Annotated in this window: 55 protein-coding genes (2 of these 55 only partly in view); 12 read left to right on the top strand and 43 right to left on the bottom strand. The window is 62.8% G+C overall.

Annotation, left to right across the window (positions count from 1 at the left end; translation table 11 throughout):
• From AAFP29_RS11810 to thyX, 6 genes are all read right to left on the bottom strand, one after another.
• On the bottom strand, nt 1–824 hold the 5' portion of the coding sequence (locus AAFP29_RS11810; RefSeq protein ID WP_419217559.1) for a TerC family protein. 166 nt of this gene lie to the left of the window's left edge; 824 of the gene's 990 nt are visible here — the first part of the coding sequence; the start codon lies at nt 822–824; its stop codon lies beyond the left edge, outside the window.
• Between the two features lie 273 nt (nt 825–1,097).
• Nucleotides 1,098–4,139, bottom strand: coding sequence for a DNA translocase FtsK 4TM domain-containing protein (locus tag AAFP29_RS11805; RefSeq protein ID WP_419217558.1), 3,042 nt, complete (start codon nt 4,137–4,139; stop codon nt 1,098–1,100).
• Nucleotides 4,140–4,306: 167 nt separating this feature from the next.
• Entirely contained in the window at nt 4,307–4,939 is a 633-nt protein-coding gene (locus tag AAFP29_RS11800; protein WP_419217557.1) for a TIGR03085 family metal-binding protein, read from the bottom strand.
• Between the two features lie 10 nt (nt 4,940–4,949).
• Nucleotides 4,950–6,929 carry a ribonuclease J gene (locus AAFP29_RS11795; protein WP_419217556.1) on the bottom strand — a complete coding sequence of 660 codons (1,980 nt, stop codon included), beginning with the start codon at nt 6,927–6,929 and terminating at the stop codon, nt 4,950–4,952.
• Entirely contained in the window at nt 6,926–7,831 is a 906-nt protein-coding gene (dapA, locus tag AAFP29_RS11790) for a 4-hydroxy-tetrahydrodipicolinate synthase (protein WP_419217555.1), read from the bottom strand. Before dapA ends, AAFP29_RS11795 begins: the two co-directional genes overlap by 4 nt.
• A gap of 85 nt (nt 7,832–7,916) precedes the next feature.
• The gene (gene thyX / locus AAFP29_RS11785) at nt 7,917–8,669 is read right to left on the bottom strand and encodes an FAD-dependent thymidylate synthase (RefSeq protein ID WP_419217554.1); all 753 of its coding nucleotides are present in this window, start codon (nt 8,667–8,669) and stop codon (nt 7,917–7,919) included.
• Nucleotides 8,670–8,792: 123 nt separating this feature from the next.
• Between thyX and AAFP29_RS11780 the strand changes: the two genes are divergently transcribed.
• Nucleotides 8,793–9,596, top strand: coding sequence for a tyrosine-protein phosphatase (locus tag AAFP29_RS11780; protein WP_419217553.1), 804 nt, complete (start codon nt 8,793–8,795; stop codon nt 9,594–9,596).
• A 4-nt stretch (nt 9,597–9,600) separates the two neighbouring features.
• On the opposite strand, the gene AAFP29_RS11775 is transcribed toward AAFP29_RS11780, so the two are convergent.
• From AAFP29_RS11775 to dapB, 9 genes are all read right to left on the bottom strand, one after another.
• On the bottom strand, nt 9,601–10,365 hold the full coding sequence (locus AAFP29_RS11775; RefSeq protein WP_419217552.1) for an HAD-IIB family hydrolase: 765 nt from the start codon (nt 10,363–10,365) through the stop codon (nt 9,601–9,603).
• Nucleotides 10,366–10,535: 170 nt separating this feature from the next.
• Entirely contained in the window at nt 10,536–11,780 is a 1,245-nt protein-coding gene (locus tag AAFP29_RS11770) for a winged helix-turn-helix domain-containing protein (protein WP_419217551.1), read from the bottom strand.
• Nucleotides 11,781–12,284: a dihydrofolate reductase gene (locus AAFP29_RS11765; RefSeq protein WP_419217550.1), complete on the bottom strand. Its 504-nt coding sequence runs from the start codon at nt 12,282–12,284 to the stop codon at nt 11,781–11,783. It abuts the gene before it with no gap.
• Nucleotides 12,281–13,087 carry a thymidylate synthase gene (locus tag AAFP29_RS11760; RefSeq protein WP_419218080.1) on the bottom strand — a complete coding sequence of 269 codons (807 nt, stop codon included), beginning with the start codon at nt 13,085–13,087 and terminating at the stop codon, nt 12,281–12,283. Before AAFP29_RS11760 ends, AAFP29_RS11765 begins: the two co-directional genes overlap by 4 nt.
• Before the next feature lie 229 nt (nt 13,088–13,316).
• Nucleotides 13,317–14,717 (bottom strand): DUF222 domain-containing protein, encoded by a 1,401-nt coding sequence (locus AAFP29_RS11755; RefSeq protein ID WP_419217549.1) that lies wholly within the window; start codon nt 14,715–14,717, stop codon nt 13,317–13,319.
• Between the two features lie 137 nt (nt 14,718–14,854).
• A complete protein-coding gene (locus AAFP29_RS11750; protein ID WP_419217548.1) occupies nt 14,855–15,406 on the bottom strand; it encodes a VOC family protein in 552 nt (183 codons plus the stop codon).
• Between the two features lie 71 nt (nt 15,407–15,477).
• Nucleotides 15,478–15,987 (bottom strand): flavodoxin family protein, encoded by a 510-nt coding sequence (locus tag AAFP29_RS11745; protein WP_419217547.1) that lies wholly within the window; start codon nt 15,985–15,987, stop codon nt 15,478–15,480.
• 4 nt (nt 15,988–15,991) lie between these two features.
• Entirely contained in the window at nt 15,992–16,507 is a 516-nt protein-coding gene (locus AAFP29_RS11740; protein WP_419217546.1) for a tetratricopeptide repeat protein, read from the bottom strand.
• 4 nt (nt 16,508–16,511) lie between these two features.
• Entirely contained in the window at nt 16,512–17,264 is a 753-nt protein-coding gene (gene dapB, locus AAFP29_RS11735) for a 4-hydroxy-tetrahydrodipicolinate reductase (RefSeq protein WP_419217545.1), read from the bottom strand.
• 134 nt (nt 17,265–17,398) lie between these two features.
• Here dapB and AAFP29_RS11730 point away from each other — a divergent pair, with 134 nt between their 5' ends.
• Together AAFP29_RS11730 and AAFP29_RS11725 are read left to right on the top strand one after the other, a co-directional pair.
• Nucleotides 17,399–18,664: an MFS transporter gene (locus tag AAFP29_RS11730; RefSeq protein ID WP_419217544.1), complete on the top strand. Its 1,266-nt coding sequence runs from the start codon at nt 17,399–17,401 to the stop codon at nt 18,662–18,664.
• A 77-nt stretch (nt 18,665–18,741) separates the two neighbouring features.
• Nucleotides 18,742–20,802: a neutral/alkaline non-lysosomal ceramidase N-terminal domain-containing protein gene (locus tag AAFP29_RS11725; protein WP_419217543.1), complete on the top strand. Its 2,061-nt coding sequence runs from the start codon at nt 18,742–18,744 to the stop codon at nt 20,800–20,802.
• Nucleotides 20,803–20,864: 62 nt separating this feature from the next.
• On the opposite strand, the gene AAFP29_RS11720 is transcribed toward AAFP29_RS11725, so the two are convergent.
• Both AAFP29_RS11720 and AAFP29_RS11715 read right to left on the bottom strand, forming a co-directional pair.
• Nucleotides 20,865–23,138: a polyribonucleotide nucleotidyltransferase gene (locus AAFP29_RS11720; protein ID WP_419217542.1), complete on the bottom strand. Its 2,274-nt coding sequence runs from the start codon at nt 23,136–23,138 to the stop codon at nt 20,865–20,867.
• Nucleotides 23,139–23,563: 425 nt separating this feature from the next.
• Entirely contained in the window at nt 23,564–24,538 is a 975-nt protein-coding gene (locus AAFP29_RS11715; protein WP_419217541.1) for a GlxA family transcriptional regulator, read from the bottom strand.
• A 120-nt stretch (nt 24,539–24,658) separates the two neighbouring features.
• Between AAFP29_RS11715 and AAFP29_RS11710 the strand changes: the two genes are divergently transcribed.
• Nucleotides 24,659–25,291: an isochorismatase family protein gene (locus AAFP29_RS11710; protein ID WP_419217540.1), complete on the top strand. Its 633-nt coding sequence runs from the start codon at nt 24,659–24,661 to the stop codon at nt 25,289–25,291.
• Between the two features lie 25 nt (nt 25,292–25,316).
• Here the strand turns inward: AAFP29_RS11710 and AAFP29_RS11705 are convergent, their stop codons facing one another.
• From AAFP29_RS11705 to AAFP29_RS11685, 5 genes are all read right to left on the bottom strand, one after another.
• A complete protein-coding gene (locus tag AAFP29_RS11705) occupies nt 25,317–25,805 on the bottom strand; it encodes an SRPBCC domain-containing protein (protein ID WP_419217539.1) in 489 nt (162 codons plus the stop codon).
• The gene (locus tag AAFP29_RS11700; protein WP_419217538.1) at nt 25,792–26,118 is read right to left on the bottom strand and encodes an ArsR/SmtB family transcription factor; all 327 of its coding nucleotides are present in this window, start codon (nt 26,116–26,118) and stop codon (nt 25,792–25,794) included. Before AAFP29_RS11700 ends, AAFP29_RS11705 begins: the two co-directional genes overlap by 14 nt.
• A complete protein-coding gene (locus AAFP29_RS11695; protein WP_419217537.1) occupies nt 26,115–26,579 on the bottom strand; it encodes a VOC family protein in 465 nt (154 codons plus the stop codon). Before AAFP29_RS11695 ends, AAFP29_RS11700 begins: the two co-directional genes overlap by 4 nt.
• 101 nt (nt 26,580–26,680) lie before the next feature.
• The gene (rpsO, locus tag AAFP29_RS11690; protein WP_419217536.1) at nt 26,681–26,950 is read right to left on the bottom strand and encodes a 30S ribosomal protein S15; all 270 of its coding nucleotides are present in this window, start codon (nt 26,948–26,950) and stop codon (nt 26,681–26,683) included.
• Between the two features lie 121 nt (nt 26,951–27,071).
• Complete coding sequence (locus AAFP29_RS11685) at nt 27,072–28,031, bottom strand: bifunctional riboflavin kinase/FAD synthetase (protein WP_419217535.1); 960 nt, start codon at nt 28,029–28,031, stop codon at nt 27,072–27,074.
• Nucleotides 28,032–28,147: 116 nt separating this feature from the next.
• Between AAFP29_RS11685 and AAFP29_RS11680 the strand changes: the two genes are divergently transcribed.
• Nucleotides 28,148–28,900, top strand: a complete 753-nt coding sequence (locus AAFP29_RS11680; RefSeq protein WP_419217534.1) for a metal-dependent transcriptional regulator — start codon at nt 28,148–28,150, stop codon at nt 28,898–28,900.
• A gap of 7 nt (nt 28,901–28,907) precedes the next feature.
• Here the strand turns inward: AAFP29_RS11680 and truB are convergent, their stop codons facing one another.
• The 11 genes from truB to rimP all read right to left on the bottom strand — a co-directional run bounded on the left by truB (nt 28,908) and on the right by rimP (nt 40,689).
• Nucleotides 28,908–29,831 carry a tRNA pseudouridine(55) synthase TruB gene (gene truB, locus AAFP29_RS11675; protein WP_419217533.1) on the bottom strand — a complete coding sequence of 308 codons (924 nt, stop codon included), beginning with the start codon at nt 29,829–29,831 and terminating at the stop codon, nt 28,908–28,910.
• Entirely contained in the window at nt 29,831–30,502 is a 672-nt protein-coding gene (locus AAFP29_RS11670; protein ID WP_419217532.1) for a 4'-phosphopantetheinyl transferase family protein, read from the bottom strand. The genes truB and AAFP29_RS11670 overlap by 1 nt, the downstream gene beginning before the upstream one ends.
• Nucleotides 30,503–30,555: 53 nt before the next feature.
• Complete coding sequence (locus tag AAFP29_RS11665) at nt 30,556–31,521, bottom strand: metallophosphoesterase family protein (RefSeq protein ID WP_419217531.1); 966 nt, start codon at nt 31,519–31,521, stop codon at nt 30,556–30,558.
• Between the two features lie 103 nt (nt 31,522–31,624).
• On the bottom strand, nt 31,625–32,383 hold the full coding sequence (locus tag AAFP29_RS11660; RefSeq protein WP_419217530.1) for an esterase/lipase family protein: 759 nt from the start codon (nt 32,381–32,383) through the stop codon (nt 31,625–31,627).
• A gap of 422 nt (nt 32,384–32,805) precedes the next feature.
• Complete coding sequence (locus AAFP29_RS11655; RefSeq protein ID WP_419217529.1) at nt 32,806–34,128, bottom strand: MATE family efflux transporter; 1,323 nt, start codon at nt 34,126–34,128, stop codon at nt 32,806–32,808.
• Between the two features lie 32 nt (nt 34,129–34,160).
• The gene (locus AAFP29_RS11650; protein WP_419218079.1) at nt 34,161–35,117 is read right to left on the bottom strand and encodes a DHH family phosphoesterase; all 957 of its coding nucleotides are present in this window, start codon (nt 35,115–35,117) and stop codon (nt 34,161–34,163) included.
• A gap of 11 nt (nt 35,118–35,128) precedes the next feature.
• Nucleotides 35,129–35,590, bottom strand: a complete 462-nt coding sequence (gene rbfA, locus AAFP29_RS11645; protein ID WP_419217528.1) for a 30S ribosome-binding factor RbfA — start codon at nt 35,588–35,590, stop codon at nt 35,129–35,131.
• A gap of 126 nt (nt 35,591–35,716) precedes the next feature.
• Entirely contained in the window at nt 35,717–38,572 is a 2,856-nt protein-coding gene (gene infB, locus AAFP29_RS11640; RefSeq protein WP_419217527.1) for a translation initiation factor IF-2, read from the bottom strand.
• Between the two features lie 77 nt (nt 38,573–38,649).
• Nucleotides 38,650–38,970 carry a YlxR family protein gene (locus AAFP29_RS11635; protein ID WP_419218078.1) on the bottom strand — a complete coding sequence of 107 codons (321 nt, stop codon included), beginning with the start codon at nt 38,968–38,970 and terminating at the stop codon, nt 38,650–38,652.
• 79 nt (nt 38,971–39,049) lie between these two features.
• Nucleotides 39,050–40,075 carry a transcription termination factor NusA gene (gene nusA / locus AAFP29_RS11630; protein WP_419217526.1) on the bottom strand — a complete coding sequence of 342 codons (1,026 nt, stop codon included), beginning with the start codon at nt 40,073–40,075 and terminating at the stop codon, nt 39,050–39,052.
• A 65-nt stretch (nt 40,076–40,140) separates the two neighbouring features.
• Complete coding sequence (gene rimP, locus AAFP29_RS11625) at nt 40,141–40,689, bottom strand: ribosome maturation factor RimP (RefSeq protein WP_419217525.1); 549 nt, start codon at nt 40,687–40,689, stop codon at nt 40,141–40,143.
• 136 nt (nt 40,690–40,825) lie between these two features.
• On the opposite strand from rimP, the gene AAFP29_RS11620 reads away from it, so the two are divergent.
• Together AAFP29_RS11620 and AAFP29_RS11615 are read left to right on the top strand one after the other, a co-directional pair.
• On the top strand, nt 40,826–41,320 hold the full coding sequence (locus tag AAFP29_RS11620; protein WP_419217524.1) for a hypothetical protein: 495 nt from the start codon (nt 40,826–40,828) through the stop codon (nt 41,318–41,320).
• Nucleotides 41,317–41,748, top strand: a complete 432-nt coding sequence (locus tag AAFP29_RS11615) for a ferritin-like domain-containing protein (protein WP_419217523.1) — start codon at nt 41,317–41,319, stop codon at nt 41,746–41,748. Before AAFP29_RS11620 ends, AAFP29_RS11615 begins: the two co-directional genes overlap by 4 nt.
• Before the next feature lie 6 nt (nt 41,749–41,754).
• On the opposite strand, the gene AAFP29_RS11610 is transcribed toward AAFP29_RS11615, so the two are convergent.
• The gene (locus AAFP29_RS11610; RefSeq protein ID WP_419218077.1) at nt 41,755–43,485 is read right to left on the bottom strand and encodes a proline--tRNA ligase; all 1,731 of its coding nucleotides are present in this window, start codon (nt 43,483–43,485) and stop codon (nt 41,755–41,757) included.
• A gap of 39 nt (nt 43,486–43,524) precedes the next feature.
• On the opposite strand from AAFP29_RS11610, the gene yaaA reads away from it, so the two are divergent.
• Nucleotides 43,525–44,265, top strand: coding sequence for a peroxide stress protein YaaA (gene yaaA / locus AAFP29_RS11605; protein WP_419217522.1), 741 nt, complete (start codon nt 43,525–43,527; stop codon nt 44,263–44,265).
• Nucleotides 44,266–44,342: 77 nt separating this feature from the next.
• On the opposite strand, the gene AAFP29_RS11600 is transcribed toward yaaA, so the two are convergent.
• The 3 genes from AAFP29_RS11600 to AAFP29_RS11590 all read right to left on the bottom strand — a co-directional run bounded on the left by AAFP29_RS11600 (nt 44,343) and on the right by AAFP29_RS11590 (nt 47,806).
• Nucleotides 44,343–45,833 carry a DHA2 family efflux MFS transporter permease subunit gene (locus AAFP29_RS11600; RefSeq protein WP_419217521.1) on the bottom strand — a complete coding sequence of 497 codons (1,491 nt, stop codon included), beginning with the start codon at nt 45,831–45,833 and terminating at the stop codon, nt 44,343–44,345.
• A 61-nt stretch (nt 45,834–45,894) separates the two neighbouring features.
• Complete coding sequence (gene cobA / locus AAFP29_RS11595; RefSeq protein WP_419217520.1) at nt 45,895–47,145, bottom strand: uroporphyrinogen-III C-methyltransferase; 1,251 nt, start codon at nt 47,143–47,145, stop codon at nt 45,895–45,897.
• 31 nt (nt 47,146–47,176) lie between these two features.
• Nucleotides 47,177–47,806, bottom strand: a complete 630-nt coding sequence (locus AAFP29_RS11590) for a TetR/AcrR family transcriptional regulator (protein WP_419217519.1) — start codon at nt 47,804–47,806, stop codon at nt 47,177–47,179.
• A 211-nt stretch (nt 47,807–48,017) separates the two neighbouring features.
• Between AAFP29_RS11590 and AAFP29_RS11585 the strand changes: the two genes are divergently transcribed.
• From AAFP29_RS11585 to AAFP29_RS11575, 3 genes are read left to right on the top strand one after another with little or no spacing between them, the layout of a single operon-like run.
• Nucleotides 48,018–48,998 (top strand): phosphotriesterase family protein, encoded by a 981-nt coding sequence (locus tag AAFP29_RS11585; RefSeq protein ID WP_419217518.1) that lies wholly within the window; start codon nt 48,018–48,020, stop codon nt 48,996–48,998.
• Complete coding sequence (locus AAFP29_RS11580; protein ID WP_419217517.1) at nt 48,999–50,540, top strand: class I adenylate-forming enzyme family protein; 1,542 nt, start codon at nt 48,999–49,001, stop codon at nt 50,538–50,540.
• A 21-nt stretch (nt 50,541–50,561) separates the two neighbouring features.
• Entirely contained in the window at nt 50,562–51,119 is a 558-nt protein-coding gene (locus tag AAFP29_RS11575; RefSeq protein WP_419217516.1) for a hypothetical protein, read from the top strand.
• 112 nt (nt 51,120–51,231) lie between these two features.
• Here AAFP29_RS11575 and AAFP29_RS11570 read toward each other — a convergent pair whose 3' ends face one another.
• The 3 genes from AAFP29_RS11570 to AAFP29_RS11560 form a co-directional block, all read right to left on the bottom strand.
• Nucleotides 51,232–52,470: an SfnB family sulfur acquisition oxidoreductase gene (locus AAFP29_RS11570; RefSeq protein ID WP_419217515.1), complete on the bottom strand. Its 1,239-nt coding sequence runs from the start codon at nt 52,468–52,470 to the stop codon at nt 51,232–51,234.
• Between the two features lie 109 nt (nt 52,471–52,579).
• On the bottom strand, nt 52,580–52,834 hold the full coding sequence (locus AAFP29_RS11565) for a hypothetical protein (protein WP_419217514.1): 255 nt from the start codon (nt 52,832–52,834) through the stop codon (nt 52,580–52,582).
• Nucleotides 52,834–53,829 carry an acyl-ACP desaturase gene (locus tag AAFP29_RS11560; protein ID WP_419217513.1) on the bottom strand — a complete coding sequence of 332 codons (996 nt, stop codon included), beginning with the start codon at nt 53,827–53,829 and terminating at the stop codon, nt 52,834–52,836. The genes AAFP29_RS11565 and AAFP29_RS11560 overlap by 1 nt, the downstream gene beginning before the upstream one ends.
• A gap of 118 nt (nt 53,830–53,947) precedes the next feature.
• On the opposite strand from AAFP29_RS11560, the gene AAFP29_RS11555 reads away from it, so the two are divergent.
• Complete coding sequence (locus tag AAFP29_RS11555) at nt 53,948–54,625, top strand: response regulator transcription factor (RefSeq protein ID WP_419217512.1); 678 nt, start codon at nt 53,948–53,950, stop codon at nt 54,623–54,625.
• Between the two features lie 4 nt (nt 54,626–54,629).
• Here AAFP29_RS11555 and AAFP29_RS11550 read toward each other — a convergent pair whose 3' ends face one another.
• The 3 genes in view from AAFP29_RS11550 to cobO are tightly spaced (at most 4 nt apart) and all read right to left on the bottom strand, a layout consistent with a single transcriptional unit that may run on beyond the window.
• Entirely contained in the window at nt 54,630–56,174 is a 1,545-nt protein-coding gene (locus AAFP29_RS11550; protein ID WP_419217511.1) for a GAF domain-containing protein, read from the bottom strand.
• Complete coding sequence (locus AAFP29_RS11545) at nt 56,161–57,552, bottom strand: cobyrinate a,c-diamide synthase (RefSeq protein WP_419217510.1); 1,392 nt, start codon at nt 57,550–57,552, stop codon at nt 56,161–56,163. The genes AAFP29_RS11550 and AAFP29_RS11545 overlap by 14 nt, the downstream gene beginning before the upstream one ends.
• 4 nt (nt 57,553–57,556) lie before the next feature.
• Nucleotides 57,557–57,671 carry the end of a cob(I)yrinic acid a,c-diamide adenosyltransferase gene (gene cobO / locus AAFP29_RS11540; protein WP_419217509.1) on the bottom strand. The gene runs 503 nt beyond the window's last position, so only the last 115 of its 618 coding nucleotides appear in the window; the start codon falls outside the window, past its right edge; it ends in the stop codon at nt 57,557–57,559.

The raw sequence follows: 57,671 nt of genomic DNA, 5'->3' as shown, positions 1-57,671 counted from the left end.
TGTAGGACCAGTTTGACTCCGATGAAGCCAAGGATGAATGACAATCCGTAGCTGAGGTACACCAGACGATCAAGCAGGCCACCGAGCAGGAAGAACAGCTGTCGTAGACCCATCAGCGCGAACGCGTTGGCGGTGAACACGATATAGGGCTCCGAGGTGAGTCCGTAGATCGCCGGGATGGAGTCAAGGGCGAACAGAACGTCAGTGAAGGCGATGACGATGAGCACCATCAGCATCGGCGTAGCCATTCGCCGACCATTGATTCGGGTGAACAGGCGATCGCCGTCGTAGTTGTCGGATGTCCGGAGAACGCGCTTGACGAACCGCTCCAGCCGGCTCTCGCGCTCTTCCTCATGCTCGACCGGATCATCAGATTCCCGGATCAACTTGATCGCGGTATAGAGCAGGAACGCGCCGAACAGGTAGAACACCCAGCTATAGGTGCTGATCGCGGCGGCACCGACGGCGATGAACGCGCCACGAAGAACCAACGCCATGACGATGCCGAGCAGCAGGATCTTCTGCTGATACTCCTTGGGTACCGCAAATTTCGCGAAGATGATGACGAATACGAAGAGGTTGTCGACCGACAATGCCTTCTCGGTGACGTATCCGGCGAAATACTCGCCACCGGAGGTTCCGCCCCACTTCCACCAGACGAATACGCCGAATAACACGGCGATGGCGATATAGACCGCCGACCAGGTACCCGATTCTTTCAGCGTCGGCGCGTGCGGAACGCGTACGTGAGCGAAAAAATCGAAAATGAATAGTCCGAGAATCACCGCGATGGTGACAATCCAGACAATGGCAGTGACTTCCAAGGCAAACCTCCAGCGCGCAGCACCGCCGCAAGCAGCGGTGGATCTCATGCGATGCCAGAGGTCTCTCCCACCCGCGATGCGGGTCGACGTCCCGGGTCCTAAGCTCTCAGCAGCGTGATGGCACGTGCTCGGCTCGGCCGTATTGACGGGTTGCCGTTGGGGGATACTCCCCTCTCGGATCGTTCACTACCCTACCGCAGGATTCGGACATTCGCATAACGCAGCTGCGCCGCAGGTGAATTCACCTGCGGCGCAGCAACTTTCACTCAGTGTCTATTCTGATGAGTCAGGCTCGCCGCCACCATTGATCGACGCGATCACACCGGCCAGATCTTCCGGCTTCACCAAGACCTCGCGGGCCTTCGATCCTTCACTCGGCCCGACGACACCGCGAGTCTCCATCAGATCCATCAGGCGTCCTGCCTTGGCGAATCCGACGCGGAGCTTGCGCTGCAGCATCGATGTCGAGCCGAACTGCGACGAGACGACCAATTCGATTGCCTGCAGCAAGTCGTCGAGATCGTTGCCGATGTCGGCGTCGATATCCTTCTTGTCGCTGGCCTTGGCCGCGGTAACACCCTCGGTGTACTCGGGTTCGGCCTGCTCGCGGGTGTAGTCGACGACCGCCGCGATTTCTTCATCGGTAATAAACGCACCCTGCATACGAATCGGCTTGTTGGCTCCCATTGGCAGGAACAGTCCGTCACCCATGCCGATGAGTTTCTCCGCGCCTGGCTGATCGAGGATGACGCGCGAATCGGTCAGCGACGACGTCGCGAACGCCAACCGCGACGGCACATTGGTCTTGATCAGACCGGTCACAACGTCAACCGACGGTCGCTGCGTAGCAAGCACCAAATGGATACCCGCGGCGCGTGCCTTCTGCGTGATGCGAACGATCGCGTCTTCGACATCGCGCGGCGCTGTCATCATCAGGTCGGCGAGTTCGTCGACGATGGCGAGGATATACGGATAGGGCTTATATACGCGTTCGGATCCGAGCGGCGTGGTGATATCACCCGAGGCGACTTTCGCATTGAAGTCGTCGATATGACGCACCCGCGACGACTTCATGTCCTGGTATCGCTGCTCCATCTCCTCAACCAGCCAGGCCAACGCGGCCGCAGCCTTCTTGGGCTGCGTGATAATCGGCGTGATGAGGTGCGGGATCCCCTCGTATGGAGTGAGTTCCACCATCTTGGGGTCGATGAGGATCATCCGAACCTCGTCGGGCGTCGCGCGTTGAAGTAGCGACACCAGCATCGAGTTCACGAAGCTTGACTTACCCGAGCCGGTCGATCCAGCGACCAACAGGTGCGGCATTTTCGCCAGGTTCGCCGTGACGAAGTCGCCCTCAATATCCTTGCCGAGGCCGATGACCAGCGGGTGCCGATCCTTCCGGTTCTTCGACGACGACAGGACATCGGCCAGCCGAACCATCTCACGATCGGCGTTGGGCACCTCGATGCCGACCGCTGATTTACCCGGGATTGGCGCGAGTAGACGCACGTTATCCGTCGCCGCCGCATACGCGATATTGCGCTGCAGTGCGGTGATCTTCTCCACCTTCACGCCCGGCCCGAGTTCCACCTCGTACCGGGTGACGGTCGGGCCGCGGGTATAGCCGGTCACTGCGGCATCGATCTTGAACTGCTCGAGCACGCTGCCGATGCGCTCGATCATTTCGTCGTTCGCACTGCTGCCGAGTTTGGGCGGATCGCCGTCAATCAACAATGACGGCGGCGGGAGCCGGTAGGTTCCTTCCGAATCTGCCGTCGGCCTGGCCAGCGGTTCGTCATCGTCATCCTCGACGGCCGGCGTCGGTGCGGGTTTGGGGGCAGGTTTCGGCGTCGGGCGCGGTGATTCCTGAGCCGCGCGTTCGCGGGCGGCCTCGCCCGCTGTCTTACGCGGTTTCGGTGTGGACCGCGCTGCGGGCGCCGGCGCGGCGAACAGATCATCGGTGTCATCGCTGATCGGCTCGGTGACCATATCCGGTGACACTGGAGTCCGACGGCGGCCACCAATCGGCTCGGTGGCCAGGTCAGCAAGGATGTCTGCAGCACCGGTCGGGGTCGGCGCGGCCCTACGGCTGCGACGTCGCCGGGCGGGCTCTTCGTCGGGCGGATAGTTGTCATAGGGATCGGTCGAGCGCTCCGAGCCAGCTCTGGCCGCATTTCGACCGTAGTCGTTGGCGACGTCGAAGTCCTCGGCGTCTTCGGGTCCGTCGGCATCCAATTCCCGGTCATCGTGATCGGCGTCGTAATCGTCGTACGCGTAGTCATCCTCTGCGTAATCGTCGTAGTACTGATCGTCGTGGATCAGACCGAGGTAGCCGGCGACGGCGTCGACAACTTCACGTACCGTCCGACCCGACAGCAACAAACCGCCAAATAGCATGCACAACAAGAAGATCGGTACCGAAATCCACTCGGTGACCGCGTTCGTCAGCGGAGTTCCGACGACGAAGCCGAGATAGCCGCCCGCGTCAGAACGGGCGTCGAGTCCACGTGGCGATCCTGCAATCAGGTGAATCAGACCGAGTAATGGCGCCGCGATGAGCAGACTCGCGCCGATGTAATGCGGCCGACGTCGCGGATTGGGCGGTCGACGCATCAACATGATGCCAAGGGCAACGAGCGCAACCGGCACCGCGATCGCGACGACCCCGACAATCGAGCGAACCAGGGTGTCGATGAACGCACCCGCCGGTCCAGCCGCCGAGAACCAGACACCAGCTGCGATCACCACCGCCACGACAATCAGCGCGAGGGCCGCTCCGTCACGACGATGGGAATGCCCTTCGGCACCGGCGGGTACGCGTCGCACCCCGGAATGCGAGTCCCGCGGCGAGGGTTGATCGAGAAATTCGTTCTCGTCCTCGTCGAAAGGGATCTCGTCGTAGTCGTGTCGGTCGTCGACACCACGTCCGGAGCCCATGCGTGCGATGCTGCCAACGCCGCGAGCCAACAATGTCCACCCTGCGCCGAGACCACGGCCCGCCGACGCCGCGACCGAAGGCCTGCGGTGATGAATATCAGCCGACGCCGTGCTGACGCGACCCGCCGACGCCGATCGCGTCGTCGCACCTGAGCGTGGTTTGGCCGCTGCTTTGCGCGGAGCTGCCTTCGTTGGCCCGCTTTTCGTCGTCGATTTGGCAGATGCCTTCGACTTCGCTGTCGTCGAGGTTGATTTACGTGCGCCGCCGCGTTGAGTGCCGCCGGCTGATCGCGTGCCAGACGTACCACGGGCGCTCGAACCACGGGTTCCTCCGGCAGATGAGCGCGCACCAGCGCGAGCGGTTGCTTTCGAAGCCATGCCGACAGACTAGTCTCTCAGGTTCACTTCAGTCACACCCGCAACACCCGGCACGGTCGGCCGTGTCGCTTTCGTGACATCAGGAGGATCTTCTTACTGAAGTCTGCTGTTTCATCTGATGCGGGGTGAATACGCCCTCGCACTATCTGAACAGGCAGTTTTCAGCGTTACACCCCGCGCGGAGCCGACTTCAACGCGGCGACTGCCGCATCGGTACCGTGCAGAGTCACCTGCACCGGCTCTCGACCGAAAGTGAATAACAGCAGCTCACCGGCGGTACCGGTAACGGTCACCGCATCGCCGGAGCCAGCACTCGTCACCGCGACGCCGTCGGGCGTCCGCAGCGTCACCCGCACGGGCAGCTTGGGCATCGCGACCCGTACCGCGCTACGGACAGCGCCAACTAACGCTTTCTGCAGGGCCGGATCGATCACCCGCGGCGACCAGTCCGACGTCGGATCGACACCGCCGCGCAGTACGTCTTCGTGGTGAACGAACATCTCTGAGAGGTTGAGCCAGCGGTCCAGCGGCCGGAACGGCGAAAACCACGGTGGGCCGCCAGCGACTCGGTCGATGAGCGAGGTCCACTCCCCCGCCGCGACCTTCGCCTGGACCTTCTCGGTATATCCGGCGAGTGCCGGGACCGCGATACCCGGTGCCGCGTCGAGTCGCGACTCACGCACGACGATGTGCGCAGCGAGGTCGCGAGCCGTCCAGCCGTCGCACATCGTCGGCGCGTCCGGCCCGACGTCGCGCAAGGTGCTGGCCAATGCTTGGCGTTCGGAGCGGGCGTAGGTCACCGGGCGATCCTCAGTTGTCCCCGACCGCGAGTACGGTCGGCACGATCATCGGCTTGCGCTGATACTCCTTGGCCACCCACCGACCGACGGTCCGGCGGATCGTCTGTGCGATCCGATGAATCTCGGTAATGCCTTCGGCCGCGAGGCTTTCCAGCGCCCGATCGACCAAGTCGGCGGCATCTTTCAGCGCTGCTGGATCGTCAGAGAAGCCACGCCCGGATACCTCGGGGGCACTGACCGGACGTCCGGTAGCGGCATCGACGGCGACCGTGATCGCGATAAAGCCGCCTTCACCGAGAACAAGCCGATCCGACAGCGTCGTCTCTCCGACGTCGCCTACCGATAGCCCATCGACGTAGACATGTCCGACGGGCACGCGTCCAACGATCGACGCCCGGCCGTCGACAAGGTCGACCACCACGCCGTCCTCGGCGAGCACGATTCGATCCGCCGCTACGCCGGTCGCCTCGGCCAGCGCGGCGTTGGCGCGCAGATGCCGCCATTCCCCGTGCACCGGCATCACATTGCTCGGACGGACCGCGTTGTAGAGGTACAACAACTCACCGGCCGATGCGTGCCCGGAGACATGCACCTTGGCACTTTGCTGGGTAATGACCGTCGCACCACGTTTAACCAGCCCATTGACGACCGCGAATACCGAATTCTCGTTACCCGGAATCAGTGAGGACGCCAGTACCACCAGGTCGTCGGAGCGAATGTTGATCTGTCGGTGTTCGCCGCGAGCCATCCGCGACAACGCCGACAGCGGTTCACCCTGCGATCCGGTCGAGATCAGCACCAACCGATGGTCGGGCAGGGTGGCGGCGGTGTCCAGGTCTACGACGACGCCGTCAGGTACCGACAGGTAGCCCAGGTCCTGTGCGATCTGCATATTGCGAACCATCGAACGCCCGACGAACGTCACTCGCCGATTATGCGTGTGTGCGACGTCGATGATCTGCTGGATGCGGTGCACGTGACTCGCGAACGACGCCACGATGACACGGTGTTTAGCCTTGCCGATCACGCTGTCGAGGACGCCGCCGATCTCGCGTTCGGGGGTGACGAAACCGGGTACCTCGGCATTAGTTGAGTCGACCAGGAACAGGTCGACGCCCTCGTCGCCGAGTCGGCTAAAGCCGGCCAGGTCGGTCAGTCGGCCGTCGAGCGGCAATTGATCGAGTTTAATGTCGCCGGTATGCAGTACGACGCCCGCCGGAGTGCGGATCGCCACGGCCAGTGCGTCCGGGATGGAGTGGTTGACCGCGAAATACTCACAGTCGAAGGGCCCGTGACTGGTGTGCTGGCCTTCGACGACCTCGACCAGGTTGGGGCGCAGGCGATGTTCGCGGCACTTTGCCGCCACCAGCGCCAGGGTGAATTTGGCCCCGATCACTGGGATGTCACTGCGCTGGCGCAATAGGAACGGCACCGCGCCAATGTGGTCCTCATGTCCGTGTGTCAGGACGATCGCCTCGACGTCGTCCATCCGGTCCTCGATATACCGGAAGTCCGGCAGGATGAGATCAACACCCGGTTGCTGGTCTTCGGGGAACAGCACACCACAATCGACGATCAGCAGTTTGCCGTCATACTCGAAGACGGTCATATTTCGGCCGATCTCACCGATGCCACCGAGCGCGACGATGCGTAGGCCGCCACGCTTGAGCTTGGCCGGTGAGCCAAGTCGATCGGTTGCCTCGTTAGCAGCCACCCGCGGCACCTGTGTCGAATTCTTCTGCGTCGCAGAAGGTTTGGCTGATCCCGATTTCCGACCGCCACGCCGATTACTCTTCTTCGCGGCCTCCTTCGGAGCGGCCTCGTTCGCTGCGGTCCCGGCCGCCGGTGCAGCGCGTTGCTCGACGATGGGGGGCGCTTGTGGCACCTCGGGAGCGGGCGTCGCGATGTTCTGCTCTACCGGCTTTTCCACTGGAGGTCCGGCCTGACGGCTCGCACTTCGACGCCGACGCGGGCGTTCCGGGGTGCTCATGACAGCAGCTTTGCTGCTCGGAGGTCAGCGATCAAACCTTCGATTTGCGCGCCGGTCGGCGGGACCTGCGGCAATCGCGGATCGCCGACGTCGAGTCCAAGGATGCGCAGAGCGGCTTTGACCATCGTCACCCCACCGAGCCTGGCCATCGCGTTGACCAATGGCCCCATCGAAACATTCAGCTCACGCGCGGTCGCGATATCACCCTTCTCCACTGCCAGCTGCATCTCTCGCAGCCGGTCGGGAACGAGGTGTCCGATGACGCTGACATAGCCCGTCGCACCGATTGAGAGCCACGGCAGATTCAACGCGTCCTCACCGGAAAGGAATTCGAGCTCGGTGGTGGCGATCAAGTGAGCGGCGGCATGCAGATCGCCCTTCGCATCCTTGACTCCCTTGATATTCGGGTGGTCGGCCAGCGCACGGATGGTGTCTGTGGCAATCGGAACAACGGAACGACCGGGGATGTCGTAGATCAAGACGGGCAGATCGGTGGCGTCGGCGACCAAGCGGAAATGTGCGAGCAAACCCGACTGCGGCGGCTTGCTGTAGTAAGGCGTGACCACCAGGAGGCCATGCGCGCCAGCCCGCTCGGCATTGCGGGCGAATTCCGCACTCTCCAGCGTGTCGTAGGTTCCGACACCCGCGGTGATCTTCGCGCGGTCACCGACCGCGTCGAGTACGACACGTAAGACTTCGAGCTTCTCTTCCGGCTGGGTCGTCGGCGATTCGCCGGTCGTACCGGAGATGACGAGGCCATCGCAGCCTTTGCTAACGAGATGGTCGGCGAGTTCTGCAGCCTTATCGAGGTCCAGCGAACCGTCCGCGGCGAAGGGCGTCACCATCGCCACACCAATAGTCCCAAACGGATGCGCACTCACCGGCGCCTCACCTGCAGTCATAGTGGACAAGGCTACCTGGCGCTATGACCGGTTCGTTCCGGGGCACACCGAGTTTCACCTAGCGTGGGCGTCATCACCCGGCGAGTCATCCCTCCAGCACGAACGGCGACGTCGCGACTTCGCTGCCGTCGGATAACTCGCCGATCTCGAAGTCGCCGAACACCGTCGGCGCCACCGCGAGCAATTCCCGCAGGCACGCAATCGCGAGTTGTCGAATCTCGACGTCGGCGTGTTCGGTGGCGCGCATTCCGACGAAATGCCGCCATGCGCGGTAGTTTCCGGTCACCACGATCTTGGTTTCGGTGGCATTGGGTAATACAGACCGCGCAGCCTGACGGGCCTGTTTACGACGCAGGATCGCGTTAGGCACGTCGGCGAACTTCGCCTCCAGTGCGTCGAGCAATTCCACGTAGGCGTCGCGGCTGGCATCGGTCGCCTTGGCAAACAGCTCCTCCAACTGCGCGTCCCCGCGGATCGCCGGCGGGGGCACGACATTCGAATCATGTTCTGGCACAAAGCGTTGCGAAAGCTGCGAATAGGAGAAGTGCCGGTGTCGGATCAGTTCATGCGTGCATGAGCGCGAAATCCCGGTGATATAGAAGGTCGCATTCGCGTGTTCGAGTAGGGAGAGGTGACCGACCTCGAGGATGTGACGCAGATACCCCGCATTGGTCGACGTGCGCGGATTGGGCTTATCCCAGCTCTGATAGCAAGCGCGACCAGCGAATTCGACCAGCGCTTCCCCGCCGTCGGCGTCGGTCTCCCAGCCAAGATCGACCGGTGCGTGAAACGACGTCGCCGCCACAAGTTCGACGTTCAACGGGACGGACTTCGACACGCGTAGCACTTCCTTTCACCGGCGATCTTCTCTGACACTCAGGGGCTGACGGGAGAGAATGTTAACCTGCTGCTCGGATTCCAATGGTGGCGCACCGCCTGCCGACCTTGTAAGAATCACTGGGTGAAGTCTCTCTCATTCGGAAAAGTCATGGCGACCGCCGCTGCGTCCGCGATGTTGATCGGTACCCCAGTTCTCGTCGCCGCGCCAGCGGCTGCGGCACCCAAAACGATAGTCGCGCCGGAACGCCTGATCACGCTCGACGGCACCCAAAACACCCGTACTTTCGACGGCTACACAACCGCCGATCACAAGTCGATCAGTTCAGCGGTCATCCGAAGTGACAATCTGTCCAAACTCAGCGTCGGCGACAAGACCATACTGGCCAAGCGCAAGGTCACCTCGGTCATCGACCTGCGTACCTCGCTCGAGCGTGCCGCCCAGCCCGACCACGCCATTCCAGGTGCCAAATCCTATGAGAACGACATCCTCGGCGCGACACCGGTCACCAATCTCATTGATCTCGACTCCGCTTACCGCTCATTCATCACCGATCGGCAGGCACGTGCGGGTTTCGCTTCGACTTTGCGCATCGTCACGCGCACCGTCGCGGCTGGCGATTCAGTGATCTTCCATTGCAGCGCGGGTAAAGACCGCACCGGCTGGACCTCCGCGTTGATCTTGACCATCGCCGGTGTAGATCGGGCCACCGTCGAGCGCGACTATCTGGCCAGCAATACCTACCGCCACGCCAGCCCCAACGATCCACTCAATGGCGTGCACATCTCATGGTTGCGCGCCTCGTTCACCACCGCCGACAAGGTCTACGGCAGCTTCGATAACTACATCCGCAAGGGACTGGGCTTATCGGCGAAAGAAGTGACCGCGCTGCGCGACGCCGTCCGGGTGCCCCAGCGGGTCTACTGAACTACTAGCCACTGAGAATGGCGCTGAGCCGCTCAAAGGTGTCGCCGAAGCCGTGGACCTGCACCGAATCGATGCCGAGTTCCATCACCGGCCGGTCATTGCCGCCTTCGTCGAGGCGATCACCGAAGAACAGGATCTCGTCGGTGCCGATGTCGAGTATTTCCATCAATCGTGTTGCGCCATAAGCCTTGTCGATCCCCTTACGAGTGATGTCAACCGACGTTGAGCCACCGCTGCGAACTTCGAGGTCGGGAAGCCGCTCCGCGGCGTACGCACGAAGAGATTCCTTCTTCGCACCGTCCGGGTCCCACGCGGCCTTGGCATCGACCGGCGCCTGCTGGCCGAGTGCGCTAAAGGTAATCTGCGACCCTCGGTCCTCCAGGATCGGGCCCCAAGTCTGCGACTCCCATAGCCCCAGCGCCTTCGCCCCGTCTTCGACGACGCTCAACGCGCGCTGCTTCTCGTCGTCGGAAAGGTGCTCGGCGTAAACGGTCTCCCATTCCGAACCTGACCAACGCACGTACTGAGTGCCATTCGTCGGCATCAAATGCAGGTTGCCGATGCCGTCGAATTCGCCAATCCGGGCGAGCACCTGCGCCTGGAACTGCGTGTAGTTGCCGCCAGAGATGATGCAACCGCGCGTCGACGCCAGAAGGCGGCGAAGCAACGCTGCCATATCGTCGCTCAACGGGCTCTTCGACGCCGCGAGGGTGTCGTCGAGGTCGAACATCACCAGCGAATACGTCTTGCCGTTGGCCGAAACCGCCATACTTCTCGGTGTTCCTTTGCGTGTTAGTCCAGCGAGCCGGTCATTTTGTCGGGGTCTACTGTCTCATCCCCTACTCGACATCACCGATTCAGGGTGTATCCCCAGTCAAGCCCCGGTTCGCCACCAACCTCTTAGAACGAAGACGGCGGCGCTGACTCGAATCGGAGCGACTAGCGTGGTCGCCCCGAACGGGTGGCCGCCTGTAGGGCGGGGGCCAATTCACCCCGTGAGCGAACGTCGACTGTGTCGAGGCCGCGCCAGTTAGCCATCGTCGTCAAGTCGTCGGCCAGACGCGCCGCGACTTCGGCCCTGTCCTGGCCGGTCTCGATATGCGATGACAACACTTGCAGGACACCGGCTTTGCGATCAGCCTTCAAGTCCACCCGAGCCACGATGGTGTCCCCCAGCAGGTACGGGAGTACGTAATAGCCGTGCACTCGTTTGTGTTCGGGCACATAGATCTCGATGCGGTAGTGAAAGTCGAACAGCCGCTCTGTTCGCGGCCGAAAGAAGACCAGCGGATCAAACGGTGACAACAATGCGGAACGTTCTGTCGTGCGCGGGATCTTCGCCGTCCGGTGAAGATAGGCCTCATCGGTCCAGCCGTCAACGCGGACCGCGCAGATCTCGCCGTCTTCGATAAGGTCGCCCAGAACGGCGCGCACGTCGGCGGTCTTGAGCCGGTAATAGTCCGCGAGATCCGCGACGGTGGCGATGCCGTGGGCGCTCGCGGCACGAGATACCAACTGGCGGTGCGCTTCTCGTTCATCGACAGCGACCTCGCTGACATCACCCACAACACGCGAAGCGAGATCGTAATGACGGACGAAATGATCATTACGAACGGCCGACAACGTACCGCCTGCGAACATCGCCTCACAGAGATGTTTGATCTCACCACGGTCCCACCACGAGCCCTTGGTAGCACCTTGCCGCTCGATACCGAGCGACTCTTCGATCTGACGTGGAGTACTCGCACCACGCTCAGTGATAATGGCGAGCACGTCGTCGACTTGAGACCTGTTGCGCCGCAAAACTTCCCGAGTGTAGCGGTATCTACCTTCACGGAAATGATTCATCCGCCAACCAAACAGCGGCCAGTCCTCGACGGGAATGAGGGCGGCTTCGTGAGCCCAATACTCGACCAGGAGCCGTGGTGGGCGGCTATTCGAACTCCATGCGGCGCGTTGCAGGATTCCGGTGTCGTAGGCGCCGATCCTGCTGAAAGTCGGCACGTAGTGAGCCCGGGCGAGGATATTCACCGAGTCCATCTGAACCAGTTTGGTGCGGCGAAGAACACGCTTCAAATCTGCGCGCCCTGGCGTCTTCGACGGTTGCGGGTCGGTGAATCCCTGGGCGGCCAAGGCGATCCGGCGAGCCTGCGTGGTCGACAGGTCTCGACTGCGCAGTGCCATCTACCCGCGTCGCCGGTAGTCGACGAAACGATAGCCAGTGCCCGACGTTGACACCGCCCACTCACCGGGCTCGGCGATCCATTCATCGCCGATATGCGGTGCGTGAGCATCGGCGCCGTCAACCTCGATGTCAATTTCGGTGACGCGTAGCTCTGTCGCGTATCGCATTGCCGCGCGGTAGATTTCGCCACCGCCGATGACCGAGACGGTGTCATCGCCAGCGAGTGCGACCGCCTCCTGCAGGCTGTTCGCGACGGTTCCGCCATCCGACGACCACCGCTCATCGCGGGTCACCACGATATTGGGCCGACCGGGAAGTGGGCGGAATTTGGGTGGTAGCGAATCCCAGGTCTTACGGCCCATGATTACCGGATGGCCGAGGGTCAGTTCTTTGAACCGCGCCATGTCCTCCGGGACCCGCCACGGGATGATGTTGCCCTTGCCGATAGCACCGCTGAGATCCTGCGCCCAGACCAGTTGTATCCGCGATGGTGCGTCGGTCACACGGCCACCGGCGCTTTGATCCCCGGATGCGATTGGTATCCGACGATCTCGATGTCGTCGAACTCGTAGTCGGAGATTGAATCCCGTTTGCGCAGTTCGAGTTTCGGGTACGCGAAGGCTTGCCGCGACAGCTGAGTCTGGACTTGTTCGACGTGATTGTCGTAAATATGGCAGTCGCCGCCGGTCCAAACGAAGTCGCCGACTTCGAGGTCGGCCTGCTGGGCCATCATGTGGGTTAGCAACGCGTAGGAGGCGATATTGAATGGAACGCCGAGGAACAGGTCCGCCGAGCGCTGGTACAGCTGGCAGGAGAGCTTGCCGTCGGCCACGTAGAACTGGAAGAACGCGTGGCACGGCGGCAACGCCATTTGCGGGATCTCGCCCACATTCCATGCCGAGACGATATTGCGACGGGAGTCTGGGTTGGATTTCAGCATGTCCAGTGCGCCGGCGATCTGGTCGATGTGTTCACCGGACGGCGTCGGCCAGCTACGCCATTGGACGCCGTACACGGGGCCGAGGTCACCTTCCGGGCTGGCCCACTCATCCCAGATCGACACCCCTCGGTCCTGTAGCCATCGGACGTTTGAGTCGCCGCGCAGGAACCAAAGCAACTCGTAGATGATCGATTTGAGATGGACCTTCTTGGTGGTGATCAGCGGAAATCCCTGCGACAGGTCATAACGCAGTTGATGTCCGAACAGGCTACGGGTACCAGTGCCGGTGCGGTCCGATTTCGGTGTACCGGTGTCTAACACGAGACGCAGGAGATCCTCGTATGGCGTCGGGACGGCGTCGGGCACGATGACCCCGGCTGATTGCGACGAACTTGCGGCACTCACAGTCAGCCAGTGTAGTGAAGAGTCATCGGGAGCAGCCGGTGACCTGCGGGTCGGCGTGGCGACCGGGAATCTCACCCCCTGCGACGACGCGAGTGCCTTGGCCGGTCGGCCGGCGGTTTCTCTATGGAGTTTTCAAACAACGCGTATGCCGGGCGATGCTCGGCTGGGTCGTGGGCACCAACTGAGTTGTTCAGGCTGCCGCTGCGGTTTCGAGGGTCAGGGTGCGGCGAGCGTGCGATCGTATCCACGCGCGTCGGGTGTCGGGACTGGTGGTCGGCGGCGAAAACCACGGATGTCCGTCTGATCCCATCCGCATCTCCCATTCAGTGTGGTGGATGACGGTGTGGTGTCGTTGGCATAGGAGTGCACCATTGCCGATAGTGGTCTCACCACCGCGGCTCCAGTAGTGCAGGTGATGCGCCTGACACCACGAAGGAGGCTTGCCGCAGCCGGGAAAGCTGCATCCTTTGTCACGAATGATCAAGGCGCGCCGCAACTCTGGCGGAAATAGTCGGTGCGTCTTCTTGATATCCACGGGCACACTTTCACCATCGAGAATTATCGCGGTGAAATCGCAGTCGCAAGCGATCAGTGCGGCGGTTGCCAGTGAGATGGGTTGGCCGAAGTCGAGCCGGGGTACGTCGGGATGTTTCGGCGCACCGGCGGTCGCGAGCTTCCGGCGACCGGACGGTATTTCTCGCGCCCCTTGCGGGATCTTCGCATCGGTCGAATGATGCTGCGCACATGCGCCGTTGGCGATTGTCACCGCAACATGCGGCAACTTTCCGCCGCTATATGGGCGATCCTCTCCGCGCAGATACGTATCGAGGATCTGCTCGAGGGCGTCCGCGCGCCGCTGGCTCACTGAGCGCGGGTCCGCGCTGCCGTCTGCCTGCGGTACCGGCTTGGACAGTGGATCCAGGGCGACGCGAAACTTCTCCCCTGCCAACACATCCAGGTCTAGCTCTGAATGCGTACGCCCATCGTCACCGGTTGCCAGCGACACTTCGTTCAATTCACGGTTCTCGGCGACTTGCATCGGCGCGTCATCTGGTGCCAATTCGAGCGCGGCCTTTCGTGCCCAGGTAACGACGTCACTAGGCGTACCGCTGAGGGCCTGGGCAAGCAGATTGGAGGCGACGGTGTCGCGCTGAGTTGAATCGAGGTCTTCTACTCGTTTCGCGATGAACTCGAGGCCTGTCACCATTGCGGCAGCATGCTCGCCGGATAGACGCGCCTCGCGGGTCGCCGACTCGAGCCCCGGTACCAACCGCAGCGCCGTAGCCACCTTCACCACGCGCGACGCCACCGCCGGTGGAACACCCAGCGCCGCAAGCATATTGGCAACCGTGTCGCGTTTGCGGGAGGCAACGCCGGCTTTGTCGACAGCGCAGGCGGCTCGCGCGAGTAGCGCGTCGGCGAGGTTTCGGAGTCGGTTGGCGGTCACGAGCGTTATCAGAAGTTCAGCATCGTCGGTCACGGGCGTCGCGTAGGTCAGCAAGCTGCCCAACTCGGCGTCGTCACTATGCGCGGTAGCATCCAGATCGTCGATCAGCGACGAGATGAAGGCGTCGATATCACTGGCTTTCATATCCCGATTTTAGCGAGGGGGTATGACAAGAAGACTGGGAACTGGTGTTCGAGTGATGGTTGTTATCACTGTGGTGGATGGACATTCAGCACTTTGCGGCAATCATGCCGCGATGGGCTGTCCCCGAAGGCGTGCCCTCAGCTGCGCGGCAGCCTTCTGCGTGCTTCCCAGGCGAGGCCAGGCACCGTGTCGGCCAGGTCCGACCGTCTCCGCGCAAACCCGCGCAACGCCTGGTAGGAAGCCCATATCTGCCGCGGGGCAGGAACTCGCGGCGTCCACGCAAGCTCCCAGTGGATGCCGTTGATGGGGTCGTCGAAGAACACCGCGTAGTAGCCGGGCCAGTACTGCGGGTAATCCTTGGGCGGATCTGTCACCGAAATACCTCGCGCTATCAGGAAGTTACGATGAAAGTCATCGATCTCTTTCCTACTCTTAGCCCACAGAGCGATGTGGTTGATGCCGACTGCCTGCTCGGCGTGGACTAGTTTGCCGCCGGTCCGCGCGGGCTGAATACCGATGTAGCTGTGCAACTTGACATGCTCTGTCATGTAGTAAATCGACTGGTATTCCATGTTCAGCGACGAGAAACTGCTAAATCCGAGCCAGCCGAACATCGCGTCGTAGAAGGCTATGGAGTCGTCGTACTCCAGTACCGCAAACTCAACGTGACTCACTCCTCGCCAACGCATTTTACCTCCTGAAGTTCACTACGACTCACAGTCGTAGCACCGGGCTGCACATCAACCAGGTTGGCCGCAGATTACCTGCGCGCATCGCGAGGCGTTGCCGGGCCCGAACTCAGCACGTCCGGCGCCTCCTGCGCCATCAGCCCGGCTGCAACGGTCGCCCCCAATTCCCAACACTGCTCGAGCGCCGCCTTGTCCGGCTTATTCGACGCCACCGCATACTCGGCGACCTTCACCCAGCCGAGCCCGGCAGTGATCCGGTCGACCGCGTTCTCCGCCCCTTCGGTCCCCTCGTTCCCATGCAAATACAACCCAAACGGACGCCTTTGCGTCGAGTCGAGAATCTGGTAATAGCTCACATCGAATGCATGCTTGAGCGCGCCGCTGATATACCCCAGATTCGCCGGACTCCCCAACACATAACCGTCGGCCGCCAGAAAATCGCTCGCCGACACCGACAACGCCGCCCTACGCACTACCTCGACTCCCTCGATCTCCGGAGCGGTCGCGCCACTAACCACGGCTTCGAACATCGCCTGGCAATGCGGCGACGGTGTGTGGTGCACTATCAGCAGCGTCGCCATCGTTCTACTTCGCTTCCCGGTACTGCTTGACGGCACGAGTCATCATGTCCCGCGCTCGCTTTCGGTCGCCGGCGTAGTCATATGCGCGAGCAATCCGATACGTGTTGTGCCAATCCTCGGGATCGGCTTCCCATTCCTGTTTGACTTGCGCGAACATCTCATCCGCCGCATCATGCTCGATCCGGCCCGACGCCCGCCTCGGCAACTGCGAGACATCGAGTTCACGACCCTCGGCCTTCATGATCCGCGCCAGCTTCTGATGTTCGATGCCTGCATGCAACGTCGTGTAGAGCATCCACGCGCCGAGAAACGGCAGGATAAGCACGCCGATCCCCAGACCGATGCCGACGACTGATCCTTCGGCAATGAGGGAGATCCCCTGTTTGCCGAGTAACACCAGATAGACCACCAGCGCGACACAGATGAACCCGACCATCCATACGATCGGCCGAGCATCCTTGCGCGTGAGATCGGGGCCCTGCTTAGGCCCCCGCGTCGGATCCGCTGATTCCTGCGACATCGCGCTATAGGTCCATCAACGCGTCAAGCCCGACGGTCAGCCCGGGTCGCGCACCGATCTCGCGTACTCCAAGCAGCACTCCCGGTACAAACGACGTCCGGTCGATCGAGTCGTGCCGGATCGTCAGCGTCTCGCCCTGCGTGCCGAGCAAAACCTCTTGGTGCGCAACAAGTCCCGCGAGTCGCACCGAATGCACATGTACATCCCCGACGACGGCGCCGCGCGCACCGTCGAGCGCGATCGATGTCGCATCGGGACTCGGGCCGACGCCGGCTTCCGCCCGCGCCGCGGCGATCAGGTCTGCGGTCCGCGTCGCGGTTCCCGACGGCGCGTCGGCCTTGTGCGGATGATGCAATTCGATGACCTCGACCGACTCGAAGAAGCGAGCGGCCTGCTGCGCGAAACGCATACTCAGGACCGCACCGATGGCGAAGTTCGGCGCGATCAGCACCCCGACGTCGGGTGCATCAGCCAGCCAGCCCCGAATGGTGTCCAGGCGTTCTTCGGTGAAGCCGGTTGTGCCGATCACCGCATGAATCCCGTTGTCCACCAGAAACTTCAGATTGTCCATCACCACGTCGGGGTGGGTGAAGTCAACGACGACCTGGGTGCCCGAATCGACGAAATCGCTCAGTGAATCACCTTTGTCGACGCCTGCGCTGTAACTCAAACCATTGGCGTCCTGCACTCCCGCGACGATCGCCTGCCCGACCTTGCCGTTGCTGCCCAGCACGCCGACCTTGGTTTCTTCACTCACGCTGATGCGCTCCTTCGACCCAGTGATTGATTGCGGTGATCATCCGCTGTCCACTCATTCTCCCACCTCGCCCCGACCGACATCCGACAAGGCTCCACCCCGCCGGAACCGATTGAGTGGTAACAATTGCTGCCATGCCGCCATCAGTTGGGAAGGCCACCCCACTCGCCCGTGTGTCACATCGCTGGATCGCGCTGTTCGCCGTCGCCTGGCTGGGCCTCTGGATGGCACAACTCACCCCGTTCCAGCTCGTTCTTCCCGAGCAGATCAATGATTGGCTCGGCATCGGAGACTCGGTCGACGCCGAGAACTGGCAGCGCAGCGTCGTCGTCTTCGGCATTGTTTCCGGCGTCTCGGCCCTCTTCGCGCTAGCCGCGTTCCCGTTAACCGGGTCCCTATCTGATAGGACGTCGAGCCGATTCGGCCGGCGGCGCCCGTGGATCGCCTGCGGCGCAGTCCTTTTCGCTGGCGGGCTCGTCGGACTCGGGTTGCAGCACACCGTCGTCGGAATCACCGCCTTCTGGTGTGTGACGCTCACCGGATTCTGCGCGGCAGCTGCCGCACTCACCGCGTTGATCAGCGATCAGGTCCCAGTTAATCAGCGCGGCGTCGTCTCCAGCTGGGTGTCGGCACCGCAGGCGATCGGCGTCATCGTCGGAATCGGGCTGGTCGCCGCGCTCGGTTGGGGCCATCTACCCACCTACACGCTGATCGCAATCCTGTTGTTGATCCTGGTGCTTCCATTCGTCGTGACTGTCGACGATCCTCCCGTCAGCTCAACACTCGCACCACTCACCCCACGCACCGTTCTATCCGAACTCTGGGTCTCACCACGAAAACATCCCGATTTCGGCTGGACCCTGCTCGGCCGCATCCTCGTCAACGTCGGTAACGCACTCGGGACGTCGCTGCTGTTCTTCTTTCTCCAGTTCGGCCTTCATCGCGACGACCCTGAATCCGACATGATCGTGGTGACCGCCGCCTATATGGTGTTCGTCATCATTGGAGCGCTGGCGTCGGGCGCTGTCTCGGATCGAATCGGTCGTCGCAAACCATTCGTGCTGGCTGCCGGCCTGCTACAAGGCCTCGCGGCGATTTGCATCAGCATCGTCGCCAACCTGCCAACGACGATGGTCGCCGCGGCGCTACTCGGCGCGGGTTATGGGGCCTTCCTCGGTGTCGATCAGGCACTGGCGACCCAGGTCCTGCCAGACGCCGAACACAACGGACAGGACCTGGGCATCATGAACATCGCAATGGCGGTGCCGCAGGCACTCGGACCGCTGATCGGCGCGGGAGTCGTCGTAGCTACCGGTGGATTCACTGGGTTATTCGTCGTCTCGGCGATCTTCGGGATCGCGGGCGGGTTGAGTGTGCTGCTGGTTCGCAGTGTTCGGTGAATTCATCTGATCAGTCGATCAAATTTCCGCTAGAGTCCTCAGGAAACAAGCACCTGCTTGGTGGAAAGTGAGTCTCCGTGACCGACGACCAGACCGGTTTCGACCGTCGTACCTTCTTGCGCACCGGCGCGGCGATCGGTGCCGGCGCGGCAATCGCTTCTACCCTCACCACCGCGATCGGCGGACCGGCGACAGCCGCACCGGCGTCGGGCTACCTCGTCGGCGCCGGTAAAGGCGATATGACCGGCGCCATCGCCGGCCAGGGCATGATGGGCTACTCCGATGCGGACCAGGTCGCCGACGGACTGCTGCAGCGAACCTGGGCACGTGCGTACATCATCGCCGACGCCGCCAGCGGCAAACGAGTTCTGTTCATCACCGCTGACATCGCCTGCGTATTCACCTCGCATCACCAAACCCTGCTTGTCGAACTCACCAAGCGCTACGGCAATACCTACAACGTGCACAACGTGAACGTCAACGCCACCCACAATCACAATTCGTGCGGTGGCACATCGTGGGATTACGCCTACGTCTTGGCCGCAAAAGGCCACCGGCACAATTCGTTTCGAGCCGAGGTCGCTGGCCTATTGGACGCGGTCGACGCCGCGCACCGTAGCCTCGGGCCGGGCACCGTCGAACTCGGTCACGCCGAACTCCACAACGCATCGGCGAACCGGTCACTGACGGCATTCACACTCAACCCCACTGACGAACAACGACACTTTCCCAATCACATCGACCCCCAGGTCACCGCACTTCGACTGCGCCGTGACGGTTCTACGATCGGTGAAATCACCTGGTTCGCCACTCACGGGACATCACTGACCGATGCGAACTTCCTCATCGCCCCCGACAACAAGGGTTATGCCGCATATCTCGGCGAGCAACGCGACCCGAATATCGTCAGCGCGCACGCGCAAACCAACGCCGGCGATATGACACCCAACATGTGGCTCCGCAAGATGCATCCCGGCGGGCCAACGGCAGACAATCGCACCAATCGGGTCATCATCGGTCAGCGCCAGGATCAGGCAGGTCAGACCGCCCTGGCTGGAGCCCGGTCGATGTCGACCGCGGGCGTCGACTCGGCGACCCGCTACGTCGACATGGCGAATGTGGCGATCAGCGGTCACTACACGCCACATGGAAACGCCGCACGCACGACACCGGCAATGATGGGTGCCGCAGCTGCGGCGACCAGTCAGGAAGACAACACTCGCAGCCAGTTGTCCTTTCTCAACGAGGGCGTACGCAATGAATTCGCGATGGCGCTGGGGGCCGGTTCAAATCCGACTCCCCCGCATTGGATCGTCGACGCTCAAGCGCCCAAGGCGATTCTATTTCCCCTGGGTCTACTGCCGCCACGGCCGTGGATCGAGCAGACGCTGCCCATCCAATTGATCCGGATCGGCGATCTCGTATTGGCCGCGATCCCAACCGAATCCACCATCGTCGCGGGCCTGCGAATTCGGCGCATCGTCGCCGATGCGATGAAGGTTCCGCTAGAAAATGTTCTCCTACAAGGCTATTCGAATGGGTATAGCCAGTACGTCACGACGCCGGAGGAGTATGTAGCACAGCAGTACGAGGGCGGCGAGACATTATTCGGCCGCTGGACCTTGTGTGCGTATATGCAGGAACTAGACAAAATGGCACGCGCGATGACGCGTGGCGCCAGGCTCGGCACTGGCCCGCGCCCGGCCGATCATTCCGGGTTGCAGCCCGACCTACTCGGATCACAGCCAGCCGACAAACCTCATCCGGGACGCCGGTTCGGCGATGTCGTAAAGCCGGCCCCATCGTCGGCGCGTGCCGGGCAAACGATAACTGTGGGATTTTGTGGCGCATACCCCAGCAACAAAATTCGACGCGGCACGAACAACCGTGGCTATTTCGTCATCGAGCGGTTCACCGGCAGCGGTTGGGCAACAGCCTTCGATGACGACCATGTCTCCACCGAGTTGACATGGACACGTCCGGCCGGGAGCACGTCCGCGTCGACGACCACTATCACCTGGCACATCCCGCGCGGTGCGACCGGACGGTACCGGGTGCGATATTTCGGCGATGCGAAGTCGACGTCGGGGAAGATTACGAGCTTCACCGGGACGAGCGGACGAATCGACGTTCGATAGAGGTTCATCAGGCGCAAAGCGGCCCGCGACATTGTGTCGCGGGCCGCATTGCGCAAATCAGATCAGGCGTCGGCCTTGACCTCGTCCGCACTCACCTCAGCGGGTGCGTCCGCCTTAGCCTCGTCGTCGACAAGGATCAGGCTGATCTTGCCGCGCTCGTCGATGTCGGCGATTTCGACCTGCAACTTCGATCCGACACTCACAACGTCCTCAACCTTGTTGATCCGCTTGCCACGGCCCAACTTGGAGATGTGGACCAGTCCGTCGCGGCCCGGCAGCAACGACACGAAGGCACCGAAGGCAGTGGTCTTGACGACCGTCCCCAGGAACCGCTCGCCGACCTTGGGTAGCTGCGGGTTGGCGATGGCGTTGACCCGGTCGATCGCGGCCTGCGCCGACGGGCCGTCAGCGGCGCCGACGAACACGGTGCCGTCATCTTCGATGGAGATGTTGGCGCCGGTTTCCTCGGTGATGCCGTTGATCGTCTTGCCCTTGGGGCCGATCAGCTCACCGATCTTGTCCATCGGGATCTTGATGGTGGTGATCCGCGGTGCGAACGGACTCATCTCGTCCGGCTCGTCGATGGCCTCGGCCATTACGTCCAGAATGGTCAGGCGCGCATCGCGGGCCTGGCTCAACGCGCCGGCGAGCACCTTCGACGGGATGCCGTCGAGCTTGGTGTCGAGCTGAAGGGCGGTGACGAAATCCTTGGTACCGGCGACCTTGAAGTCCATGTCGCCGAAGGCATCTTCAGCACCGAGGATGTCGGTCAGCGCCACGTAACGGGTCTCGCCGTCGACCTGGTCGGAAACCAGCCCCATCGCGATACCAGCGACCGGAGCCTTCAGTGGCACGCCGGCGTTGAGCATCGAGATGGTCGATGCACAGACCGAACCCATCGATGTCGAGCCATTGGAACTGAGGGCCTCAGACACCTGGCGAATCGCGTAGGGGAACTCCTCGACGCTCGGCAACACCGGCACGAGAGCACGCTCGGCGAGCGCGCCGTGGCCGATTTCGCGGCGCTTCGGCGAGCCAACGCGACCCGTCTCACCCGTCGAGTACGGCGGGAAGTTGTAATGATGCATGTACCGCTTGGACGTCTCGGGTCCCAGCGAGTCGATCTGCTGAGCCATCTTGACCATGTCCAGGGTGGTGACGCCCATGATCTGGGTCTCGCCACGCTCGAACAGCGCGCTGCCGTGTGCACGCGGGATGACCGCGACCTCGGCCGAGAGCGACCGGATGTCGGTAATACCACGGCCGTCGATGCGGAAGTGGTCGGTCAGGATGCGCTGGCGGACCAGCTTTTTGGTCAGCGAGCGGTAGGCCGCGCCGATTTCCTTCTCACGGCCTTCGAACTGGCCGGCGAGCTGATCGAGAAGTTCGCCCTTGAGCTCGTCGGTGGCAGCGTCACGCTCCTGCTTGCCCGCGATGGTCAGCGCCTGCGCCAGCTTCTCCGATGCCGCGGCATCGACCGCTGCGTAAGTGTCGTCGGCATACGGCGGGAACAGCGGGAAGTCGCCGGTTTCCTTGGCAGCCTGCTCGGCCAGACTCTTCTGAGCCTGGCACAAGGTGGCGATGAACGGCTTGGCAGCTTCGAGGCCTTCGGCGACGATCGCCTCGGTCGGCGCCTGAGCCCCCTCGGCGATGCGAGCCAGGACATTCTCGGTTGCCTCGGCCTCGACCATCATGATGGCGACATCGCCGCCATCAACGATGCGACCCGCGACAACCATGTCGAACACGGCTCCCTCAAGCTGCTCGACGGTCGGGAACGCGACCCACTGGCCCGCCTTGTTCTCCTCGGTCGGGATCAGCGCGACGCGGACGCCGCCGACCGGACCGGAGAAGGGCAGTCCTGCGATCTGGGTCGATGCCGACGCGGCGTTGATCGCGACGACGTCATACAGATCGTTGGGGTTGAGCGACAAGATGGTCTCGACGACCTGGATCTCGTTACGCAGGCCGTCGACGAAGGAAGGGCGCAGTGGCCGGTCGATTAGACGGCAGGTGAGGATCGCGTCGGTCGACGGACGGCCTTCGCGGCGGAAGAACGATCCGGGGATGCGTCCTGCGGCGTACATACGCTCTTCGACGTCGACGGTCAGCGGGAAGAAGTCGAAGTGATCCTTCGGCGCCTTCGACGCGGTGGTGGTCGAGAGGATCATGGTCTCTTCGTCGAGGTACGCCACGACGGCGCCAGCGGCCTGCTGTGCAAGGCGGCCGGTCTCGAAACGGATGGTGCGGGTGCCGAAGCTGCCATTGTCGATAACGGCGGTGGCTTCGGTGACGTCGTCGTCGTAGTCGACGTCGGTGTTGACTTCAGTAGTCATATGTTCGGGGGTTTCCCTTTCAGTGCGGCGGGCCGCTCGTCGGCGCCGCCGGATGGTTACGCGATTACGACACCTGATCAGCCCTTTGACGGGTACGACAAGGTGTCGGGACATAGCGAGAATGCGAGAGATCGCACAGAGTGCCGGTGGTTGCACGCCCTTCCAACAGGACATGCGATGCAGACGGCCTTCGATCGAAGCTGTCGGAACCCTTGGCTCCGGCAGCCACTACCGAGGACCGATCTGACTCGAACCCACCAAACTTCATCTGTTGACATCTGCAACCGGCGATGTTCCGTGGTGAGTTTATCACTTGACAAGCCGATGGTTGCCATTCTGCGGGTGCTTGGCCGCGCAGATTCCTAAATGTCCCCCTGAGCCGAGCGGACGCCATATCGCCGTCCTCGCCCGCCACGGGAACAGTTTCAGCGCCGCCACCCGGCTTCTGCGTCCCCAGTCAGACCAAACCGGGCGCGGTAGGCCGACGGCGTGGTGGTATACCGCCGAACGAAGTTCTGCCGAAAAGTCACGGCGCTGCCAAATCCGCACGAATGGGCGATCCGGTCCATCCCCCAACGGGTGTTCTCCAACAGCACGCGCGCTTCGTTCAGTCGTTGGTCAGTAACCCACTGCGCCGGTGGCATCCCGATGGCGGCACGAAAGTTTCGCACGAAACTCCGTCGGCTCATATTCGCCTGTGCCGCAAGAACATCGACCGATAGGTCGCTGTCGAGGTTGGCCAGCGTCCATTCGCAGACCTCGCTTATCGGATCACCGTCCGGCTGCGGCGCGACTGGGCGCTCGATGTACTGGGCCTGACCGCCGTCGCGATGCGGGGCGACGACGAGGTACCGGGCGACACGATTCGCCGCCGACGCGCCCAGGTAGCGCCGCACGATATGCAGACACGCGTCGATGGACGCAGCCGTGCCGGCCGACGTAATGACGTCGCCGTGATCGATGTATAGCACCGAGGAATCGAGCGTGAGGTCCGGATTTCGTTGCGCCAGTTGAGGCATCCATCCCCAATGAGTCACCGCCGAACGACCGTCGAGCAGGCCGGCGTCGACTATGGCAGTCGCACCCAAACACAATCCAACGATTACCGCACCTCGTTCATGGGCCGCGCGTACGACCGCGCATAGCGGAGCGTCGGCGGTAGGTAGATCCGTTGGCCACGTGGGGATTACGAGAATGTCCGCGTCGTCGACAATCTCAGGCCCCTCGATGCCAGACAGCGCATTGCCTTCGGCCGTGCGGATAGTCGGGCAACCAAATGACCACAACACGGGCGACCAATTCACACCGCGTTCCACCCGGCCGACTTCACCGAATACGGCCAGCGGTGCCGCGATGTGGAACAACGACGCGCCATCGAAGACATAGATCGCAATTCTCATGACGACCCCTTCCAGATGGCCTGATCCCATCGATAGTGTGCATAACGGCCACTGCCATTGCAAACGCGCACCGCGCAGACTCATCGATGAACAGCAAGCCACATCCGATGGGAGACCCGAATGCCCGCACCACGCAGAGCACTGATCGTCGTCGACGTCCAACAGGAATACGAGATCGGCCCCTTGCAGATCCAGTACCCACCACGGGACGAATCCGTTGCCAACACAGTCACCGCTATCAATGCCGCGCAAGCGGCCGGATTACCAATTGTCATTGTGTCGCATACCTTTCCGGAGCAGGCGCCGGTTTTCGCCACCGGCTCGAAAAGTTGGCAACTGCAGCCAGCGATCGCCGCCGCCGCGCCCGACGACGCCAAGTACGTCGAGAAGAACTTCGCTTCGACTTTCGCTGGCACCGACGTCGCACAGTGGTTGGCAGAACGCAGCGTCGACACGATCACCATCGTCGGCTTCATGACCAACAACTGCGATCTGGCAACTGCGGTGGAAGCCGAGGGACTGGGACTGTCCGCCGAAATCCTGTCTGATGCGTCCGGTGCGATCCACCTCGCTAACGAGGCCGGCTCGGTGACCGCCGAACAATTGCACACCACACTGATGGTTCTGCTCCAGTCGAACTTCGCGGCCGTCGCCACAACCGCCGACTGGCTCGCCGCACTCGAGGCCGGCGAAGCGCTCACCAAGAACAACCTGGTGAGTTCGGCATTGGAAGGACGCGGCGCGGCGGTCTAGACGAATCGACGCGACCTCGATACTTCTATCGCGCCGATTCGCGCAGTGCGGCCAACTGCTGTTGCCACCACTGCGCGAATCGGAGTGCGAATACATCGAGCGGAAAGTTATGCCGCACAGCATTTTCCGGGGGTAGCCGATCCCAACCGAAGTGCTCGACGGTCACTCGAGTGCACACCGGGTCGCCGCCGAGCTCGTCGAAGCGGACATGCAACTCTGTGTCGACGTCGGGCGGAAAGCCCTCCTGACGCCACCCCATCACCAATCGCGAAGGCGGCTCCCACCGTCTGACGTCGCCGATCTCGAAATACGAACCGTCGTCGTATCGCTCGATCAGACGCCCGTCCGGTCCGGACTCGAACTCAAGCACACCAACGCGATTCGGCATGAACTGAAATAGCGGATTCGGTTGCCACCACCGACCGATCTGTTCGGTGAAGATCCAAAACGCGCGGTCGGCCGAGGCTTCGACCCGAACGGCGATCAGCACCCGCGACCCGTCAGCCACTATCACGCTCGACAAGGTCGGCGAATGATGACAACTGCTCGGTCCAGCCGCGCTCGGTGGCATCAAGCCAAGCGCGCAACTCGACCATCGGCGCCGACCGCAACGAGTAGATCCGAACACGAGCGTCGAACTCGGGATGGAATTCTTCGACGACGCCGCGTTGGCGCAACACGCGTAGGTGTTTACTCAGTGCCGACGGACTCGCTCCGACAGCTTCGGCAAGTTCACCCGACCGCATCGCCTGTTTCGCCAATAGTTCGACGACTTGTCGGCGAACCGGATCGGCAAGGGCGGTGATCGTGGCGTCGAGGTCGGTCATTCCCAACCCGGCGAAACGATCGGCTGACCGATCGCAGCTTCCGCTTCGGCCCGGGTGACGTCGCGAATATGCTGCGCGAATGTCCAGCAGTGGCCTTCCAGATCGACGACGCGGTAGGTCCGATCGCCGTAGAACTGATCGGACGGCTCAGCCTGGACAATGGCACCCGCGGCCCGCGCGCGCTCGAAATGCGGGTCGATGTCCTCGGTCAGCTGCACGTGTACCGACTGTGTGTTCGCGCCGCCGAACTCGGCGGGACTTCGGGTCCAGTCCGCCCACTGCGCGCCGATCATGATGCGCCCGCCTGACGACGCGGCCATTTCATAGTGCGACATCTCCGGTGCGTCGGGAGGGCCGTCGATGGCCATCGTCGTCTCGAATCCGAATGCCTCACTCAGCCACGCGAGCGCGGCCTTCGGATCGCGGTAGAACACTGCCGAGGTGAATACATTGTCGTCCATATCGGAAATTATTGCCCCATACGGAAACTAAATCAAGACAAAAACGAAGCCGGGCCATGTCACCCTGCGGTGATGTGGCCCGGCCCGAAGACTGATTTACGTTAGCGACGCAGGCCGAGACGCTCGATCAGCGAACGGTAACGCGCGATGTCGACGCGAGCGACGTACTTGAGCAGGCGGCGACGGCGGCCGACGAGAAGCAGCAAGCCGCGACGGCTGTGGTGGTCGTGCTTGTGCTGCTTGAGGTGCTCGGTGAGATCGGTGATGCGTTTGGTCAGCAAGGCGACCTGCGCTTCTGGTGAACCGGTGTCGGTCTCGTGGAGACCGTACGCGGTGAGGACTTCCTTCTTCTGCTCGGCAGTCAAAGCCATGGCAGTACTCCTTATTTCAGTTCCGCGTCCATTCACCTGGTGCGCCACCGCGGACTGCAGCAACACCGAGGAGCCAGGGTACCAGCGAGCGCGGTACGCACCCAAATCGAAGCCGCCAGCCCTATTCGCCGAGGACTCGCCGGGTATCCTCTACGTCCTTCGCCATCTCGTCGAGCAGATCGTCGATGCTGTCGAAGGCAACCATCGGACGGATATGCGCGACGAAGTCGACTGCGACATGCTGGCCATAAAGATCAGCGCTGGTGTCGAGGACGAATGCTTCAACGGTGCGGGTTCGGCCGGAGAAGGTTGGGTTGGTACCGACGGACACCGCGGCTTGGTATCGCGCCCCCGGTTCCACTTGTCCCACAACGGGTCCCGCGCCCAAGACGGTGAACCACGCCGCGTAAACGCCGTCGGCCGGAATCGCCGAATGCATCGGTGGCGCGACATTCGCAGTCGGATAACCCAACTGCCGACCACGCCCGTCGCCGCGAACGACGACACCTTCAACCCGGTGCGGACGACCGAGAGCCTCGGCCGCCGACTCGACGTCACCGGCCGCGACACATGACCTGATGTATGTCGACGAGAACGTCACCGCATGTTCGCCGAATAGCGAAATCGCTTGCACCTCAAAGCCGAAACGTGCGCCTGATTCGCGCAGTTTGTCGACGGTGCCCGCGGCCTTCTTGCCGTAGGTGAAGTTGTCGCCGACGACGACCTCGGACGCATGCAGCCGCTCCACGAGGACCTCGTGCACAAAATCCTTCGGCGATTGAGAGGCCAGAACCGGAGTGAACGGCATGACGCAGAAAACGTCGATACCCATCGCCTCGGCGAGTTCGGCACGGCGCGTCAGGGTGGTCAACTGCGGAGGATGGCTACCGGGGCGCACAACCTCGGCCGGGTGTGGATCAAAAGTCATCAGCACCGACGGCACTCCACGCTGCTGCGCAGCCGCGGTTGCGGCGTGTACCAATTGTGCATGCCCACGGTGGACGCCATCGAATACACCGATGGTGACCACGCACCTGCCCCAGTCTGCTGGAATGTCGTCGAGCCCTCGCCAACGCAACACGTGGCACAGCCTACAGGCACCCTGTTAGCCACTGCGCGGCAAGGACATCATTGCCGACACGCACGCCGCCGGGTATCCGGCGACATCGACAACTCCACCCCTCTAGACTGTGACGCATGCCTAACCGCTCCGGCCCGACGTCGCGACGCACCCCCGACGAGGACGCCGCCAGCGCGACGAACGCTCCGACTCCCTCTGTCGAAGCCCTGACCTCGGTCACCCAGGACTATCTGAAGGTGATCTGGACGGCGCAGGAGTGGGCAGAGGTGAAAGTGACCACCAAGATGCTCGCCGAAAAACTCGGCGTCTCACCATCGACGGCATCCGAGTCGATCCGGAAGCTCGCCGACCAAGGCCTTGTCTCGCATGAGAAATACGGTGCGGTCAGCCTCACCGAGTCGGGTCAGACCGCCGCGATCGGCATGGTGCGCAGACATCGACTACTGGAGACTTTCCTGGTGTCCGAGCTCGGCTACGGCTGGGACGAAGTGCATGACGAGGCCGAGATACTCGAACACGCGGTATCCGATCGGCTGATGGCTCGTATCGACTCGAAACTCGGTCACCCCGAACGCGATCCACATGGCGATCCGATTCCAGCCCTCGACGGGTCGATGGCATTGCCGTCGGCCACGCGACTGGCCGATCTGTCGGTCGGCGACTCGGGTACCGTCGCACGCATTTCTGACACCGACCCTGACATGCTCCGCTACTTCCACGAGGTGGGAGTAGCACTGGATTGTGTGCTGACGGTGGTCGAAAAACGTCCTTTCGCAGGCACGACCAGCATCGAGGTCCACGGCGGCACCACCTTGGACCTCGGTGACATCGCAACGCACGCAATCTATTTGGATCCGCACACCACCTAGCGCGTCGCTAACGCAACGTCGCCGGCCGTACCACCATTACCGAGCTGGCTCGACGACCCTTTTCCCGGATCAATGCGATCGGCTGTCCCGCGGGGTCGATCACCACATAAACGTCTTTACGTCCCACCGGCTCCAACCAGCGTCCCTGGCTGATGCCCTCGGCCTCGTCAAAACTGATCTCGCGGTGCGGAAATGCCAGCTTGGCCGCTTCGTCTATATGCAGACTCAGTGGTGGGGTTCCGTCAGTTTCGGGATCACGTACCAACTCGTCGAGAGTCCGCGCGTGCTCCAGACTGAATGGCCCGACTTTGGTGCGGCGCAACGCCGTGAGATGCCCGCCGACCGCGAGTGCGGCCCCCAGGTCGCGGGCCAGCGCGCGAATATACGTTCCCGACGAACAGTCAACCTCGACATCGAGATCGACGAACGCTCCCTCGCGTCGGGTAGCGACGAGATCGAAGCGATCGACGGTGACCGGCCGCGCGGGAAGTTCGAAGTCCTCACCCGTGCGCATCAACGCGTGGGCGCGTCGCCCGTCGATCTTGATCGCCGACACCTTGGCCGGTACTTGCATGATGTCGCCGGTCAATGCCGTTATGCCAGCGGCGATTTCATCGTCATTCAGGCCTGCCGCGTCAACACTTGACACCACTTCGCCTTCGGCGTCGTCGGAGTCCGTGGCCGCGCCGAGGCGAATCGTCGCTGCATACGACTTGGTGGTCAATGACAATAGACCGAGCAACTTCGTCGCACGCTCGATGCCGACGACCAACACGCCGGTCGCCATTGGGTCGAGTGTTCCGGCATGACCGACCCGGCGCGTATTGAATCCCTTGCGGCACTTGGCCACAACGTCGTGGCTGGTCATACCCGCCGGTTTGTCTACGACGACCAAACCGGCACTGTCGAGATGCGCGTGTCCCTCGGCCATTAGACGAGCGTGATCGTCGTAGTGATGAATCCCTGGTCGATCAGCCAGCGGCCGGGTAAGCGCAACAACGGTTCTCCCCCGTCGTCGGTCTTGCCGTCGATGAGAATTGTCGAGGTGAAAGTCCCCGACGCCGCACCGGTGTCGGAACCCGAGATCTGCTCGAACACGATATGCGCGTCTTCAAAACCAAGCCACCGATGAGTCAGCGGAAACCACGCCTTATAGGTTGTCTCCTTGGCGCAGAACAGAAGCCGATCCCAATGCAACCCCGCCGGACGCCCCGCCAGGACATCGCGCTCGGCCGCGATGCTGGTGTGCTCGAGTACGCCGTCGGGCAGCGCATCATGAGGCTCGGAGTCGATGCCGAGTGAGCGTACCGCCATCGCATATCCGACGATTGCCGCACGGTAGCCGTCGGTGTGGGTGATCGAACCGACCACGTTCCGCGGCCACAATGGCTCGCCGGTCTCACCACGCATGATCGGCCCGGCGTCGGCACCCAACTGCGACAATGCTTCTCGCGCACAATGTCGTGCGGTGATGAATTCACGACGACGTTTCTCCACCGCGCGTCCGATTATCGGCTCCTCCGCGGGTAACGCGGTCAAGCCGACCGGGTCGTCGAATGCCTCAACGCCGATGACGCCGGCCGGCAGAATCTGCTCAATCAACTGGGCTGCCTAACTTCTCTCATGGAGGTAATGGGGCGGAATTCTTATCGACGTCACTTCGTCCCCGAACTGCGCCGGGCCTGACGTTCCGCCAGCTTCCGGCGGAACTCGGCGGCGCGTTCCTGATAGTCGGGCGGCAACTCGAATCGTGCCCCGTGTTCAGGCAAGTCATTTGGCGTCATCCCCGGATCCGGCCAGATTTGGCGCAGCAATGGCTCGGGCAACCCACGTCGCTTCCACTCGCGCGGATAGCCGACCGACACTTCTTCGAAACGAATATCGTCGTACCAGGTGGTCCGTGGAATGTGCAGGTGTCCGTAGACGGCACACGCGGCGCGGTAGCGGGTGTGCCAATCGTGGGTGAGTTCACTGCCGCACCACAGCGCGAACTCCGGGTACATCAACGCGTCGGTTGGTTCACGGCGAAGGGGCCAATGGTTGATCAGGATCGTCTGCTCGGCGGGGTCGATAGCGTCGAGACGCTTGCGGGTCGCTTCGATTCGCGCCCGCCCCCAGGCATCGCGCGTCGGATACGGCTCGGGTGAAATGAGAAATTCGTCGGTCGCGACGACATTGCGTTCGCGCGCGAGCGCCAGCGCGGCAAGTGCCGTGGTGGTGCCTTCGGGGCGAAACGTGTAGTCGTACAACAAAAACATCGGCACAATGCGAACCGGCTCGGCCCCGGCAACCCCGGCATCGAAGATCGGAAAGATGTCATCGGGCGTCACGACGTCGATGTCGCGGCACGCTTGCACCAGGTAGTCGTAGCGCGCTACCCCGTGAATCTGCAGCGGATCCTTAGCCGTCGTATACAACTCATGGTTGCCCGGCACCCAGATAACAGTGTCGAACCGCGCACGCAGGCGACGCAGTGTGTCGATGATGTCGTCGGTGCGTTCGGCGACGTCACCGGCGACAATCAGCCAATCGTCGGCGGCGGCGGGACGAATCTGATCGACGATATGTTCGTTGCCGCGGTGTGCCACGTGCAGATCGCTGATCGCCCAGAGAGTTGCCACGATGTTCCATCCTTCCAGATCGCCCGGCCGCGTCCCAAAAACGGGCGCAGCGAAAAGGCCGCCGGGGCAGATCGTCCCGACGGCCTTCGCGGTTGAATCAGTATTAGCGCCGGTAACCGGGGGCGCCGGGCCGCAGCGACTTCTGGTAGGTCAGCTTGCCATCCGGATCGGTGACGAACCGGCCAGCACACTTGCCCTTCAGCGATGCAACCGTCACATCCCAGACGCGGGAATCGAAGGACTCGAAGGTGTGCTCCAGACCCAGTCGCGGTAGGGATTCGTTCGCCGGGACCGGGGTTACGCGGCACTGACCGCCGTCGAGGTCTCCGGTCGCGTATTCGCGCGCGCTACGCACGCCGAAGTATTTCGTCGGACCGGGAGTGTCATCGCCCTTGTTGATCGCGGTCAGGAACTTATTACCTGGGCACACTTCGCGGCCGACGTTTTGCGAACACGCGGCACCGGACCCGTACTGCGGGCTACCGATGGCGACATAGGTGGTGACTTTCTTGGTCCCACCCAATGCTTTGAGGTACCAGCGCGCGGAAATTCCGCCCATACTGTGTCCGACCAGAGCGATCTTTGCTCCGGGATGCGCGCGACGCTCGCGGTCGACGGCGGCGCTGATTGCCTTTGCGTCCGCCTTGACGTCGAATCCCTTCAAGTCCAGGAGAGTCGTTGCAAACCCGCGCGAGGTGAGATTCTCGGCCATCAGAACGTACGGCGTCGTGCCGAAGGACTGGCCGGGGATAAGCAGCACACGAGTTTGCGGTGGCGCGGCTTGTGCGGGAGCCGCGATGGTGAAAACACTCATCATCGCGATGACACTGACTACTGCAAAGAGGATTCGACGAACCGACATTCTTAGAAGGTTAGCCTAAGTAGGTCTAGGGTGTGGGTATTGGGTACGCGGTCCGCTCAACCGCGCCGGCCCCGTGCGCCGGTCTAGTGCCGACGAGCGTGCGAGTCGGTGTATCGAGACCACACAACACCCCCGCCGGTCGAGTGCCGACGAGCTTGCCAGTCGGTGTATCGAGACCACACAACAGGACTCGAAAACCCCTACACCGCCACGCAGTTGACTGACGGGGGTCTCGATACACCTCGTCGCTAACGCTCCTCGGCACTCGACCAGCGGTAAAAGCGAGCTACCAGGGTCACTCTGCGTCTCGCGCCGCGGAGACCATCGCGCAGACATTTCCGCCGCAAAGGTATATGCCACAACAGTTTCCACCGCCAGGCTACGCGCCCCACTTTTCGTCCCCGAACTACGCGGCCCCGACACTACTGCCCCGAAATGACTATTCTGGCCCAATTCCCGCTGCGGTAACGCCACCATACCGCCGCCAATCGCAGCACCATGAAGACGAGTAAGCCAGACCAAATTCCCGCGAGGCCCCAGTCGAAGATCAGCGACAGCCAAATCAGCGGAAAGAACCCGCCGAGCGCCGAAACCAATGTGGCAGTACGCAAGAACGCGGCATCGCCCGCGCCCAGCAGGACGCCGTCGAGTGCGAATACCACGCCGGCTATCGGCAACATCGCGATCAGGAACCACCACGGCGTGGCGATGGCATCGAGCACCATCTGATCGGAATTGAACACCCGAGGCAGCACCGACGCACCGGCAGCCAACAACGCTGCGACCGCAACTGACAGAGCCATCGATGCCGTAGTCACCCGCCGCGCAACGAGTTTCGCCCGCCCAACCGCGACAGCGCCCAGAGCGGCGCCAACGAGACTCTGCGCGGCGATGGCCAACGAGTCGAGTAGCAGCGTCAGAAACTCCCATACCTGCAATACAACCTGATGCGCCGCAACGGCTTCCACCGAAAACCGCGCCGCGACAGCCGCAGCCGACACGAAGCAGATCTGGAACGAAAGGCTGCGGGCGATGAGGTCACGCGCCATGACGAGTTGTGCGCGAACAATCATCGGATCAGGCCGCCAGGACACCGCCGACCCCACCACGCGCCGCGCCAGCGCCGCCAAGAACAATAAGCCGGTAAGACCCTCCCCAACGAGATTGGCCCACGCGCTGCCGTGTAAACCCAGTCTCGGCAACCCGCCAACGCCATGTACCAAACCAACGCAGAGCACCGCTGAAATGCTCAGGCCCACAACCACATTCACTACCGGCGCGCGAGTCTCCTGGATACCGCGCATCCAGCCGTTGCCAGCCATCGCCACCAAGATCAACGGAACCCCGAAAATGGCGATACGCAACCAACCCGCGGCGTCTGCGGCCACGGTGTCGTCGGGAACCAGCGCTTGCATTACCCACGGAGCTGTTGCGAATCCGACGACGACGATTACCAGCCCAACGGCCAATGCTATCCATGTCGCCTGCATACCTTCGGCCAGCGCGCCATTGCGATCACCCGAACCGAACCGTCGAGCCGAACGGGCGGTGGTGCCATAGGCCAGAAAGGTCAGCTGAGTACTGAGAATCGAGAGCACCAGAGTTCCGACGCCGAGCGCGGCCAACTCGTGCGCGCCCAGTCGTCCGACGACGGCCAGATCGAGCAAGAGATAAAGCGGCGGCGCGATGAGTACCGCCAGCGCCGAGGTCGCCAGCACCGCGATCCGGCCGATACCGGAATCCAACGCCTGCGAGTCGTTACCGCCGGGTTCTGCGCTCAGAGCGTGTCCACCAGGCGCGCGACGACGTCATCCGCCGACCCGGTATCGCTGTACCCCGCGGCCCGATGATGTCCGCCGCCGCCGTGCGACTGAGCGATAGGCACGAGATCGACCGACGACTTCGACCGAAGGGACACGGTCCATTCGCCGGGGTCGCCCTCTTTGAAAACGGCGGCTACTTCTGCCTCCGACACCGTCCGCACGACGTCGATCACGCTTTCCAACTCGGCCCAGTCAAGACCCTCGGAAGCTTCGTTGTCGATCACCGCATACACCAGGCCACGCCCGTGCAGGGAATCCTCCCGAAGCGTCGCCGTCGCGAGAACCTTCTCCACCATCTGCAACCACGCGAACGGGTGACTGTCCAGCAGCGTCCTGCTCCACCGAGCACCGTCGACGCCCGCCTCCAGCAGACGAGCGGCGATCGTCAACGACGCCGGACGCGCCCATTTGAACGAGCCGGTATCGGTGATCAGGCCCGCGTAAAGACAGGTCGCGATGTCGGCATCGACGTCGACACCAAGACGATCAACGACGTCGAGCACCAGTGCCGCTGTGCAGTCGGCACCCGGATCGACATAGTCGATCGACCCGAAGCCGGTGTTGGATACATGATGATCAATCACGATGCTGCGCGTCGCATCACTGAAATGCGCAGCAAGACAAGCCAATCGACCGAGAGTCGCGGCATCCACCGCAACAACGGTGTCATGACCGACCACGGCGTCGGCGTCGACGAGCAATTCGACGCCAGGTAATTCGCTGAGTCCCTCGGGCAATGACGTGTCACCGGGGAACGACACTTCGACGTCGATACCGAGGCGCCGCAGCGCCAGTCCCAGTCCCAAGCCACTGCCGATGGTGTCCGCATCGGGTCGCACGTGGCACAGAATCGTCACCGAGCCCGCGTTACGCAAGGTCTCGGCGATGAGACGTGCGGTGTCAGGCGCCAGCACTCTACCGCTCACTGCACTCCGTCGGAGTCATCGGTGGATTCGTCGGCCGACTTGTACGGATCCGATTCGCCGGCAGGCTTAGCGCCCTCAGCCTGTCGGGCAACCAGTTCATCATTGGCATGGGCACGTGCCAACAGCTCGTCCATATGGCGTGCGGCGTCGGGAACTGTGTCGAGTACGAACGTCAACGTCGGGGTGAACCGGACACCGGTACCCGCCCCGACCTTGGAGCGCAGCACACCGGTCGCCTTAGCCAACGCGGCTGCCGCACCGGCATAGTCGGGTTCATCGTCGAGCGACTCCCCCATCACGGTGTAGAAGATGGTGGCCTCATGTAGATCTCCGGTCACCTTGGAGTCGGTCACGGTGACATGCGCCAACCGCGGGTCCTTGATCTCCGAGCCGATCGCGGAAGCCACGATCGATGAGATGCGCTTGGCGAGTCGCTGCGCGCGCGCCGGATCTGCCACGTCGAATTCCTTTCCCCTGCCGCTGCCTACAAACGAGGCGGGCATAACCTAACGAAAAACTACTCCTCCTGCTGCGTGACGGGAGCGAACTCTCGCCACGCAGCAGAAGGAGTGTATGGATCGGGCCTAGTCTCGTGCCTTCTCCTGCAGTTCGTACGACTCGATGATGTCGCCGACCTTGATATCGCTGTATGTCAGCGTCAAACCGCATTCGAAACCCTCGCGGACCTCGGTCACGTCATCCTTCTCCCGCTTCAGCGACGAGATGGTGAGGTTCTCGTTGACCACGACGTTGTCGCGGAGCAGGCGCGCCTTCGCGTTGCGCTTGACGACGCCCGAACTGATCATGCAGCCTGCGATATTGCCAACCTTGGACGACTTGAAGATCGCGCGGATCTCCGCGCGGCCCAGCTCGACTTCTTCGTAGATAGGCTTGAGCATGCCCTTGAGCGCACTCTCGATCTCGTCGATCGCCTGGTAGATGATCGAGTAGTACCGGATGTCGACGCCCTCGCGGTTGGCCAGCTCGGTGGCTTTGCCCTCCGCGCGAACGTTGAAGCCGATGATGATCGCATCCGATGCCGCCGCCAGGTTGACGTTGGTTTCGGTGACGCCACCGACACCACGGTCGATGACGCGCAACTGCACCTCGTCGTCGATCTCGATGCCGAGCAACGCCTCTTCGAGGGCTTCGACGGTACCCGAGTTGTCGCCCTTGAGGATCAGGTTCAGCTGGCTGGTTTCCTTCAGCGCCGAATCCAGATCTTCCAGGCTGATCCGCTTGCGGCTACGCGCGGCCAGTGCGTTGCGCTTGCGCGCATTGCGGCGGTCGGCGATCTGCCGTGCGATGCGGTCTTCCTCGACGACCAGCAGGTTGTCACCCGCACCCGGCACCGATGTGAAGCCGATGACCTGGACTGGTCGCGACGGGAGTGCCGCCTCGACGTCGTCGCCGTGTTCGTCGACCATGCGGCGCACACGACCGTAGGCGTCGCCAGCGACGACCGAGTCGCCGACCTTCAGCGTTCCGCGCTGCACGAGCACGGTTGCCACCGGACCACGGCCGCGGTCGAGGTGTGCCTCGATGGCAACACCCTGAGCGTCCATGTCGGGGTTGGCCCGCAGGTCGAGCGACGCGTCGGCGGTAAGCAGAACAGCTTCGAGAAGTGCCTCGATGTTGTCGCCCTGCTTGGCCGAGATGTCGACGAACATGGTCTCGCCGCCGTATTCCTCGGGAATGAGGCCGTACTCGGTGAGCTGGCCACGGATCTTTGTCGGATCCGCGCCTTCCTTGTCGATCTTGTTGACCGCCACCACGATCGGCACATCGGCCGCCTGTGCGTGGTTAACCGCTTCAACCGTCTGCGGCATCACGCCGTCGTCGGCCGCGACCACCAGGATCGCGATATCGGTGGCCTTGGCACCACGGGCACGCATGGCGGTGAACGCCTCGTGACCAGGGGTGTCGATGAAGGTGATCAGACGATCTTCACCGTTGAGGTGGGTGTTCACCTGGTACGCACCGATGTGCTGGGTGATACCACCGGCCTCACCCTCGCGCACATTCTCCTTACGGATCGTGTCGAGGAGTCGGGTCTTACCGTGATCGACGTGGCCCATGACGGTTACCACCGGAGGACGCTGCTCGAGGTCTTCCTCGCCGCCTTCGTCTTCGCCGTAGGTGAGATCGAAGCTGTCGAGCAGCTCGCGGTCCTCATCTTCGGGGCTGACAACCTGAACCTTGTAGTTCATCTCCGAGCCAAGCAGCTCCAAGGTCTCGTCGTTCACCGACTCGGTGGCCGTGACCATCTCGCCGAGGTTGAACAGGGCCTGGACCAGCGATGCCGGGTTGGCACCGATCTTGTCGGCGAAATCAGAGAGCGACGCACCACGGGCAAGACGAATGATCTCGCCTTGGCCGTGTGGCAACCGGACACCACCGACTGCTGGTGCCTGCATGTTCTCGTATTCGGCGCGTTTCGCCCGCTTGGACTTGCGGCCCCTACGGGGCGCTCCACCTGGACGACCGAATGCACCTGCGGCACCGCCACGACCGCGGTTACCGCCGCCGCCACCTGGGCGTCCACGGAATCCGCCGGCTGGAGGACCGCCGGCGTTGCCGCCGCCGCCACCTGGGCCGCCGCGGTAACCACCGCCACCGCCGCCACCGCCGCGGTTACCGCCGCCTGGGCCACCACGGCCACCGCCGGGACGACCGGCTTCTGGGCGGGCCGAGCGACTGGGCATCGCACCTGGGCTGGGACGAGGAGGCATGCTGCCCGGATTCGGACGAGGTCCGCCCTGGCCGGGGGCCGGACGTGCGCCACCGGGGCCGGGGCGTCCGCCAGCTGCCGGTCGACCGGCAGCACCGGGACGACCACCACCGGGACGCGGACCACCCTGACCTGGGCCGGGGCGGGGTCCGCCCGGTCCTGGACCGGGCCGAGACGCCGGTGGACGCGGAGCCGGCGCAGGTGCCGACGAGTAAGGATTGTTGCCGACGCGCGGTGCGCGCGGTCCGGGCTTGGGACCTGGACGCGCACTTGGGCCGGGAGCAGGTGTGCTCGGCTTAGTCGCCGCGGGCGGTGTGGCGGGTTCAGGCGCCGGAGTCGGTGCCGGTGCTGGCGGCTCGGGAGCCGCAGGAACCGGCGTGGCTTCTGCCGCAGCCGGCTTGGGTGCGCCGGGCTTAGGACCGCCAGGTTTACGAGCGCTGGGCTTCGGTCCCGACGACGCCGCCGGGGCGTCTGCGGAAGCGTCGGCGGCCGCCTTGGGGGTTGACTTTTTCGGGGCGGCCTTCGGGGCTGCCTCTGCTGCTCCGTCGGAGCTTGGGAATGATTCCCGCAGTCGACGAGCCACGGGGGCTTCAACTGTCGATGATGCGGATTTTACGAACTCGCCCTGCTCTTTGAGACGTTCGAGCACAATCTTGCTCGTCACGCCCAGCTCTTTGGCCAGTTCGTGCACGCGGGCCTTGCCTGCCACTGCTCTCCTCACTTGGAGGTCGAGCGGGACCCGCTGCGACCTCGGTTTACGTTAGAAACGTGCTCATCGTGGGAACTTCACGGTGTGCTCATGTCTTCTGCTACCTGTTCCGGCTCACTCGCGTGAGCCTCGTTCTGCGTCGATCCCATCACAGCCGCGATGAAATCGTCCGGGTCAACGGTGACCCCGCTGACTCGAAATGCCGTTGGCAACGCCCTACGCCGCAGCGCGGCCGACACACAGTCGGTCCGAGCATGCAGCCAGGCTCCGCGTCCCGGCATGGACTTGTGGTGATCAACTACGATCACCGGCCCGGCGTTGTTCTCACGAACCACGATCCGGACAAGGTCTGAGGCCACTCCACGTGCCACCGAGCGCTGTCTACATCCAAGACACATCCGAACAACCGGACGTGTCGCCACATCGACCATTGGTCAGTCTACCGCCCGTATGCAAATCGTAATCGCGGTGGCCATGTCAGGCCGGTGTGTCGACGTCGTCCACCGCGTCCGGCTCGGGGTCGGCGTCCGATCGAATGTCGATTCGCCACCCGGTGAGGCGGGCCGCCAAACGTGCATTCTGCCCCTCTTTACCAATCGCCAACGACAATTGGTAGTCGGGCACGACGACGCGTGCGGCCCGATTCTCCGCGTCGATGACCGTGACCGACAAGACCTTCGCCGGCGACAGCGCATTGGCTACGAACACCGCGGGATCGGCGTCGAAGTCGATGATGTCGATCTTCTCGCCGGCAAGTTCGCTCATCACGTTGCGGACCCGCTGGCCCATCGGCCCGATGCACGCGCCCTTCGCATTAAGTCCCGGAACGGTCGTATGTACCGCGATCTTCGATCGGTGACCAGCCTCGCGAGCGACCGCGACGATTTCCACCTGACCGTTCTCGATCTCGGGAACTTCCAGCGAGAACAGTTTGCGAACCAGGTTCGGGTGCGTACGCGACAGAGTGATTTGGGGACCGCGTTGGCCGCGGGTCACGCCGACCACGTAGCACTTGAGTCGATCACCGTGCTCATAGTTCTCGCCCGGCACCTGTTCGGCCTGTGGAATGACGCCCTCGGTTCCGTGGGCGTCGCTACCGACCTGAACGACGATCATGTTGCGCGCGTTCGCACGCACGTCGCGTTGCACGACTCCGCCGACGATCTCCCCCTCGTGCGTTGCGAAATCGCCGAAGTTCTTCTCATTCTCGGCATCTTGGATGCGCTGCAGAATTACCTGACGCGCGGTCGTCGCTGCGATGCGACCGAAATCAGCTGGGGTGTCGTCCCATTCGTGGACGATCTCGCCGGTCTCGTCGACCTCTTGCGCCATCACCCGCACCACACCGGATTTACGGTCGACATCGACGCGCGCATGCTGGGCGTATCCGTCGGTATGTCGATAGGCGGTCAGCAGCGCCGATTCGATTGCCGTAATGACAGTGTCGATCGAGACACCCTTCTCGACCTCGATCATCCGCAGTGCAGTGATGTCGATATTCATAATGCCCTGTGCTCCTATTTACTTTTGTCCACTAGTCGATGCTTCGTTTGAGTTGTCGGTCGGCGTCAGTCTGTGCGTGTCAGCCGCGCGATGGCCACCTCGTCCAGGCCACACAATTCCAGTTCGGTTGCGTTCGGGGCGCGGAAATCGACCTGTACAACCGCGTTGGTTACCGACTTGAGATCAATCGCGGTGATGGTGAACCGTCCCCGCTCGTTCCGAATCACTTCGACAGTTTCATCGGTGATCGTGCCGATGCGGCCGGAAAGTCGGGTGGTCTGAGCGTCTTTGGAGTATTCGACGTCGACCTTGCGGCCCTGCGCTCGGCGCCAATGCCGGGTCTCGGTCAGCGGGCGATTGATTCCCGGGGTGGTGACTTCCAAGAGGTAATCGGTATCAGGTGCTGCGGCTTCGATCAGGTCGACCAGATCGCGGGTCAGTGCTGCCAGCGCGTCCAGGTCCGCTCCACCGTCGCGATCGACGATTATCGTTACGGCTATGCCGCCATCCGATGCGGGTTCTATGGTGAAATCTTCGACGTCGTAGCCGTCGGCGTTGATCCGCGGGTCGACGAGTTCACGTATCTGCTGCGGCGTCATGGGTGGTGTGCTCACGCCGTGGGCTCCTCGTCTTCAGTTGTGCGGTGCGTCGGCAGTCGATTCTAGAGCACCTCGGCTCGGTTGCTTACTCAGGCTCGTCCATCACCACTGTCCGACGATCGACCCGGCACCAATGGCATCATGGTCGACTGTGACCCCCGCGCTGAATCGACGAACCGTCCTGGCCGGTGGCCTACTGGGCCTGACAGGGCTTGCCGTGGCCCCCGCGTTAGTCGGCTGCGACCGCGGCCCGACCGCCGACCAGTTGCTCGCACAACAACTCACCCCGGCGGCCACCGCCGCGACAAACGACGCCGACTCGGCACGCGGCCTGGTGGCGGCAAACCCGAATTACGCTGCGGCACTTGGTGTCGTGACCGCCGAACGCGACGTTCACGCCAAAGCACTCCGCGAAGAGATAACTCGACTGGATCCTGAAGCGGCGCAATCACTTTCAGAAACCACACCCCCGACCTCAGGCACACCGGACACGCCGCCGAGCACCCTCGACGCATTACGCGCCCAGTTGGAACGGTCCGCGCGACAAGCGGCGGACGTCGGCGTCACGATGGACGGCTATCGTGCCGGGTTACTCGCGTCGGTGAGCGCCTCGACGACAACACTGCGAAAGGTCCAACTGGCATGAGCGACACCACAGATGCGCTGGGCGCCGCAGTCGATGCCGAGCACGCGGCCGTCTACACCTACGGTGTGCTGACCGCGTTCACGACGGGCGATCGCCGTACAGCCGTCGCGACGTATATCGCCGAACACCGCGCTCGCCGAGACGAATTGAACGAGGCGCTGGTGGCCGCGGGCGGACAAGCTCGAAGCACTGCACCCGGCTATGTGCTCCCCGTGCAAGTGACCAACTCGGCGACCGCCGCGAGAGCGGCCCTGGACGCCGAGCAAGATACCGCTCAGGCATACCGATCCCTTGCCGAACGCGCGGACACCGCGCCGGTCCGACGACTCGCCGTTGACGGCCTAACCGAATGCGCACTGCGCGGAGCGTTTTGGCGCCAGGCGTCGGGGGTCAGGCCCGCGACGGTGGCGCTGCCGGGCATTAAGTAACTGGAACTAGCCCCGAACGGCCGCCCGGACAGCATCGACCGCACCGTCGACCGGAACAACTGCGGCCTCGCCGCTAAACCGATCACGGATTTCGATGGTGCCGTCAGCGAATCCTCGCCCGACGACGACAACCGTTGGGACACCGATCAACTCGGCGTCTTTGAACTTCACGCCGGGCGACGCCTTGCGATCGTCGATAAGGACCTCAATACCTGCGGCATCGAGATCGGCCGCCAATTGTTCCGCGCCCGCGACAGCGGCCTCGTCCTTGTTGGCGATCACCAGGTGCACGCCAAACGGCGACGCCTCCTTTGGCCAGCGCAGTCCTTTGTCGTCATGCCACTGCTCGGCCAGCACCGCGACCAACCGCGACACCCCGACACCGTAGGAACCCTGAGTCAGTCGCACCGGCTTACCGTTCTCGCCGAGCACATCCACCTCGAAGGCGTCGGTGTACTTCCGGCCGAGCTGGAAGATATGGCCGATCTCGATTCCCTTGGCCGACACCAGACTTCCCTGGCCGTCCGGCGATGGATCGCCATCGCGGACTTCGGCGGCCTCGATGGTGCCGTCAGGTGTGAAGTCCCGGTCGGCGACGAGGTCGACGTAGTGTTTACCTGCTGCGTCAGCACCGGTGATCCACGCCGTGCCGGAAACCACCCTGGGATCGACGACATAGCGAACTCCGTTGGCCAACAACGCCTTCGGCCCGATGTACCCTTTTGCCAAAAATGAACTGGCTGCAAAATCGGCGTCGTCGAGCAATTCGACTTCAGTGGGCTCCAGCGACGCCTCGAGACGTTTGAAATCCACCTCGCGGTCCCCCGGCACACCGACACCGAGCAACTCCCACTCGCCGCCGGGAGCACGCACTTTCACCATGACGTTCTTCAACGTATCGGCGGCGCTCACCTCGCGGTCGAGGGTACTGTTCGCCCACTCGACCAGAGCGTCGATAGTTGGAGTGTTCTCGGTGTCGTGGACGACGGCCTCGGGCAGTCCGTCGAGCGGAATCGGCGCGGGCGCCGGCGTGATCACCGCTTCGACATTGGCCGCATAGCCGGACTCGACACATCGCACATAGGTGTCCTCGCCAACCTCCGCCTCGGCAAGGAATTCTTCGGATGCACTTCCGCCCATCGCCCCAGAGGTCGCGGAGACGATCACATAGCTGACCTGAAGGCGCTCGAAAATCCGCTGATATGCCTCACGGTGGGCGCTGTATGCCTCTTTCAGCCCATCGTCGGACAGGTCGAAGGAGTAGGAATCCTTCATCACGAACTCCCGGCCACGCAGAATGCCGGCCCGGGGACGTTCTTCGTCGCGGTACTTGGTCTGAATCTGATACAGAATGACCGGCAGATCCTTGTACGACGAGTACTCGGTCTTGACGAGGTTGGCGAAGATCTCCTCATGGGTTGGCCCCAGAAGCATATCCGCGCCCTTACGGTCCTGCAGACGGAACAGCGCGTCGCCGTATTCCGTCCACCGTCCGGTGGCTTCGTATGGGTCGCGCGGTAGCAATGCGGGCAACAGAATCTCTTGTCCGCCAATGCGATTCATTTCTTCACGCACGACATCTTCGACAGCCCGCAACACTCTGAGACCCAGCGGCAGCCAGGAGTACACACCCGGCGCGGCGCGGCGCACATAGCCGGCGCGAACCAGCAGTTTATGGCTGGGCACCTCGGCATCGGCCGGATCGTCGCGGAGAGTCCGCAGGAATAGGGAGGACATGCGCGTAATCACATCGCACAGCTTAGTAACCTGGTGAAAGTGTTGGTAATCCTCCCTCCTTCAGAGACTAAGTCCGACGGTGGTTCGGGCGCACCACTCGACCTCGACGTGCTGTCATTTCCGGCGCTGAATGAGAATCGGAAGGTGCTCGGCGATGCCATCGTGACTCTGGCTGCCGATCTTGACGGGAGCCGAAAGGCGCTTGACCTGGGACAGTCGCAATTGGCGGAGGTGGATCGCAATGCCGACCTGTGGTTGTCGCCGACCCGCCCCGCGATCATGCGCTACACCGGCGTCCTCTACGACGCGCTGGACTTTTCCGGTCTTACTCGTGCGGGCAAGACCAAGGCCGCCGACCGCCTGGCCATCGGGTCGGCACTATTCGGCGTCGTACGCGCGCGTGACCCGATCCCGGCATATCGACTGTCCGGCGGATCGAAACTGCCCGGCATGGGCACGCTGGGGGCGCTCTGGAAGCCGGTTCTGACGCCAGAGTTGGACGCGGTCGACGACTTCCTCGTCGACCTGCGCTCGGGCAGCTATCAGCAGCTCGGGCCAGCCAAACGCGCGGTGACGGCGACCGTCGTGACCCAGGCTCCCGACGGCTCACGAAAAGTGGTGAGCCACTTCAATAAACACTACAAAGGGTTGATCGCGCGCGATTTGGTGAATACCCGGCGCAACGTAAAGGACATCAACGCGCTCGCAGCGGTGCTATCGGACGCCGGGCAGCACGTCGAGATTGACGGGCCAACGTCCATCACGGTGGTGACCGAATAGCCTCAACGCCGACTGCATTCTGACTCGTCATCACCGGCGAGGGAGCATCTACCTTACCGAGGTCGTGATGGCAGAATTCAGCCCGCGTTGGCCGCTTCCTGCGCGGCCTGCCCGTCGGCGACTTCCTCGGGTGTGAATCGCATGAACAGCACGACGATGCCAGCCAGGATCGCGATCCCCGCACAGGAAGCGAACGCGAGTCCGTAACCGTTGGCCAGGGCGTCGAGCTGCGAGTCGTTCATCGTCTCGACCGGCGCGGTGGTCCCGCCGAGCGAAAGCGACCGCGACGTCACCATTGCGCCGACGGCGACCAGTCCGACAGCACCGCCGATCTGCTGAGCCACCTGAGCCAGTGCGGTCAGCGGGCCGATTTCGGTTGCCCCGACACCGGCAACCACCGACAGGGTCAGTGGAATGACCGCCATTCCGACGCCGAAGCCGATCACGACAACCGGCACACCAATACTCGGGAAATATGGCGGAGCGCCGGTGGCGATTGTCGCGGCGTAGATACAACCGACAAAAATCACGACGCCGCCGATAAGCACCAGCCAGCGCGGCTGGAATCGCAGGGAAAGTTTCGACGCTATCGCGGCGGCGATGCCCAGTCCGAACGCGAACGGCACGACGGCCATACCGCTCTGCAGCGGTGAATATTTCAGGATTCCCTGCAGATATAGCGAGATGAAGACCGCCATACACATCATGATCGCGCTGGCGAACAGAATGGCGGCCAATGCGGCCACCCGACTCGTGTTGTCGAATAGTGAAAATGGCAGAAGCGGATTGTCGGCGGTCCGCTCGACATAGACGAACGCGATCAGCGCGACAACGCCGCCGACCAGCGAGCCGATCACCAGTGGACTCGACCATCCGTTGGGACCTTCGTTGATTCCCAGGACCAGCAAAGTGCAGCCGAGTGTCGCGAGTATCGCGCCAGGGACATCGAGCGCCAATCGTTCACCCTGTGACTCGCGCAGACACCACACAGCGCCGATCGCCACCAGGATTCCGATCGGCACGTTGATGAGGAAGACCAAGCGCCAACTGATCTCGGTGAGCACTCCTCCAACGATCAGCCCGGCGACCGAGCCGATACCGGTCATTGCAGCGTAGATCGCGAAAGCGGTGCTGCGATCTTTACCCGGCGCGAAAGTTGTTGCGACAAGCGCCATTGCGGTCGGTGCGGCGATCGCGGCCGACACGCCCTGCAGGGCGCGGCCAGCAACCAACATCCATTCGTTTTGCGCGACGCCGCATAGTAGCGATGTCAGCGTGAAGGCGACAACACCGGCGATGAACATGCGTTTGCGTCCGAACGCGTCGCCCAGCCGACCGCCGAGAAGCATGAGCCCACCGAAGGCAAGCACATACGCGGTGATGATCCAGTTGCCGCTGGCCTCGGACAGATGTAACTGTTCGCGGATACGAGGCAGCGCCAGCGCGGCGACCGTGCCGTCGAGTACCAACAGCAACTGCATGCCGCTGATCACCAGGATCTGCGGTCCAAAAACCTTGCTGTAGGCACCGCCTGCGGGGGCGGCGGCATTCGCCGTTGAATGGGACATGATCTGCGACGTTACCGCGAGACCGCGCCCCGTTGCCAATCCCTGTTGGCATATTCGCGCATCACGATGCCGCGTCGGTGAACCCCGCAACCTCTCCGATCACGACAATCGCCGGGGGCCGGAGCCGCTCGTCGACCGCAGTTTGCGCGGCGTACGCGAGAGTTGTTCGCAACACCCGCTGCGAGGGAAGCGAGGCGTTCTCGATCATCGCGACCGGCGTCTGGGCTGACCGACCACCGTCGAGTAAGGCGTCGGCGAAGGCGTCGACTCGTTCAACCGCCATCATCAGCACGATCGTGCCGCGGAGTTGCGCGAGTGCGGCCCAGTCGGTCAGCGAATCCGGGTGTCCGGGCGGTACATGGCCCGACGCGATAACCACCTCATGCGTCACGCCACGATGTGTGACGGGGATACCGGCGAGCGCGGGTGCCGAGATGGAACTGCTGATTCCCGGCACGACGCTGACCGGCACCCCGGCGTCGACACATGCCTGCAATTCCTCGAAACCACGGCCGTAAACATAGGGATCTCCGCCTTTGAGGCGGACCACGAATTTGCCGGACAGGGCGCGATCGACGAGGACCGCGTTGATGGCCTCCTGTTTCATGGCTCGTCCGTACGGAACCTTGGCAGCGTCGATCACCTCGACGTCTGGTCCGAGTCCGGCCAATAGTTCGGCTGGCGCCAGGCGGTCGGCGACGACGACGTCGGCCTGGGCCAACAGCGCCCTGCCGCGAACGGTTATCAGGTCGGGGTCGCCGGGGCCACCGCCGACCAGCGCGACGCCGGCCGGGTGCTTCTCATCGTCGATCGGCGCGATCGTCGTTGAGCCGTCGAAGACCGCAGCCACTAGGTCGCGGGCCCGAGCCGAGCGCCGATGATCGCCCGCAGCGAGCACACCGAACGTCAAAGCACCGTGGCTCCCGCTGGCCGGCGTGACCGCGGACCCGCCGCGCGCATCGTCGGCGCGGACGCAGAAGATGCGCGAACGTTCGGCCTCCGCGACCACAGTTGCGTTGACTGCCGGATCGTCGGTACACGCGATGGCGTACCAGGCACCGTCGAGATCGCCGTCGGCGTACGCGCGGCGGTGGATATGCACAGCGGGATTGGATTCGACGGCCGGCGTCGGGTCGATTGCCACCACGTGCACCTGTGCACCGGAGGCGATCAGATTCGGCACCCGCCGCTGAGCGACCGAACCTCCGCCCACCACAACGACTTTGCGACCGGCCAGATTCAGCCCCGCCAGGTAATGCGCCGCGCCGCTTGACGGGTCGGCCGAATCATTGCGAGACGAGGGTTGGGGCATGGGAGGAAATGTTACCGACGACGGCCGCGTCTCAGCGAGGCAGGCGCAGCGCGTTCACCCATAAATCGGTGCAGGTTTGCACCATCGCATCAAAATCGATCTCCTCTTCAAAGCAGAAAGTGTGGAACGCGACACGAGAAACCATGGCCGACAACGCTTTTGCCGAAAGCTCGGGATCAAGATCAGGATCAGCCAGGCCGCCTGCCTGCAATGCCGCAATCGCGCGCGCGTTGCGTTGGACAAACGCGTTGCTCCGTTCCCTGCGCACACCGCGAAACTCCGGATCGATCGCTGCCACCTGATCGAGTAATTTCATCATCTTGGCATTGCGACGATATCCGTCGAGATAGGCACGATTGGCCATCTCGATCTGCCCGCGCAGCGAACCATCACCATGCATCGGAACCTGCGGATGGAGCATATCGTCCTGAACCTTCTCCAGGACCGCCTGCAAAATCTCGGCTTTATCAGTGAAGTACGTATAGAACGTGCCCGTCGAGCAGCGGGCCGAGGTGGTGATGTCGCTGAGTTTGGTGTCGACATATCCCCTGCGTTCGAATACCCGGCGGGCGGCCGCGATCAGATTCGCGCGGGTCCGTTCGCCCCTGGCGGTGATCGGCTCTCGTTGGGCCGTCGTATCGGCGAGAACGGGGATCTCCATCAGGCACACCTAACCATCGACGGCCACTCCGAGCCACGCACACCGTGCCGCAAGTCGACCATCGTGCTCTCCCAACGGTTCGATCAGGCCAGTTCAGCAGTAAATTCTGACACTTGAACTTGAAACTAGGTTCAAGTGTGCCCAGAATGCCATATGGTGACTGACACCACAGGTAGTTCCGCGGTAGTGCGGCGTCACAGCAGGAGGATTCGTGGCAGTAGTCGAGACAGTCAAAGGTCAGATCGACGTCGAGGATCTGGGCACCGTGCTCATGCACGAACACGTCTTCACCATCAGCACCGAGATCCGGGAAAATTACCCGAACTATCCGGACCCGTGGGACGAAGAACATCGAGTCGCCGACGCCGTCGCGAAACTGACCGAGGCGACCACGCGCGGGGTGAGGACCATCGTCGACCCCACCGTGATCGGGCTCGGCCGGTATATCCCCCGGATCCAGCGAATAAACGCCCAGGTCGACATCAACATCGTCGTCGCGACCGGCATTTACACGTATCACGAAGAGCCTGTGCAGTTTCACTTCACCGGCCCGGGGCGCATCTTCGACGTCAAGGTCGATCCGATGACCGAACTCTTCGTCGGCGACATACGCGAGGGCATCGCCGACACCGGGGTCAAGGCCGGTCTGCTCAAATGCGCGATCGACGAGTACAGCCTTACCACCGGCGTCGAGCGGGTGATGCGCGCAGTGGCTCAGGCGCACGTCGAGACCGGGACACCGATCACCGTCCATACCCATGCCGCCGACAAGACCGGCCTGATCGCGGCGAAGGTGTTCGGTGAGGAGGGCGTGGATATGTCGAAGGTCGTCATCGGCCACAGTGGCGATTCGACCGACCTCGACTATCTGAAGGAACTCGCGGCCACCGGTGCCATCTTGGGTATGGACCGATTCGGCGTCGATGTCTTCTCCCCCTTCGAGGATCGCGTCAACACTGTGGCCGGGATGGTCGAGGCCGGATACACCTCGCAGCTGGTCTTGGCGCATGACGCCTCCTGCTACAGCGACTTCTATCCGGAGGCGGCCGTCGCTGCGGCACTACCGAATTGGAAGTACACCCATATCTTCGACGACGTCCTCCCCGCTCTGCGTGAACGCGGCGTCACCGACGAACAGATCACCACAATGCTGGTCGATAACCCGCGCGCCTACTTCTCCGGGACGAAGTAGATGGCGGATCGCCACGTCATCCCGATCAGTCGCGACCACAATCCTTTTGCCCAGGAGCGCGTTTCGGTCGACGATGACGGCATCCCTCATTTCGCCGATCTGCCGGCGTCGCTGGTTGCGATGTTGCGCAGGCAAGTCGACCAGCGCCCCGATGCGGAAGCGCTCGTTGAGTTGGGCGGCGAGCGGCTGACCTATCGAGAGTTATGGGAACGTGCCACCCGAGTTGCCGGTGGCCTTCGCGCACAAGGTCTTTCGTCTGGCGGTCGGGTCGCGGTGCGGTATCCGGCGGGCAACACCTGGGTCATCGCGTTCTGGGGTGTGATTTTCGCCGGCGGTGTCGTCGTGGCTGTCAATACTCGCTCGACAGCAACCGAAACCGAGTTCGTTCTCACTGATTCGGGTACGACGATAGATCTCGCCGGCGATACTCCCCTTCCCGACGGCGATCCCTATCTACAAGAGGGGCTTGGACTTTCAGATATCGCGGCATTCTTCTACACCTCGGGAACCACCGGCAGTCCCAAGGGCGTACCCACCAGTCACGAAGCGTTCCTGACCAACACCGAGAACGTGGCACGATGCTTCGCGATCCCCGCCGACATCGGCGAAGGATTGCGGACGCTGATCAGCGTGCCTCTGTTTCATGTGACGGGCTGCAACTCCCAACTGCTCGTCGCAGCCTATTACGGTGGCACCGCGGTGATCATGCCCGTACTCGATCAGCAGTTGTTACTGAACACCCTGATCGCCGAGAAGATCACCTTCCTGGTCACTGTTCCCGCGATTTACGCTCTGCTGCTGCGGAATCCGGCGTTGTCCGCCATCGACACAGCCGAGATCGGGTGGGTCGCCTACGGTGGCGCACCCATCGCGCCCACCCTGGTACGCGAGTTGCAATCGGCATTTCCCAACGCGCGGGTATCGAACGGCTACGGGATGACCGAGACGGCATCGTTGATGACGGTGCTGCCACACGAAGATGCTGTGGCACATGCCGATTCGGTCGGCTACGCGGTGCCATCGGTGGCATTGGGACTCGCGCCGCTCGATGACGCGGATCCATCGTTGGGCGAGCTCGTCGCTCGCGGCGGCAATGTGACACGTGAGTACTGGCGGCGCCCCCAGGCCACCGCCGACACCGTTCGTGACGGTTGGCTCTACACCGGCGATATCGTTCGCGTCGACGATGCGGGACGCATCTACATCGTCGACCGCAGTAAAGACATCATCAACCGCGGCGGAGAGAACGTCTCCAGTATCGAAGTCGAAGCGGCACTGCTGGCGGCACCGGGGGTATTGGAGGCAGCGGTGCTCGCGGTCCCAGACGACGTGCTCGGCGAGAAGGTCGGAGCGGTACTGTACGGCGGCGACGCCGACGTCGACGTCGCCGCGGTCATCGCGAGCGTTTCCGACGCGATCTCAGATTTCAAAGTGCCGCAATATGTTTCCGTCGTCGATGAACCACTACCCAGGAATCCAGGTGGCAAGATCGTCAAGGGCGGCATCCGAGAGTCGGTGCGGTGGGGAGATCCGCTGAGGTAGCGGTGATCTAGACTCCCCTGCATGCCTGGCATGAAGCCGACCGCCAGCGTCACCTGGCGAATCGCGATGTCGGTAGTCATCGCGGTCAGCATCGTCGCGTGCGCCGCTCTCGTCGTCCATAACATCGGCTGGATACCGAATGATTTCTGGGCGCTGGGATGGCTGACGGTACTGATGGCGGCTGGCGGAACCTGGCTGGCCACGACCATCGTCGGATTCTCCCGGTATCGACGTATCGCCGGGTGGGCGCTGATCCCGGCGGTCATCATCGTCGCCACCGGGCTGTTCACCGTCTTCGATACCCCATTGCGCGTCGCGCTAGCCGCCTCCGACGACAAGCTTCGGTCATACGAAACCTCTTGCGCCCCAACGACGGGCAGATGGATCGGCGCGATCCATGTTGTGGAGGCCAATCAATTCAACGGTGCATGCCACTTCTACACGTCGGCCGATTTCCTCGATACCAGTGGCTTCGCCAAGTTCTCGACACCACCGCCAGCTCCCGGGGCCAGCGATTCAGGCGTCTACATCTACACGCAGTTCAGCGGAGACTGGTACACCTTCATCCAAGAATGGTGATGTCGGCCGGCAGTGCGCCCACCGGGTCACGCAGCGGAAATATGCCCCAAAACTGAACGACATGGCGATATGTCATCTCCGTTCGCGAGGGGACGTTTCTCAGCGAGCACAGTCAGATCAGCGACCCACTCGGTGCAACGTCGTTCACCAGCTCATTCCCGACATGGATATATTTCCATCGAGTCGGGTCGTGCAAGGTATGGGTTCGCGCGTCTCGCCAGTAGCGGTCCAGGCCGTGTTTACGGTCGGTGGCCCCGGTACCGGCTATCTCGAACAGTTCGTTGGCCGTGGTCACCGCAGTCTCGGCGGCGACCGCTCGCGCCGAGGCGACTGCAAGGGAGGCTTCGGTCGCCTGTGCGCGCGACGGCGAGGTCCCGGCAGCGTCGATGACTTCTGCCGCCTCGCGTAGTAACGCGCGTGCCGCGCGCACTCCGACCGCGAGTTTCCCCGCCTCGTAGAGCAGGTGCGAATCCTGCGAAGCCTCCGCAGCTGGGCTGTCGCGGTACACGCGAGTCCGTGTTCGCACGAATTCCGCCAGTCGAGCCAGCGCGCCCTGCGCGATGCCAAGATCGAGCGCCGCGTGGATGATCTGCCCGTAGGCACCGTCCACGCGCGGCGGTTCGATGTCTGCCACTACCGGAACAATCTGCCACGACTGGACCGCGACCCGCGTAAGAGTTGTTGTCCCGCTGTGTGTTCCACGTTGTCCGAAACCATTCCAATCATCGGTAACGTGCACACCCGGAGCGTCCCGCGGCACGTAGACGATGACCGACGTTCCCGACAATCCGGTAGCGTTTACCGGAATCCATTGCGCCGTATAGGCTCCAGTGCTGTAATACTTCGTGCCGGTGAGCGTCAATCCCCCGTCGCTCTCAGACAATGCCGTGGTCCACTCCGCCATGCCGTTCGACTTCGATCCCGCATTGCGCTCCGCCTGCGCGTTGCCGAGCCGGTTTCCCTCAATCACCAAGCGGCCGAAGAAGTCCCGTTGCTCAGATGTGCCGTGAACCAACGCGTGCCGCAGGAAGTAGAAGTGGTTCTGCAATACCTGCGCTATTGATCCGTCCGCGGACGCTAGGGTCGCCACCACTTCGACGAGTGTTCTGGTCGACACCTCGGCCCCGCGCAGGTCGCTCGGAACGGTGATGCCTAACAAGCCGGATAGACGAATCCGCTCGAGTTCGGCAGTCGGAGTGGCACCGTCACGGTCGCGCTCGGAGGCGCCGGTTTCAAATTCGGCGGCTAATTCGGCTGCGACTTTGAGCGCCTCATCTGCCGATCCGATGATCGACGCGCTCGGCAGCGAATCATTCCAAGCTGACACATCGGACGGCGGCGTGGCTGGCACTAGAGCTCCAATCGACGGGTGGGTACTCCCGTACCGTATCGCCACAACACCGGATCACAACCGTTGGAATCGCACCGATCCCAACCGAAACTCTGCCAGCCACACTTGCTCAGAAGTCGATTCGGCCCGCTCGTTTCAGGTGGTCCCATACGTCGGCGACCGGGATACCTTCCCGATGCGCAAGCATCTTGATCAGCTCCGCCAAGACCTGCGAACTCGCATAGGCCGCATGCGGGTCGTTCGCCCGAATCGAGTTCCACCACGTCATATTCGCGCAATCGGCAGCCTCGGCCATCGCGATCACAGTGCCGAATCCTTCGGTGTCGTCGGAGTATTGGCGTGCCCGGTCCACGATCACAGTCATCATGCACTCCGCTTCGCACTGCGCGCCAGCGCCCGCGCCCGCGACTCCTCGAACCGCACGACCTTACTCTCCAAATCGTCGAGGAACTCCGCGAGTTGGTCCCGGTAGTACTCACCCGACGGACCGAAATCATTGCGGGAGAATATCTTCCACTTCCGCAAGACCGGCCGAAGCACTTCATTGAGGTGCTGCGGAAGGTCGTAGATCGCACCCTTCGCGATGAGTACCGCGTTTCTGCGGAAGCCGGGCATCGACGATCCGGGCATCGCGAAATTCGACACGATCGTATAGATCGCCGCCATCGCCTCGTCGGGTACGACGTCGAGCGCAGCAGACATAACGTTGCGGTAGAACAACATATGCAGGTTCTCGTCGGCCGCGACCCGCCCCAGCATCGCGTCGGCGATCGGATCCCCGCAGGCTTTGCCGGTGTTGCGGTGTGACACCCGCGTGGCCAACTCCTGGAAACTTACATAGGCCACCGCGAGCAACATGCCGAGCCCGCCGCCACCGGTGCCATCGATTCGCTCTGCCATCTCGGTGGGAAATGGGTTGAACCCGCCCGTCATGTGCACCATTCGAGTCTGTTCCAGCTCGACCGGGTCGACACCGCGGGTAACCACCAAATAGTCGCGCATGACGATGGAGTGACGGGCTTCCTCGGCGGTCCACCGCCCGACCCAGAACCCCCATGCGTCGTCGAGGGTGAAATTCTCCGCGATCACTCGGTGGTACGACGGCAGGTTGTCCTCGGTCAGCAGGTTGGTGACCATCGCCGCCTTTGCCGTATCCGACAGACTCGACTGCGCGGGGTCCCAGTCCAGTCCGCCGAGCGCCGCGAAATTGCGGCCGTCATCCCACGGAACGTAATCATGCGGGTGCCAGTCGACCGTCATCGACATATGCCGATCCACTTCACGCTCGACGGCGGGCAGAAGTTCTGCCAGTAGATCGTGACCGGACATCGACAGCAACGGGACCTGTTGATTCGTCATATATCCAGCGTCGCCGATCTACTACGCGATGTCGTGGGCAGAAGGTCCCGAACCATCGGGACCCACGAAGCGCGGTACCGCGAACGTCGCGGCGACCCGACACGCGTATCGTCAGAACGTGTCTGGTGAACCTGCCGCCCACCCAACGATTCGTGCATTCCTCGTCGATGACCACGAATTGGTACGACGTGGTCTGCGCGATCTATTGAGTACCGCCGAGGACATTGAGATCGTTGGCGAGGCCGCGACCGCAGCCGAGGCACGTGTCGCGATCGCCGCCACCCTCCCCGATGTCGCTGTCCTCGACGTCCGACTTCCGGACGGCAGCGGCGTCGAATTATGCCGCGACGTCAGATCGGATCACCCACAGGTGAACTGTCTGATGCTGACCTCGTACTCCGACGACGATGCCCTGATGGCTGCCGTCGTCGCCGGGGCCTCGGGTTTCGTCCTCAAACAGATCCTTGGTCATAACCTCGTAGCCGCGGTACGCACCGTCGGCCGGGGTGGCTCGCTGCTCGATCGACGGAGCACCGAGGCCCTCATGAATCGGATCCGCAGCGGCGCAACGCAAAACGATCCGTTGTCGAAGCTCACCGAGCGTGAACGTGACATCGTGGCACTGATCGGCGACGGCCTCACCAACCGGCAAATCGCGCAACGCACAAATCTCGCCGAGAAAACGATCAAGAACTACGTCACGCGGGTACTGGCCAAACTCGACATGGAACGCCGCACCCAAGTAGCGGTCCTGGCCACCGAATTACGCACGGAGCGTAAGGATTCGAGCAACTGAGCAATCAGCTGCCGAGCGGAACAGCCCATATCAGCTCGGCCCCCCCGCCATCAGGCACCTGAACTGTCAACGTGCCGCCGCATTCGACGGCGCGATCAGCCAGGTTTCGCAATCCTCGCCGATCGGCGTGCTCCGGCATCCCACGTCCGTCGTCGGTGACGGTGACAATCAACTCGTCCCGGACGGCCACCACGATCTCGATATGTGCGGCCGCCGAGTGACGCAAGGCGTTGCTCAATCCTTCCCGGACAACAGCTTCCAGATGTGACGCCAACGAAGCCGGCACCAGGGTGTCGACCGCTCCGTCGAATCGCACCGTCGGCGTAACGTGCGCATGCGCGGCCAATTGTTCGATCACATCGAGAACCCGACGTCGGATACTCGTCTCCGACGAGCCCTCCGACACCGTCTGCAGATCAAAGATCGACGTCCGAATCTGCGCGACCGTCGAATCCAAATCGCCGATGACCACCGCGAGCTTGTTTTCGAATTCCGCCGGACCGGATGCAGATGTCAGCGACATCGTTTGCAGCGCAATACCTATCGCGAACAATCGCTGAATCACGTGATCGTGTAGATCCCGCGCGATCCGGTGGCGGTCTTCGAGCACTTCCAAATCACGCGCGATCTGCTGACGCTCGTCGTAAGCGATTGCCAGCGAAGCGATCTCGGCGACGCCGGCCAATCCTGCGTATACCTCCGACGGAAGGTGCGGATCTCGCTCGTAGACCAACGCGAGTCGGCCGATCGGACTGTCGCCCGCAGTCAGCGGCTGGTCGAACATCCAGCCGTCGTCAGCGGTGAGTCCGATATCAAAACCACCGCGCAGACGGTCTTGTCCACCATAAGTGGTGAGCACCGCGACGCTGTCGGCACCAGTTAGGTCGGCGACATCAGCGCACAGGCCGTCCAATGTATCGCGCAACGCGATGCCGGCCAATGGCTCCGAACCACGTCGGGCCAGCACTTCAACCCAGCGCTGCCGGATTCGCGTCTGTTCAAACAAGCGCGCGTTGTCCACGGCGATGCCCGCCGCGACCGCGAGTACTCCGATCAGCGCCTCGTCGGTATTGTCGAAATGCTCAGCCGACTGTTTCTCGGTCAGATAGATGCTGCCGAAAATATTGCCGCGCACCAGGATCGGGGCGCCGAGAAATGTCCTCATCGGCGGATGATTCGGCGGAAATCCGACCGATGCCGGGTGCGTCCCCAGATTCCCGATACGCAAGACATGTGGATCATCCAAGAGCACCCCGAGTACGCCGTGGCCCACCGGTAATTGCCCCATCGTCGCACGCGTCCGATCATCAATGCCGGTGTAGACGAATTCTTTCAGCAGACCGCTGTGTTCGGCGCGAACACCGAGAGCGCAATAGCGAGCACCCAGGAGGTGTGCAGCGACGTCGACGATCCGCTGTAGCGCTTCATCCAGATCGAGTCCGCGCCCAACAACCAGCACCGCGTCCAGCAGCTCGCGCAACTGGCGCGGATCATCGATATCGCCGACGCCGCTCAACAGGCCGTCGTCGGCGCCGTCAGGAACCGTCACGCTGTGAACGGTACGCCGCGGCGGCTGCGACGAATCGAGAGATCGCCCTCGGCGCACCCGCGGGATGGATATGCAGAAAAGACCCGTGAACCCCGTCAGACACCAACCCATCACCGGCACTGCCGAACTCGGAGCGCCACCCCCACGCCGGTTGCCCGATCCCAGTCACAGTCGAGCGATGGAACTCATGGGCGGTGACGCGTTCGCCGGCACGATAGAGGACGTTGTCTTGCAGGCACACCGCATCGCGGTATCCCAATGTCAGCGATGGCGAGAAACTTGCGGTCGCATCGAAAACTCCCGACATTGGGTGATCATCAAGCGTCGCGCAGAGATACAGGTAGCCGGCACATTCGCCGTGCAGCGGGCCGCCGCGCAGGGCATGCCTGCGAAGGTCGGCGCGCAGGGGTTCATTCGCGGCAAGCGCTTCGGCGTGCTCTTCGGGAAAACCGCCGCCGATCACAACACCGGCGGTTCGGTCGGGCAGCCGGTCGTGTAGCGGGTCGAACGTAACGACGTCGGCGCCCGCGGCAGCCAGCATCTCCGCATGTTCGGCGTACCCGAAAGTGAACGCCGCGCCCCCCGCCACAGCGATAATAGGACCGTCGGCTGTGCTGTCTCCCAACGCGTCGGACGCCGACCAGGACGGACCGTCGGCTTGGCTCCGACACCGTGCGGTCGCTTCGACCGCAGGGAGATCGATCTCACCGCCGATGGCCGCTGACATCGCATCGACTGCCCGCTGGGCCTCGGGAGCTCGTTCGGCCGCGGGGATCAGGCCGAGATGGCGCGACGGCACAGCTAGTCCACTGTCACGTCGCACCGCGCCGAGGACCGGCAGCCCGACCTGCGCGCACGCCGCCCGCAGTACCGTCTCGTGCCGCGGCGACCCGACCCGATTCAGGATGACACCCGCAATCGTGACCGATGTATCGAACGACGCGAACCCGTGCAGCAGTGCCGCCAGCGACTGACTGTGTCCCGCCGCATCGACCACCAGGACTACCGGGGCACCTAAAATCGACGCGACCTGGGCCGTCGAACCAAATCCACCGGAGGCCGAGTTGGCGGTGTCCGTCGCGATCCTGCCGTCGAACAAGCCCATCACGCCTTCGACGACAGCGATGTCGGCGCCGGCGCAGCCAGCGGCAAACAGTGGTGAGATAAGTTCTGCGCCAACCAGATTCGGGTCGAGGTTACGGCCGGGCCGACCTGCCGCGACGGTGTGATAACCGGGGTCGATGAAGTCGGGCCCGACCTTGAACGGCGCGACCTTTCGCCCGGACTTGCGCAGGGCGCCGATCAATCCGGTTGTCACGGTGGTCTTTCCGCTGCCCGATGCCGGCGCGGCGATGACGATGGCGGGAGTCGAGATCACCCGATCACCACTCGATCCCCTTCTGCCCCTTGCGGCCCTGGTCCATCGGGTGCGCAACCTTACGCATCTCGGTCACGAGATCAGCGGCATCGATCAGTGCCTGCGGCGCGCGGCGCCCG

This window comes from Gordonia sp. CPCC 205333 (assembly GCF_048537885.1).
Taxonomy (GTDB): domain Bacteria; phylum Actinomycetota; class Actinomycetes; order Mycobacteriales; family Mycobacteriaceae; genus Gordonia.
The sequence above is the reverse complement of the archived record's forward strand: the minus strand, read 5'-3'. Positions and strand labels throughout refer to the sequence as shown.

Bases quoted from the DNA above. Each gene is read 5' to 3' on its own strand.
- nusA (WP_419217526.1), bottom strand. From the start codon at position 40,075: ATGAATATCGACATCACTGCACTGCGGATGATCGAGGTCGAGAAGGGT.
- AAFP29_RS11715 (WP_419217541.1), bottom strand. From the start codon at position 24,538: ATGAGAATTGCGATCTATGTCTTCGATGGCGCGTCGTTGTTCCACATC.
- AAFP29_RS11770 (WP_419217551.1), bottom strand. From the start codon at position 11,780: ATGGCACTGCGCAGTCGAGACCTGTCGACCACGCAGGCTCGCCGGATC.
- AAFP29_RS11615 (WP_419217523.1), top strand. From the start codon at position 41,317: ATGAGCGACACCACAGATGCGCTGGGCGCCGCAGTCGATGCCGAGCAC.
- AAFP29_RS11700 (WP_419217538.1), bottom strand. From the start codon at position 26,118: ATGACCGACCTCGACGCCACGATCACCGCCCTTGCCGATCCGGTTCGC.
- AAFP29_RS11795 (WP_419217556.1), bottom strand. From the start codon at position 6,929: ATGAGCACCCCGGAACGCCCGCGTCGGCGTCGAAGTGCGAGCCGTCAG.
- AAFP29_RS11680 (WP_419217534.1), top strand. From the start codon at position 28,148: ATGCCTAACCGCTCCGGCCCGACGTCGCGACGCACCCCCGACGAGGAC.
- dapA (WP_419217555.1), bottom strand. From the start codon at position 7,831: ATGACTGCAGGTGAGGCGCCGGTGAGTGCGCATCCGTTTGGGACTATT.
- AAFP29_RS11565 (WP_419217514.1), bottom strand. From the start codon at position 52,834: ATGACTGTGATCGTGGACCGGGCACGCCAATACTCCGACGACACCGAA.
- AAFP29_RS11575 (WP_419217516.1), top strand. From the start codon at position 50,562: ATGCCTGGCATGAAGCCGACCGCCAGCGTCACCTGGCGAATCGCGATG.
- AAFP29_RS11580 (WP_419217517.1), top strand. From the start codon at position 48,999: ATGGCGGATCGCCACGTCATCCCGATCAGTCGCGACCACAATCCTTTT.
- AAFP29_RS11600 (WP_419217521.1), bottom strand. From the start codon at position 45,833: ATGTCCCATTCAACGGCGAATGCCGCCGCCCCCGCAGGCGGTGCCTAC.
- AAFP29_RS11635 (WP_419218078.1), bottom strand. From the start codon at position 38,970: ATGTGTCTTGGATGTAGACAGCGCTCGGTGGCACGTGGAGTGGCCTCA.
- AAFP29_RS11750 (WP_419217548.1), bottom strand. From the start codon at position 15,406: ATGCGTTGGCGAGGAGTGAGTCACGTTGAGTTTGCGGTACTGGAGTAC.
- AAFP29_RS11745 (WP_419217547.1), bottom strand. From the start codon at position 15,987: ATGGCGACGCTGCTGATAGTGCACCACACACCGTCGCCGCATTGCCAG.
- AAFP29_RS11660 (WP_419217530.1), bottom strand. From the start codon at position 32,383: ATGTCGGTTCGTCGAATCCTCTTTGCAGTAGTCAGTGTCATCGCGATG.
- AAFP29_RS11755 (WP_419217549.1), bottom strand. From the start codon at position 14,717: ATGAAAGCCAGTGATATCGACGCCTTCATCTCGTCGCTGATCGACGAT.
- AAFP29_RS11730 (WP_419217544.1), top strand. From the start codon at position 17,399: ATGCCGCCATCAGTTGGGAAGGCCACCCCACTCGCCCGTGTGTCACAT.
- AAFP29_RS11740 (WP_419217546.1), bottom strand. From the start codon at position 16,507: ATGTCGCAGGAATCAGCGGATCCGACGCGGGGGCCTAAGCAGGGCCCC.
- cobA (WP_419217520.1), bottom strand. From the start codon at position 47,145: ATGCCCCAACCCTCGTCTCGCAATGATTCGGCCGACCCGTCAAGCGGC.
- AAFP29_RS11710 (WP_419217540.1), top strand. From the start codon at position 24,659: ATGCCCGCACCACGCAGAGCACTGATCGTCGTCGACGTCCAACAGGAA.
- AAFP29_RS11610 (WP_419218077.1), bottom strand. From the start codon at position 43,485: ATGTCCTCCCTATTCCTGCGGACTCTCCGCGACGATCCGGCCGATGCC.
- AAFP29_RS11720 (WP_419217542.1), bottom strand. From the start codon at position 23,138: ATGACTACTGAAGTCAACACCGACGTCGACTACGACGACGACGTCACC.
- truB (WP_419217533.1), bottom strand. From the start codon at position 29,831: ATGGCCGAGGGACACGCGCATCTCGACAGTGCCGGTTTGGTCGTCGTA.
- AAFP29_RS11695 (WP_419217537.1), bottom strand. From the start codon at position 26,579: ATGGACGACAATGTATTCACCTCGGCAGTGTTCTACCGCGATCCGAAG.
- AAFP29_RS11775 (WP_419217552.1), bottom strand. From the start codon at position 10,365: ATGGCGGTTTCGGCCAACGGCAAGACGTATTCGCTGGTGATGTTCGAC.
- AAFP29_RS11560 (WP_419217513.1), bottom strand. From the start codon at position 53,829: ATGACGAATCAACAGGTCCCGTTGCTGTCGATGTCCGGTCACGATCTA.
- AAFP29_RS11590 (WP_419217519.1), bottom strand. From the start codon at position 47,806: ATGGAGATCCCCGTTCTCGCCGATACGACGGCCCAACGAGAGCCGATC.
- rpsO (WP_419217536.1), bottom strand. From the start codon at position 26,950: ATGGCTTTGACTGCCGAGCAGAAGAAGGAAGTCCTCACCGCGTACGGT.
- AAFP29_RS11805 (WP_419217558.1), bottom strand. From the start codon at position 4,139: ATGGCTTCGAAAGCAACCGCTCGCGCTGGTGCGCGCTCATCTGCCGGA.